Below are 57,671 nucleotides of genomic sequence, written 5' to 3'. Positions count from 1 at the left end.
GCGGGGCCGTAGTCCATGGTGTCGAAATAGCGCGCGACGCTGCTGCTGCCGGCGGAGTTGTTGTTGCTGCTGCTGATGCTGCTCATCGGGCTCATCCGATCGGGTGGCGGTTGTAGGCCGAGTAGCGGCCGGTGATGTGGTGCTCGAGCTGGCGCTCGATGTCGGCCAGCAGCGTGGAAGCGCCGATGCGGAACAGATCGGGCTCGAGCCAGTCGCGGCCCAGCTCTTCCTTCATGAGCACCTGATAGTCGAGCGCGGTCTTCGCGGTGGAGACGCCGCCTGCGGGCTTGTAGCCCACGCGCAGGCCGGTGCGGGCCTCGTACTGGCGGATCATCCGCAGCATCGCGAGCGTGACCAGCGGCGTGGCGTTGACGCCCTCCTTGCCGGTGGAGGTCTTGATGAAGTCGGCGCCGGCCATCATGCAGACCATCGAGGCCTTGGCTACGTTGCGCAGCGTCTTGAGTTCGCCCGTCGCAAGGATCGCCTTCACATGCGCCGCGCCCGCCGCGCGGCGGAAATCGAGCATCTCGTCGTAGAGCTTCTTCCACTGGCCGGTGAGCACGTGCTCGCGGGTGATGACGATGTCGATCTCCGCGGCGCCGTCGCGCACCGAGGCTTCGATTTCCTTGAGCTTGAGCTCGTGCGGAATCAGGCCCGCCGGAAAGCCCGTGGACACCGCCGCCACCGGAATGCCGGTACCCGCCAACGCCTCGACCGCGGTCGAGACGAAGCGGTGGTACACGCACACCGCCCCGGTATGCAGCTTGCGGTCGGCGAAGCCGAGGGCGGCCAGCAGGTCCGGGCGCACCGGCATCACGGCCTTGGCGCAGAGCCGCTTCACGCGCTCGGCCGTATCGTCGCCGCTGAGCGTGGTCAGGTCGATGCAGGTGATCGCCTTGAGCAGCCAGCCGGCCTGCGCGTCCTTCTTGACCGAGCGGCGGCCGGGCAGCGTGGCCACGCGGCGCTCGGCAGCGGAGAGGTTGAAGCGGATGCCTTCGATCCAACCCGCATCGAAGGGCTGGGCGGTGTTGCGGGGAGCTGCGGCATGCGCCTGCGCGGGTGCCGCCGGCAAGGCCGGGGCATCCGCATTGGCAGAAGCCGGCGGCGCCGGGCGCGAGCGCACCGCGCCGCTGGGGCGAACGAGGGAGGTGGAGGTCATGGATGGGCGGGCGCCGTCAGGCGCAAGGGCCGCGGCTGCGGCGGGCAGGCAAGGGGCATGTCTTTGTCTCCGGGCTGCGCCGCGTGGCTGCTCAGCCTTGATGTTGTTCGTGTTGGCCTAAATGTTATTACAACAACATTTATCTGCGCAATATGTTTTTCAAGAAACATTAATCCGGCGTTCGATGCCCGATACTCCGGCACGTGGATCTGAGAAAACCGAACATGCGAAGAACAGCCGGAGCCGAAGCCCGGGCCATGCGCCTGGCCAGGATGCAGGAACTCGTCGAGGCCGGCGGCCCGCTGCCGATCAAGCAGGCGGCCCTGCAGCTCGACGTGACGGAAATGACCATCCGCCGCGACCTGTCGTCGGCCGAATCTCCCCTCACCGCCCTCGGAGGCTATGTGCTCGCCACCACGCTGCCCGGTGCCGAGCGCTACTCGCTCGACGAGGCCAGCGACCAGCACGCGGCCAACAAGCGCCTGGCCTGCGAACACGCCGCCAGGCTGGTGCAGCCGCACGACAGCCTGTTCATCGACTGCGGCACCACCATGGTCCATTTCGCCGAGGCGCTGCCGCCCGAGATGCCGCTGAGCGTGGCGTGTTACTCCACGAACATCGCACAGGTGCTGAGCCGCCGCCCGAACACGCAGTTGATGCTGCTGGGCGGGCTCTACCACCCTTCGTCGGCCACCTTCTTCTCCGACGAGGGCCTGCAGTACCTCGCCAGGCTGGGCGTGAGCAAGGCCTTCATCTCGGCGGGCGGGATCGATCTGAAACGCGGCGCGAGCTGCTCCAACTTCCACGAAGTGCCCGTGAAGCAGGCGGCCATCCGCTGCGCGTCGCAGAGTTTCCTGGTGGTGGACGAAAGCAAGCTCGGCACGCTGCGCCCGGCATTCTTCAGCCCGCTCGATGCCTTCGCACGCATCGTGGTGGGCGGCTCGCCCGAGGCTTCGCTGAAGAAGCAGTTCAAAGACCTGCCGCTGGAATTCGCGCGCGCCCGCGACGCATAGACGCGGCGCCGGCGGCGGCCGGGGCACGGCACCGCCCGGACACATCGATCAGTGAGAATCGCTGCGACGCCACTACCTGCGATCCCGCGATGAATGCCGGCACCGTTTCACTCGACGAGCACTGCCTCAAGATCCTCTCCGCGCTGCAGCACGACGGCCGACAGACCGTGCAGCAGATTTCAGAGACCGTCGGGCTGTCGCCAACGCCTTGCTGGAAGCGCATCAAGGACATGGAGGCGGCCGGCGTCATTCGCGGCTACACCACGCTGGTCGACCCCGAGCAGGTCGGCCTGCACGTGTCGGCCGTGGCCGAGGTCAACCTCGACCGCCACAGCGAGGCGATGGTGCAGCGCTTTGAAGAAGCCGTGGCGGCGAGCCCGCAGATCATCCGCTGCGTGTCGGCCACCGGCCCGGCGGACTACATCCTCAACGTGACCGTGCCCGACATGAAGCACTACGAGCGCTTCCTGCACGAGGTGCTGTTCAGCCTTCCCGGCGTGACGCACGTGCGCTCGAGCATCGTGCTGCGCGAGATCAAGTCGGAAACGGCGCTGCCGCTCGACCACCTGCTGCCGGGCACACCCGGCAAGCCGCGCGCCACGGGGTCGCGCAGAAGCTAGACGCCGCTCAAGGGTATCGGCGCGGCATGCCGGGGGTCGTGTGGAGAATGACCGCATCCTCCGCCCCGATCGCGCCTCGACCATGCCCCTGCCCAAGCCCCTCCTGCTGCAACGCGCCTATCTCCTGCTCATCGCCGTGCTGGTGTTCGTCGGCTGCTGGGTCGCACCCATCGACGCGCCCGCGCGAGCCCAGGTCAACGACGGGCTGAAGCGCGCGCTGACCACCTTTGCCGCGGCACGCGCGCTGGGCGCGGTGGTGTCGGTGGCGCAGGGCACGCAGGTCGACGCCACGCCGGGCGGCGTGGGTGTGAGCTTCGCGCCGGGGCAGGCGCTGAAGCCGCTGAACGAACTCATCGAGCAATTCGCGGCGGTGATGCTCGCGGCCAGCGTGTCTTTCGGCATTCAGCTGGTGCTGCTGAGCATCGGCGCGCACCACCTGATGTCCTACCTGGTCTGTGCTGTGGCGCTGGCGTGGATCGTGTGGCGCTGGCGGCGCGGCAGTTCGCCGCGCTGGCTGCAATCGGCGTTGATCGGCCTGCTGCTGGTGCGCTTCGCGGTGCCGCTGGCGGCCGTGGCTAACGAAGGCCTCTACCGCGTGTTCATGGCCAACGACTACCAGGCCGCGCTGTCGGGCATCGAGAAGTCGCCGACCGCCGTGGTCGATGCCACGCAAGAGGCACCCGTGGCGCAGGAAGGCTGGCGCGACCGCGTCGAACGCTGGCTGCCGAAATTGCCCAACCTCAAGGCGACCTACGACCAGATCCTGAAGTCCGCCTCCGACTGGGCGGAGCGCATCGTGAAGCTCATCGCCCTGTTCGTGCTGCAGACCATCGTGCTGCCGCTGGTGTTCCTGTTCGCGGCGTGGCGGCTCGCGAGAGCCGCAATACGCGAACCGGTACGCAAGTAGGCGAAATCGCCCGACCGGCCGCCGCTGCAACGGAAAGCAGGCCTACTGCGCCACGCCGTGGCCGTAGCAGGCCTTCAGGGCCGTGTAGTCGTAGTAGTGGGCGGTGCCTGGCTTCTTCGCGCCGTCGCAGGACGCCTTGAAGTCGGTTTCCTTCTCGTTGTAGAGCATCTTCACCAGCAGCTTGCCGCTGGCGTCGGCGTACACGTCCCACTGCATGTTGGCCGCCATCGGCGACACGTACTCGCCGCGCCATGCGTTGCTGCCGTAGCTGAAGTTGGCGGCCTTGGGCACGCTCTGGTCCACGCCCTTCAGGCCCATGCGCACGGCAAAGGGCATGAGGATCTCGGCGTGCGCGAAGCGCAGCTTGGCGGCATGCGAGCGGTCGCCGCGCGCGATGGCGTCGACCTCGTTGAACATGTCGTCCACCAGGATCTGCGACATGCGCGAGGTGATGTCGCCCTTCTCGGTCATGCCAGGGCCCTTGTCGTAGAAGTCGGAGCCGTCGTTGAGCGCGGCGAAGAACTTCGCCTGCGCGGCGGGCATGTAGGCGGCGAAGTCGACGCCGGCCTCGCTGCGCATGGCCGGCGCGATCACATAGAGCTCGTACAGCAGCGAACCGGCGTCGCCCGGCGACTTGATCGTGGTCTTGCCGTCACCGCTCAGGCTGGCCGAAAACTTGCCGTCGTCGCTCGCGAAAGTGCGGGTGCCTGTATTCGAGAAGCTGTAGCTGCCGTCGGCGATCCTGTCGACGAAGCTCTTGGCGAACAGGCGCTCCAGCAGCACCCGGCCGGCCGCCGCGGCTTCCGGCGTGACCGTGAGGCCACTCTGCTTGGCTGCCAGGTCGGCGTCACCGGACTTGTAGGCCTGGTAGGCCTGGCTGTCCTGGTAGGTCGTGTAGAGCGGGTCGGCCGGCTTGGTCACCTGGTCGGTGGCCTTCACCAGCTTGTGGAAGTACAGCAGGAAGCGGTTGGTGCCGGCCGGCTGGCTTACAGCGGTGCCGGTGTCGGGGTAAGGCGCCGGTGCCGCAGGGTAGGTGACGAGCGGCGCCAGCGCGGGCTGCGCCGCCTTGAGCGACTGCACGAAGAAGTTGCCGCTGTCGACCGCGCGGTCGACGCCGGAGGTCACGGTCACGATCTGCCGAGGCGCCGAGCCGGCGCTGTCGCCGACCTGCTTCCAGTAAGCCGGCAGCCGCTGCACCAGCCGCGCCGCCAACTGCGTGTGCTCGTTGATGCCGACCTGCGTCTCGTTGCCGTAGCCCGGTGTGCTGATGCCCGCCACGCCATAGCCCAACAGGAAGTTGGCCTTCATGATCTTCAGCACGTCGGGCCCGAGCTTCTGCCCGAGCGGCGTGAGCGCACCGTCGTCCCGTGCCTTCTCCCACATGTTGTAGACGGCCAGGTCGTACTTGAGGCTGGACAGCCCGCGCGAGCCGTGGCGCGCGATCATTTCGGTGTAGACCGGCGCAAACCCCGCGGGTGGCGCCTCGTAGGTGCTGACGTCCTGCTGCGGACGGTACGGCGCCTTGGTCTGGTAGTAGCGGTCGGTCAGGGCCGCGGCGGTCAGCACGGCCTTGATGTCGTCGCCGGCGGCGGCCGATGCCAGCGCATCGCGGATGCGCTGCAGCCCCTCGTCGGACGCGGCCTTGAGCGCGGCCTTGGCCACCGGATCGCTCTCGGTGTTGAAGTCGACTAGCAGCTTGGCCGCAACCACGCCGACCGAGATGGCGACCTTGCTGCTGGCCGCCTTGAAGTCCAGGCCGCCGGCTTCCATTTCGGCGACCACGGCGCTCGACTGGTAGTCGACGACGCCCGGGGCCTCTTTCGGCGCGCGCAGCACGAGCCGCGAGGTCACCGGCTTCGAGGTGGAGGTGGCGGGGTCTAGTTCGGTGGCATCGGTGCCGATCTCGGCCACGATGCCTGCGCTTGCGCCGGTCAGCGTGAAGGCGCCCTGCTTGTCGGTGCGCGTGGCGGGCTCATCGGCATCGCAGCGGCCGTTGGCGTTGATGTCGAGGCAGACCTTCGCGTTGACGAAATAGCTTCCCACGACCACACCGCTCACGCTCGTGGCGGCAGGTGCCGGTGCGGGAGTCGTGACGGCCGGAGGCAGCGAAAAAGGAACACCGCCGCCACCGCCTCCCCCGCCGCAAGAGGCCAGCAGGAGCGCAACAAGGCCAAGGGACGAAGACGGCACGCCGGTCAAGGCACGGGGAAAGGGCAGGTTCGGCAACATGGAGGAAGGGCAGGAAACAAAAGTTTCGAATCCTTCCATCCGTGCATGACGCGCCGATGACCCGCGGCGCAAGCAGGAACAAGCCTAGGAAACGACCTGGTAGTACAGGTTCTGCGGATGCCTGGCCTGCGCGAAGAAGAACCAGCGCTCGGCCAGCAGGCCCGGCGCCTGCACGACGACCGCCAGCAGCCACGGCAGCACCGAAGCGCTCGCGATGCCCCAAGCCGCCAGCGACGCGGGCAGCACGAAAGCCAGCAGCAGGAAACCGAGCTTCATGTTCCCGAGCGCCGCGAGCGACACGCCATGGAAGAACTCCCGCGTGTTGAACGACCCGGCCGACATGCCCATCGACTTCTGCACCAGCTTCTGCGCGCGGATACCCGTGGCCGACTGCAAGGTCGACTTGTGGCGCAGGCGCGCATTGCGCCGCAGGGCGCCGCCGCGCGCGGCCCAGGCGGCCAGCGTGGCAATGAGCGCCCATGGCCCGAACACCTGCACGAAGCGCGCCTCGCCGCTCGAGGCCGCCATCGCGCACGCCAGCACCAGCCCAGACGACAGGCCGATCAGCGTGAAGTTGAGCACCGTCAACGGGTGCGCCCATTCCTCGATGAAGCGCAGGCAGGCGTAGATCATGGCGGTGCAGTACCAGAGCAGCATCGCGCCGCAAAGCACCAGCAGCGGCAGCAGCCACGACCAAGGCGCGCCGATGCCCAGCCGCAGCGACAGCCACCACAGCGCCACCAGCGCGATGAACACCGGCAGCACGATGACCTCGCGCGACATCCACGACGTGCGCCACATCAGCACCGCCCGCCATGCGCGCGTCTTGCGGCCCAGGTGCATGAACGATGCGGAAAGGCCCGCCACCAGGAGCACCTCGGCCACGCCCAGCGCAATGCCCAGGAAGCCCGGCGCCAGCTCCGGGCCGAACAGCACAGCCAGCGCCAGCGCGAACACCAGGCCCTGCGCGGCGCCGGCCAGCGTGGTGAAGAAAAGAATCGAGAACGCGGGATGCATGCGGCTACTCCTTCGCGTCCGCCGGCTGCGTGATGTGCCGGGGCAGGTACTGGTTGGCCGGGCTGGTCTCCCACTCGGGCATCAGCTGGTAGCCGCCGCGCTCGCGGATGGCCTTCGACACTTCGGAGTCCGGGTCTTTCACGTCGCCGAAGATGCGCGCGCCGGTCGGGCAGGCCTTCACGCAGGCGGGCTTGCGGTCTTCCTTGGGCAACTGCTCGTCGTAGATGCGATCCACGCACAGCGTGCACTTGGTCATGACCTGGCGCTCCTCGTCCAGTTCGCGCGCGCCGTAGGGGCAGGCCCACGCGCAGTACTTGCAGCCGATGCACTTGTCGTAGTCGACCAGCACGATGCCGTCTTCCTTGCGCTTGTAGCTCGCGCCCGTGGGGCACACCGGCACGCACGGCGGGTCTTCGCAGTGCAGGCAGCTCTTGGGGAAATGGATGGTCTCGGTGACGGGGAAGGCGCCGGCCTCGTAGGTCTGCACGCGGTTGAAGAAGGTGCCGGTGGGGTTGGCGGCATAAGGGCGTTCATCGGCCAGCGGGCCGGCGCTGCCGGAGGTGTTCCATTGCTTGCAGGAGGTAACGCAGGCGTGGCAACCGACGCAGACGTTGAGGTCGATGACGAGGGCGAGTTGTTTGGCGAGGGTTTCGCCTTGTTCGGCGCGCATGGTGTTGACATTGCTCCCTCCCCCGCTGGGGGAGGGTTGGGGTGGGGGCACGACGGCCTTCAATGCGGCGAGGCTTCCAGTTCCGACGCCGATGCCCCCACCCCCGCCCTCCACCAGAGGGGGAGGGGGCAAGACCGGAGCCGACGACATCAGTTCCTTCAACCACTGCATCATTTCTTCCCCCTCCCCGCAAAGTAAGTCAACACACTCGCCGCCTTCCCCAGCACCCCGGGCACCACCGGCATGCTCGCAACCTGCGGATAGCTCTCCTCAGGCTCTCCGGGCTCCGCCGGCCGAATGCGCACCCGCACGTCGTACCACCCCGCCTGCCCGGTGATCGGGTCCGAGTTGCTGATGGTCCCGCTCGCAGTGCCCTCGCAGGGCAACTCCTCGCTGATCAGGTGGTTCAGCAGGAAACCCTTGCGCGCCTCGTCGGCTCCCGGCGCCAGTTGCCATGCACCGTCGGCCTTGCCGATGGCGTTCCAGGTCCACACGGTGCCGGGCTCCACAGCCTCGCTGTAGCGCAGCATGCAGCGCACCTGGCCCCATCTGCTTTCCACCCAGCACCAGCCGCCGTCCGCAATGCCCGCCGCCTGCGCGGTCAGCGGATTCACGTGCAGGTAGTTGTGGCTGTGGATCTGCCGCAGCCATGCGTTCTGCGAGTCCCACGAGTGGTACATCGCCATCGGCCGCTGCGTGAGCGCGTTGAGCGGATAGGCGGCCAGGTCGGTCGCCGCTTCTTCCAGGGGCGGATACCAGAAAGGCAGCGGGTCGAAATACGTTTCGATGCGCTCGCGCAATGCATCGGGCGGTTGCCGCCCCGGGCTCTTGCCCTGCGCCGCGAGCCTGAAGCTCTGCAGCGTGTCGGAATACAGCGCCAGCTGCACCGGGTCGTTGCGCTGGCGCCAGCCCTTGTCCTTCGCGAAGTCGAGGTACTCCCGGTTCCAGTTGCGCATGTAGTGCATGGTCTCGGGCATGTGGTACTGGAACACGCAGTTGTTCTGCGCATAGGCCTCCCACTGCTTCGGGTTGGGCGCGCCGCGCAGGTGCTCGGTGCCGTCCTTGCCGCGCCAACCCATGAGAAATCCGATGCCCGGCTGCGGCTCGAAGTTGACGACGAAGTCCGGGTAGCCCGTGTACTTGCGCCCGCCCTCGGGCGTGGTGAAGGCCGGAAACTTGAGACGCGAGGCCAGTTCGATCAGCACCTCCTGGAACGGCCTGCACTCCCCCGTCGGCGGCACCACCGGCACGCGCACCGAATCCACCGGCCCGTCGAACTCCGAGATCGGCCGGTCGAGCATGCCCATCACGTCGTGCCGCTCAAGGTACGTGGTGTCGGGCAGCACCAGGTCGGCAAAGGCCACGGTCTCGCTCTGGAAGGCGTCGCACACCACCAGGAACGGGATCATGTGCTCGCCCTTCTCGTCCTTGCGGTTGAGCATCTCGCGCACGGCCATGGTGTTCATGCTCGAATTCCAGGCCATGTTGGCCATGAAGATCAGCAGCGTGTCGATGCGGTAGGGGTCGCCCTTGGCCGCGTTGGTGATCACGTTGTGCATGAGCCCGTGCGCCGACAGCGGGTGCTCCCACGAGAAGGCATGGTCGATGCGGATCGGCGAGCCGTCGGGGTTGATGGCCAGTTCGTCCGGGCCGGCAGGAAAGCCCAGCGGAGCCGCATTGAGCGGCGTGTTCGGCTGGATCATGCCGGGGTCGTTGAAGGCCCGGTAGTTGGGCACGATGTGGCGCGGATACGGCGCCTTGTGCCGGAAGCCGCCGGGCGCGTCGATGGTGCCGAGCACGCTCATCAGCACCGCCAGCGCACGCACCGTCTGGAAGCCGTTGGAGTGCGCAGCCAGCCCGCGCATTGCATGGAAGGCCACCGGCCGCGCCTGCGTGGTCGGGTGCTTCTTGCCCCAGGCGTCGGTCCAGGGAATCGGCAGCTCGAAGGCCTGCTTCAAAGCCGTCTCGCCCATCTCGCGCGCCAGCTTGCGAATGCGCCCCGCGTCGATGCCGGTGATGGCCTGTGCCCACTCGGGTGTGCAACTGGCCACGCGTTCGCGCAGCAGCTGGAACGACGGCGCGACGCGCGTGCCGTCGGCCAGCGTGTAGTGGCCTTCTAGCGCCGGGTCGCAGCCTTCTTCGATTCCTTCAGGGTACGCGTTCTTCACGCTGCCGCTGGCCTTGTCCCACACCAGCTTGTTGTGCGGGTTGCGTCCGTCGCCGGGCGGGCCGCGTTGCGGGTCGGGGTCGAAGGCGAACAGGCCCTGCCGCTCGCAGTCGTCGAGCACCACGAGCTGCGGCGCATTGGTGAAGCGCTTGAGGAAGGCATGGTCCACCAGCTCGCTCGCGATCAGCTCGTGCAGCAGCGCCATGAACAGCGCGCCGTCCGTTCCCGGCTTGATGGGAATCCACTCGTCGGCAATGGCCGAGTAGCCCGTGCGCACCGGGTTGATCGAGATGAAGCGTCCGCCCGAGCGCTTGAACTTGCTGATCGCGATCTTCATCGGGTTGCTGTGATGGTCTTCGGCGGTGCCGATCATCACGAACAGCTTGGCGCGCTCCAGGTCGGGCCCGCCGAACTCCCAGAAGCTGCCGCCGATGGTGTAGATCATTCCCGCGGCCATGTTGACCGAGCAGAAGCCGCCGTGCGCCGCATAGTTGGGCGTGCCGAACTGGCGCGCGAACAGGCCGGTGAGCGCCTGCATCTGGTCGCGCCCGGTGAACAGCGCGAACTTCTTCGGGTCGGTTGCGCGGATCTTCGCGAGGCGCTCGGTCAGCAGGTCGTAGGCGCGCTCCCAGCTGATGGGCTCGAACTCGGCCGCCCCGCGCTCGCTGCCGGCCTTGCGCAAGAGCGGCTGCGTGATGCGCGCGGGCGACACCTGCTTCATGATCCCCGACGAGCCCTTGGCGCAGATCACGCCCTGGTTCAGCGGATGGTTCGGGTTGCCGTCGATGTAGCGCACCTCCGGGCCCTTCTCGCCCTCGCGCAGATGCACGCGAATGCCGCAGCGGCAGGCGCACATGTAGCAGGTGGTGGTCTTGACCGTGGTGTCGGCCGTGGGAGTGGGCGCCGACAGCGGGTCGTGCACGGGCTCGCGGGACAGGAAACTGAACACTGTCGGTCCTTTGTTTTCAGGCGTGGCAAAGCCGATGTTAGGCATCCTCGATCAATCGGAAAAGCGCAGAATATCTCTCACCATGACCGGAAAAACAGATCAATCTCCGGCGCAGCGCCTGCGCCTCAACCTGCGCCAGCTCGAAGTGTTCGTGGCCACCGCGCGCGGCGGCAGCACCCGCGCGGCGGCAGACCGTATCGCGCGTTCCCAGTCGGCCGCGAGCAGCGCGCTGGCCGACCTGGAAACCTCGGTCGGCGTGCTGCTGTTCGACCGCATCGGCCGCCGGCTGGTGCTCAACGAGAACGGCCGCGCCCTGCTGCCCAAGGCGCAGGCGCTGCTCGACCAGGCGGGGGAGGTGCAGGCCCTCTTCAGTGCCGAGCATGCCGCGCCGCTGCGCGTGGCGGCGAGCTTCACCATCGGCGAATACCTGCTGCCCGAGCGCGTGTCGCAATGGACCGCGCTGCACCCGCAAAGCCAGGTGCGGCTGCACATTGCCAACACGCGCGACGTGATCGAGGCGGTGGCGGGCTTCGACGTCGACGTGGGCTTCATCGAAGGCCCGCAGACCCACCCCGACCTGGTGGTGCGCGCATGGCGCAGCGACGAACTGGTGATCGTGGCCGCGCCGGGCCATGCACTGGCGGGCCGCGTGGCCACACACAAGCAACTGTCGCAGGCCACCTGGGTGCTGCGCGAGCACGGCTCTGGCACGCGGCAGGTCACCGATGCCTGGCTGATCCAGAACCTGGAGCAGGTGAACGTGGGCTTCGAACTGGGGAGCACCGAAGCCATCAAGCGCGTGGTGGCCTCGGGCACCGGGCTGGCCTGCCTGTCGCGCTACACGGTGGCGCAGGCGCTGGAAGACGGGCACCTGGTCGAACTGCGTACGCGGCTGCCGGCCGGCGTGCGCAAGCTGGCGACGGTGATGCACCGCGACAAGCTGCTGGGCGGCGCAACCGCCGACTTCCTGCGCCACTGCGGCGCGACCGTGCCGCGCATGGCCACCAGCGCCACCGCGCGCTGAGCGATCAGCCCGCGCTCACCCCATGTGCAGCACCCGCGCCGTGTGGCGCGCGATCACCGCTTCTTCGTCGGTGCGCAGCACCCAGGCGCTGACGGGGCTGCCGGCCGTGGTGAGCCGCGCTGCGCCGTCGCGGTTGGCGGCTGCATCGATGTGCACCCCCAGCCAGGCGCAGTCTTCGAGCATGCGTTCGCGCAGCGGCGCGTCGTTCTCGCCGATGCCGCCGGTGAACACGATGGCGTCCACGCCGCGCAAGGCGCCCGCCAGCATGCCCATGTGCTGCACCACCTGTTCCGCGAAATGCCCGATCGCCTCGGCCGCCGCGGGCTCCGCCGAAGCTTGCAGCGCACGCATGTCGCTCGACACGCCCGACAGCCCCAGCAACCCCGATTCGCGGAACAGCAGCTTCTCGACCGCGTCGGCCGACATGCCGCGCGATCGCATCAGGTAGGGCACCACGGCCGCGTCGATGTGGCCGCAGCGCGTGCCCATGGTCAACCCGTCGAGCGGAGAGAAGGTCATGGTCGTCGCGACCGAGCGGCCGTTGACCATGCCGCACATCGACGCACCGTTGCCCAGGTGCGCGACGATCACGCGCCGCTGCGCCAGCTCGGGCGCGATGCCCGCGAACTGCGCGACGATCGATTCATACGAGAGGCCGTGGAAGCCGTAGCGCCGCACGCCAGCGTCATGCAACTCGCGCGGCAATGCGAAGCGCCGGTTGACCTCCGGCTGCACCGCATGAAAGGCCGTGTCGAAGCAAGCCACCTGCGGCACGCCTTCGAATGCGGCCATTGCAGCTCGCACGCCCGCCAGGTTGTGCGGCTGGTGCAGCGGCGCCAGAGGCTCGAGCTTGGCGAGTGCGTCGAGCAATGCCGCGTCGACGCGCACCGGCGCCACGAAGTCCGTGCCGCCATGCACGATGCGGTGCCCCACCGCCGCGATGCGCCCGCCCTCCTTTTGCTGCGCATGCCATTCGAGCAGCGCGGCCAGCGCGCCCTGGTGCGAGGCGCGTGCGCCATCGAGCGCTTCGTCGAGCAGCGTCCTGCCCTGCGCATCGCGAACGCGCAGCCGCGCCTGCAGGCCCGCGCCCAGACCGTCCGCCTGGCCCGACCAGCGCGCCGACGGCAACGCATCGCCGCCGCCCGGATGTGCCGCATCGAACAATGCGACCTTGATGGACGAGGAGCCCGCGTTGAGCGTCAGCAGCGAATCGGTCATGTGTTCTTCAGACGTAGTCCTTGTACTTGTCGAGGAATCGTACCGGCTTGGACAGCGCGTCGCGGCGGAACGGGTCGCCCAGCTCGCGGGTGCACATGATCTCGATGACGCAGGTCTTGCCTTCGTTCATCTGCATGTCGATGGCTTTCTTCAGTGCCGGGCCCACGTCTTCGAGCTTGTCCACCACGATGCCCTCGGCGCCCATGGCCTTGGCGATGCCCGCGAAGCTCTCGCTTTCAAGCTCGCCCGCCACGAAGCGGCGGTTGTAGAAGTCGACCTGGTTCTTCTTCTCGGCGCCCCACTGGCGGTTGTGGAACACCACGGCCGTGACCGGAATGTCATGGCGCACGGCCGTCATGATTTCCACCATGCTCATGCCCCAGGCGCCGTCGCCGGCGTAGGCCACGGCGGGGCGGTCGGGCGCGGCGCACTTGGCGCCGATCATGGTGGGCAGCGAGTAGCCGCAGTTGCCGAAGCTCATCGGCGCGAAGAAGCTGCGCGGCTCCTCGAAGCGCAGGTAGCTGTTGGCAATGGCGTTGATGTTGCCGATGTCGGTCGAGACCATCACGCGCGGCGGCATTGCCTTCTCAAGCTCGCGCAGCACCTGGCGCGGGTGCAGGTAGCTGCCGCCGGTGGGTGTCTTCTCGCCCTTGGCTTCCTCGATGGCGTCCAGGCTGAACTGGTCGCGCTCGTGGGTCCACTCGTCGAGTTCTTTTTCCCACGCGGCTTTCTCGGCCTTGATCTTGTCGGCGCGCTCGGCCTTGGTGGCGTCGCAGGCCAGCGTCTTGCCCTGCAGGCGCTTGAGCAGTTCCTTGGCCGTGGCCTTGGCGTCGCCGTGGATGCCGACGGTGATCTTCTTCACCAGGCCAAGGTTGGTGTGGTCGGCCTCGACCTGGATGATCTTCGCGTCCTTCGGCCAGTAGTCCATGCCGTGCTGCGGGAGCGTGCCGAAGGGGCCCATGCGCGAACCCAGAGCCAGCACCACGTCGGCCTGCGCGATGAGCTTCATCGCGGCCTTGGAGCCCTGGTAGCCCAGCGGACCCGCTGCGAGCGGATGGCTTGCGGGGAAGGAGTCGTTGCGCAGGTAGCCGTTGGCGACCGGCGCGCCCAGGCGCTCTGCCAGGGCCTTGCACTCTTCCACCGCATCGCCCATCACCACGCCGCCGCCCGAGAGGATCACCGGAAATTTCGCCGAAGCCAGCAGTTCGACCGCCGCGTTGAGGCTGTTCTCGCCACCCGCGCCGCGCTCCACGCGCATCGGCTTGGGAATCTCGCACTGGATCTCGCCGTAGAAGTAGTCACGCGGAATGTTGAGCTGCGTGGGGCCCATCTCGGAGATGGCGCGGTCGAAGCAGCGCGCGGTGTATTCGGCCATGCGCTTGGGGTTGTTCACATGGCCCTGGTACTTGGTGAACTCCTGAAACATCGGCAGCTGGTTGGCTTCCTGGAAGCCGCCGAGGCCCATGCCCATGGTGCCGGTCTCGGGCGTGATCATCACCACCGGGCTGTGCGCCCAGTAGGCGGCCGCGATGGCCGTCACGCAGTTGCTGATGCCGGGGCCGTTCTGGCCGATGACCAGGCCATGGCGGCCCGACACGCGCGCATAGCCGTCGGCCATGTGGGCGCCGCCCTGCTCGTGCACCACCGGAATCAGCCGGATGCCGGCGGGCGCGAAGATGTCCATCGCGTCCATGAAGGCCGAACCCATGATGCCGAAGATGTCGGTCACGCCGTTGGCGACCATGGTCTCGACGAAGGCCTCGGAGGGCGTCATCTTCTGCACGCCCTTGACGGCTTCGCGGGTGGGGGCTGCGGCTTGCTTCTGGCTCATGGAAGGCGTCTCCTGAAAGGATGATGGGCGGTGGCTTGCACCCAAAAAGTCGGAACGACTTGTTCCGGAATTCATTCCGGCGGAATATAGGACGGCATCGGCATGGCGTCAAACAATTTACAAAAATCGGTACGTCTTGTCTCTTTTTTTGTAAAACACCTATGATCCGGCCCATGAAGATCGTCAAAGGGCTCCCCGTGGAAGCCGCCGAACCGGCGGGCGACACACCCACCATGCGCCTGTTCGCGCTGCTCGAAGTCATGGCCGCGAAAGACCAGCGCTATTCGCTGCAGGGCCTGGTCGAGGAAACCGGCCTGCCCAAGCCCACGCTGCACCGCATGCTCCAGCAGCTCGAAGGCGCAGGGCTGCTGCAGCGCGAAGGCGACGGCCGGCACTACGGCATCGGCACGCGGCTGCGGCGGCTGGCCGAGAACCTGCTGCTCAACGACAGCCTGCACGGCGCGCGCCACACGGTGCTGCGCCAGCTGGTGGAAGAAATCGGCGAAAGCTGCAACCTCACCGCGCTGTCGGGCAGCGAGGTGGTGTACCTCGACCGCGTGGAAACCGCCGCGCCGCTGCGCTTCTACCTGCACTCGGGTTCGCGCGTGCCGGTGCACTGCTCGGCCAGCGGCAAGATCTTCCTGTCGCAGATGAGCGCGGCGCAGCGCCGCCGGCTGCTGTCGAACGCACCGCTGGAGCCGTACACGCCCAGGACGCTGACCGACCCGGAGGCGCTGGAAAAGGAAGTGCAGCGCATCCGCAAGGACGGCTATGCCATCGACCACGAAGAATTCCTGCCCGGCCTGCTGTGCATCGCCACGCTGGTGCCTTCCGGCGACGACGCGCCATCCAACCTCTGCATCGCGGTGCAGGCGCCGGTGATGCGGCTCGATGCGGCCAAGGCGAAGACGCTGCTGCCGGCAATGCAGCGTGCAGCCAAGGCACTGAGCCGCATCGATGCAGGCGCGCCCTACTCCGACCGCGCGCAAGCCTGACCCTTCTTCTTTCCAGAAAGCCCAACGTGACCGACACCGCCGACCTTCGCCCCGACAGGATGCTCAGCGTGCGCGAGGTGTTCGGCATCGACACCGACCTGCAGGTGCCCGCTTTCAGCGAGCGCGATGACCACGTGCCCGAGGTCGACGCGGTCTACCGCTTCAACCCCGACGTGACGCTCGCCATCCTCGCCGGCTTCACGCGCGACCGGCGGGTGATGGTGCAGGGGCTGCACGGCACCGGCAAGTCGACGCACATCGAGCAGGTGGCGGCGCGCTTGAACTGGCCCTGCGTGCGACTGAACCTCGACGGCCACATCAGCCGGCTCGACCTCGTCGGCAAGGACGCCGTGGTGCTGCGCGAAGGCAAGCAGGTCACCCAGTTCCAGGAAGGCATCGTGCCCTGGGCACTGCAGCGGCCGGTGGCGCTGATCTTCGACGAATACGACGCCGGCCGGCCCGACGTGATGTTCGTCATCCAGCGCATCCTGGAGCGCGACGGCAAGTTCACGCTCATGGACCAGAACAAGGTGCTGCGCCCGCACCCCTTCTTCCGCCTGTTCGCCACCGCCAACACGGTGGGCCTGGGCAATCTCAACGGCCTGTACCACGGCGCGCAGCGGCTCAACCATGCGCAGATCGACCGCTGGAACATCGTGGCCTCGCTCAACTACCTGCCGGCCGATGAAGAAATCGCCATCGTGCAGGCGCGCGTGCCTTCGCTGGCCGACGAGGCGGGCACGAAGCTGGTCGCGTCGATGGTGGCGGTGGCCGACCTCACGCGCAAAGGCTTTGCGGCGGGCGACCTGTCGACGCTGATGTCGCCGCGCACCGTCATCACCTGGGCCGAGAACATCGAGATCTTCAAGGACCCGGCGCTGGCGTTTCGCCTCTCGTTCGTCAACAAGTGCGACGACGCCGAGCGGCCGCTGGTGGCCGAATACTTTCAGCGCTGCTTCGACCGCGAGCTGAAGGAGTCGCACCAGCTCTGCGCAGGTCCGCGCGAATGAGCTCCGAGCCCGCGAGCGCGATGCAGCGCCGCGTGCGGCAGGAGGAGCAGGTCGCGGAGCTCTGCGCGGGTGTGGTGCGCGCCTTCAGCGGTGAGCGCGACCTGCACTTTCGCGGACGGCGGCTGCACCGTGGCCGCATCGCGCTGCCGTGGTTCGCGCCGCACCTGCATCCCTCGCCCGACACCGACGACTTTGCTTCGTTCCGCGGCGTGGCCGACGGGCTGGCGCTGCGGCTCACCGTGTCGGATGCGGCGCTGCATGCAAAGCTGCAGCCACAGGAGCCGGTCGAACGCATGCTGTTCGAAATGCTGGAGCAGTTCCGCGTCGAAGCGCTGGCGCCCGATGTCATGGCCGGCATGCGGCACAACCTGCGGCACCGGCATGAGCAATGGTCGCTGGCTTTCCACCACTCGGGGCTGACCGACACCGCGCGCGGCCTGCTGCTGTACGCCGTGGCGCAGATCTGCCGCGCCCGCGTGAGCGGCCAGCAGGTGGTGGAAGAGACCGAGGACATGCTCGAAGCCACGCGCTTCGCGCTCGCGCCGCTGATCGGCCATGCCCTGGCGGGCCTGCGAAGAGACCGCGCCGACCAGGCCGCCTATGCGGTGCACGCCCTTGCCATCGCGCGCACCGTGGCCGCGATGCTGCACGAAGCGGGCGAAGAAGGCGGCGACGCCGCGCGCGATCCGCATGTGGACGACAAGCGCAGCGTATTCAGTCTCGTGGCCGACATGGACCAGGAGATCGTCGAGCGTTTCGCCACCGCCGAGTCGGGCCGCAGCGCGGTGCTCGACGACGCGGGCGGCGCCTACCGCGTCTTCACCACGGCCTACGACCGCGAGCACGACGCCGCCACGCTAGCGCGCAAGGAAGTGCTCGCGCAACACAGGGAAAAGCTCGACCGCCGCATCGCCGCGCAGGGCGTGAACATCGCCCGCCTCGCGCGCGAACTGCGCGCCCTGCTGGCCGAGCCGGAGCGCGACGGCTGGGACGGCGGGCAGGAAGAAGGCCTGATCGATGGGCGCCGGCTCGCGCAGCTCGTCGCATCGCCCACCGAGCGCCGCCTGTTCCGCACCGAGCGCATGGAGCCGCTGGCCGACTGCATCGTCACTTTCCTCATCGACTGCTCGGGCTCGATGAAGGAGCATGCCGAATCGGTCGCGATGATGGTCGACGTGTTCGCGCGCGCGCTCGAGCAGGCCGGCGTGGCCAGCGAAGTGCTGGGCTTCACCACCGGCGCGTGGAACGGCGGTCGCCCGCAGCGCGAATGGGTGCGTGCCGGCCGCCTGCCGCATCCCGGCCGCCTCAACGAGCGCAGCCACCTCGTCTTCAAGGCCGCCGGCACACCGTGGCGCCGCGCACGCCCCGCGATGGCCGCGCTGCTGAAGGCCGACCTTTTCCGCGAAGGCATCGACGGCGAGGCGGTCGACTGGGCCTGCACGCGGCTGCGCCAGCGCGGCGAGGCGCGCAAGCTGCTGCTCGTGATCTCCGACGGCTCGCCGATGGACAGTGCCACGCACCTGGCCAACGACGCGCACTACCTCGACCACCACCTGCGCGACGTGGTCGCGCGCCAGGAGCAGCGCGGCGACATCGCCATTGCAGGCATCGGCGTGGGCCTCGATCTGAGCCCCTACTACAGCCGCAGCCATGTGCTCGACCTGGCCGGCAGCAGCGGCAACACCATCTTTCGCGAGGTGATCGAGCTGATGGCCGGGCGCCACCGCCGCTGAAGCGTTCCGGTCTCATGGATTCAACGCTGGCAATCGTGTCCGGGCTCCTGGTGCCACCACTGGCACCGGCCACGCTGGCCTACAGCCTGTGCGTGGTGTTCGCGGCCGGCATCGTGCGCGGCTTCGCGGGCTTCGGCTTCTCGGCCATCACGGTGGCGGGCATGTCGCTGGTGGTGTCGCCCGCGCTGGTGGTGCCCGCGATCTTCATGCTCGAGATACTGGCCAGCCTGAGCCAGTTGCGCGGCATCGCGCGCGACATCGACATGCCCTGGCTAGGCTGGCTGATGCTGGGCAACCTCATCTGCATTCCCATCGGCGTGGCGCTGCTCGCATGGCTGCCTGAGACGCCGCTGCGGCTGCTGATCGGCGCGCTGCTGATGTCGGCCGCCTTGCTGCTGCGCGGCGGCGCGCGCGCCACGCTGGTGCCGACACGCGGCGTGCGCTTGTCGGCGGGGCTGGCGTCGGGCTTCATCAACGGCGTGGCCGCCATCGGCGGTATTGCCATCGCCGTTCTGCTGAGTACCGCGAAGATGGCGCCGGCCAGATTGCGCGCCACGCTGATCGCACTGCTGCTGTTCAGCGACGTGGTGTCGCTGGTTTGCGCGGCGCTGATGCCGTCTTCAGTGCATGCATCCGGCAGCCTGCTGGGGCCGGACACGCTGAAGTGGGCGCTGTGGCTGGCACCGGCGATGCTTGCGGGCATCTGGTGGGGACAGCGCTCGTTCAAGGGGGTGTCGCCGGAGCAGTTCAGGAAGCATGTGCTGAATCTGCTGATCGGGTTGGCGGCGGTGAGCGTGGTGCGGTCGGTGGTGGGACTTATCGGGTAAGTCGCCGCTGCCTTTTCGATCTTTCCTGCCCTATCGGGTCGTACTCAGGCGAGCCCCCGCCTCTGTGACTATCTGCTTGAAGACGGCCGCATAGTCCGGCCTGCCCGTGATTCGCGCCAGAAACGTGTCGAACCCAGCCTCGTCCGGAATGCAGAACAAGATGCGCTCCGGTCGGTTGGCCCTCAGCACCTCCTCGAACGCGTCGAGATTGCAATTGCCCGCGTAGCCCCAGTCGCCGAAGAGTGCTTCCGCGAGATGGCAATAAAAGTCCTCGATTGTCTGCAGCCCCTCGACGCTCAGCATCACGCGCTCTGTCACGAGTGCCTGCTGCCAGTCCAGGGGCCCGGTCAGTTTCATGCACGCAACAATCCACGAGCGCCTGTACGACGGATTCAGCGCACGCCACCCGATGGGAGCACCGCACGACCGTGCATCCAGGATGAGAGCAAGCGCCAGGTGGGCACGGCCAACCGAGACGAGCCAATAGTGGCGCGTTCCCGATCGAGACAGCATCTTCTTGCAATGGATGCCCGCGACATCCACCTCGATATCCTCGATGACCCGGTAGATCGTGTAAGTGGCGCCCTCTCTCAAAGCAGGACAGTCTTGCGGTGCCACCAGGCCTTCGATGACAAGAAGCAAATCTTCGGTCTCGGCCCCTTCTTCCTCGATATAGCCCTCGGGTAGGCCCTCCACCGAATCGAAGTGCAGGACGATGTCGTCGCCGTCGGATTCATTTCGCAAGCAGTATTTCTTTTCAGGCACGGGCTTGGAGTTCCACGGTGTTGGGTTCATGAAGGATCTTGATTGCCGACGCGGCTAGGGCTTCTCCTTCGCAGGCACCATCGCCCCAGCGTCATAAGCCCCGCAGTAATCCTCCCAGTCTTTCACCACCTGCGCCGCGCAATGGTGCGCAGCCGCCATCAGGTCCTTGCGCCAAGACTTCGCCGAGCCGCCGAAGTCGATCAGCGCGTCGGCGGTGGCCGAGCCCTGGCGGCCTGAACTGCGCAGTTGCGCCCACGCCATGAGTTGCCCCATTTCGTCAGTGACGCCGCGGATCTGGTCGAGCGAGGCGCGCTTCACGTCGAGGCTCACGCGGTCTTCGCTGGGCTGCAGGCCGCGCAGCACATAGGAGGCAGCAGCATCCGGCCCGGCGCCGACGATAGGCTGCAGGAAGGCCATCGACACGGCCTGCATGCGGCGCTGCAGTCCCACCACACGGTGCGCCTGCGAAGGCCATGCGGGCTGCGCGAGCTTCAGGTACGGCGCCAGCGAAGACGGGAGCGCCTCTTTCAGGTCGAGCAGGTAGTTGCCATCGGGCGAGCCCTTGCCTTCGACCAGGACGATGTAGCGCTCCACGCCCAGGCTGCCGGTGCCGGCGATGCGCCTTGCCACGTCGATCACCTTGAAGAACCCGGGCTTGTCCTGCGTCGCGGCGTAGGCGCCGACCAGCCTGGTCGCGTGGTCGCGCTGCGCATCTGTGGCCGCGAGTGCATGCTTCTTGTCGATGCGGATGGCGCGTCCATGGCCCTTGCGGTCGGTGCGCTTGTCCAGGAAGTCCGGCCTCGTGCGCGCCTTGAGGGTGTCGAGCAGTTGCCCGATCAGGCCGTTGGCGTTGTCGCGGTCCACCCACCGAGCCTTGCCCGACAGCAGCGCACCAACGTACGCGTCGAGGGCGGTGTTGCACAGCGCATCGGCATCGTCGGTGGTCGCGCAGAGGCTGTCACCGGCGACGAGGATGCTCGACAGGAAACGCACCAACTCCCACGTGACGGGCGCCAGCGCGGCTTCGTCGAAGTCGTTGAGGTCGAAGTACACGAGGCGGTTGTCGCCCTTGTAGCTGCCGAAGTTCTCCAGATGCGCATCGCCGCACACCCAGCCGGCAGGCACCTTGCCGGCGAACAGCGGGTCCGAGGGCAGGCGCTGGTAGAACAGGTGGCAGGTGCCGCGCAGGAACACGAAGGGGTTGGTGCGCAGGTTGGCGTACTTCATCGCCAGGCGCTCGGGGTCGCGGCCGGCGTTGTAGTTGCGGATGGTCTCGGCGACGTTCAGCATGCGTGTGTTCCCTTTTGCGTCATGGCGGATTCTGAACCCGCTGCAGCGGCGGAGGCGGCGGGTTTCAGAGCAGCGCAGTCATCTTTCCGGCAGCAGCTTTCAGCGCGTCGATGCGCTTGAGCGCATCGTCCATCGACATCCGCGCGGTCGGCGCATGCACGGCCAGTGCGGCGCGCACTTCGCCGGCCTCATCGCGCACCGGCACGGCCACCGCCACCAGCCCGGCGATGAATTCCTCGCGGTCGCAGGAATAGCCCTGCTTTGCAATCGCCTCGCATTCGGCGCGCAGTGCGTCGGCGCTGGTGATGGAGTTCGCGGTCATGCGCTCCAGCGGCAGGTTGTCGATCAGAGCGTCGCGCTCTTTCTTCGGCATCTGCGCAAGGAACAGCTTGCCGCTGGCGGTGCAATGCAGCGGAACATGCGAGCCCACGTCGAGCGTCAGCCGCAGCGGCCATTGCGCTTCCACGCGGTCGAGGTAGAGCACCCGCGCGCCGTCGAGCGTGGTGAGGTTGCAGGTCTCGCCGACCTCGCGCACCAGTTCCGACAGCACCTCGTGGCGCAGTCCGCGCACCACGCCGTGGTTCAGCGTGTCGAAGGCCAGCTTGCGCAGCGCGGGGCCGACGCTGAACGAGCGCTCGTCCACGTCGCGCGCCAGGAAGCCGCCGGCCAGCAGTTGCGTGCAGATGCGGTGCGCGGTGCCCTTGGGCAGGCCGAGTTGCGCGGCCAGGTCGGCGAGCGTGAGCGCCCTGCCCTCGTTGGCCAGCAGCGCCAGCAGGCGCAGGCTGCGTTCGGCCGACGAACCGGAGGCGGATGCGGACTCCGGCTCCTCGATGGAAACCACTGCGGCGGGCGGGCGCGCTGGACGGGGCATGCGGGTAAACCTTAAAAGTGGAACGTTGCGTTCCGAAAATCATTGGCCTAGGATGCGGCCGAGCGAAGCGATTGTTCCACTCCCCCGAAGCAACAGGCGCCCATTGCATGTCTGAAGAAGCATTCGACTACATCGTCGTCGGCGCCGGTTCTGCCGGCTGCGTGCTGGCCGCCCGGCTGAGCGAAGACCCGGCCACCCGCGTGCTGCTGCTCGAGGCAGGGCCGGCGGACCGGTCGCTCTGGATCCACCTGCCCATCGGCTACGGCAAGACGATGTGGAGCCCCACCTACAACTGGCGCTTCGAGACCGACGCGGACCCGAACATGAACGGCCGGCGCATCTACTGGCCGCGCGGCAAGACGCTGGGCGGCTCCAGCTCGATCAACGGGCTGATCTACATCCGCGGCCAGCGCGAGGACTACGACCACTGGGCCGCGCTCGGCAACCCCGGCTGGGGCTACGACGACGTGCTGCCCTACTTCATCAAGTCCGAAGGCAACCAGCGCGGCGCCGACGCCTTCCACGGCGGCAACGGGCCGCTGAAGGTGTCGGACATCGCGGCGAAGCACGAGCTGATCGAAGCCTTCATCGACGGCGCGCAACAGACCGGCGTGCCGCGCACCGACGACTTCAACGGCGCCGCGCAGGAAGGCGCGGGCTACTACCAGCTGACCACGCACAAGGGCTGGCGCTGCAGCACCGCCAAGGCCTACCTGACGCCTGCCGTGAAGCAGCGGCCCAACCTGCGCATCGAGACCGGGGCACTGGCGGGCAAGCTGGTGTTCGACGGGCGCCGCGCCGTCGGCATCACCTACCGGCAAGACCGCGTGCTCAAGACCGCGCGCTGCCGCGCCGAGGTGCTGCTGTCGGCGGGCTCGATCCAGTCGCCGCAGTTGCTGCAGCTCTCGGGCATCGGGCCGCGCGCGCTGCTCGATCGCTTCGGCATTGCGGTGGTGCACGAGCTGCCGGGCGTGGGCGAGAACCTGCAGGACCATCTGCAGATCCGCCTGGGCTACGAGTGCGCCAAGCCCATCACCACCAACGACCAGCTCAACTCCTGGTTCGGCCAGATGGGCATGGGCCTGGAATGGCTGCTGCGCCGCACCGGCCCGCTGGCCGTGGGCATCAACCAGGGCGGCTGCTTCATGCGCGCGCTGAAGGATGCGCACGGCAAACCCATGGCGGCCACGCCCGACATCCAGTTCCACGTGGCCACGCTCTCGGCGGACATGGCGGGCGGCAAGGTGCACCCTTACTCCGGCTTCACGATGTCGGTGTGCCAGCTGCGGCCCGAGTCGCGCGGGTACATCCGCATCCGCTCGATCGACGCGGCCGAGCCGCCCTCGATGCAGCCCAACTACCTCGCCACCGAACTCGACCGCGCAACCACCGTGGCCGGCGTGAGGGCGGCGCGCGCGATTGCCGAATCTCCCGCGATGCGGCCCTACGTGAAGCGCGAGGTGAAGCCCGGCCCCGACATCACGAGCGACGACGGGCTGCTGGAGTTCTGCCGCAACAACGGCGCCACCATCTTCCACCCCACCGGCACCTGCCGCATGGGCAGCGACGCGCTCGCGGTGGTCGATGCGCGGCTGCGGGTGCACGGCGTGGCCGGGCTGCGCGTGATCGACTGCTCGGCGATGCCGACGCTGGTGTCGGGCAACACCAACGCACCCGCCGTGATGATGGCCGAGAAGGCCGTCGACCTGATCAGAGAGGACGTGAGAGCGGCAGCCGCCGCGCACTGAGTTTTTTGCAAACCCAAGGCCCGCAGAGGCCGCCACGACAACCTCATCGGAGACAAACATGAGTGCAAGCGACGAGAAAGCGATTCGCAGGGTGGTGGTTTCGGCGCTGGTGGGCGCAACCATCGAGTGGTACGACTTCTTCCTGTACGGCGTGGTGGCCGGCATCGTGTTCAACAAGCTCTATTTCCCGGGCAGCGACCCGGTGGTGTCGACCTTGCTGGCGTACACAACCTTTGCGGTGGGCTTCGTCACGCGGCCGCTGGGCGGCGTGATCTTCGGCCACTTCGGCGACAAGATCGGCCGCAAGAGCATGCTCGTCATCACGCTGATGATCATGGGCGTGGCCACCTTCCTCATCGGGCTGGTGCCTACCTATGCGCAGATCGGCATCGCGGCGCCGCTGCTGCTGTTGCTGCTTCGCGTGGCGCAGGGCATAGGCCTGGGCGGCGAATGGGGCGGCGCGGTGCTCATGGCGTATGAATACGCGCCGAAGGAAAAACGCGGCTTCTACGCGTCGCTGCCGCAGATCGGGCTGGCCATCGGCCTGTGCCTGGCCTCGGGCGTGGTGGCGCTGCTATCGTGGCTGCTGACCGACGAGCAGTTCCTGTCGTGGGGCTGGCGCATCGCCTTCCTGATTTCCGGCGCGATGGTGATGGTGGGCATGTACATCCGCCTGCACGTGAAGGAAACGCCGGAGTTCGCGGCCGTGAAGGCGCGCAACGCAGAGTTGCGCATTCCGTTCATGGACATGATCCGGCGCTACCCCGGCAACGTGCTCAAGGGCATGGGCGCGCGCTACATCGACGGAGTGTTCTTCAACATCTTCGGCGTGTTCTCCATCAACTACCTCACCAGCACCATCAAGATCAGCCGCACCGAGGCGCTGCTGGGCGTGATGGTCTCCGCCGTGGTGATGTGCTTCGCCATTCCGTTCTTCGGGCGCATGTCAGACCGGCTGGGGCGGCCCAAGGTGTACATGTGGGGGTCGCTCATCACTGCCGTATCGGCGTTTCCGGGCTTCTGGCTCATGACGCACAGCGGCGGCAACGTGCTGCTGATATGGCTGTCGATCATCGTGCCCTTCGGCATCCTGTATGCGTCGGTGTACGGGCCGGAGGCTGCCCTGTTCTGCGACCTGTTCGACGCCAAGGTGCGCTACACGGGCATCAGCTTCGTCTACCAGTTCTCGGGCATCTTCGCCTCGGGCATCACGCCCATCATCGCGACCGCGCTGCTGAAATCGGGCGGCGGCGAGCCGTGGCAGATCTGCCTGTACGTGCTGTTCGCGGGCGTGGTGTCGGCAGTGTGCGCCTGGATGATCGGGCGCACGCCCTCGCCGGCGGACGCGCCCGTGGCGGTGGCCTAGCGTTAAATGAGTACTTTTGCATCCATCAAGAAACATCGGTTACTTGTGGATGCAGTTCGGCACAACACCCCTCCTGGGGCTTGCCCAGGGTCTGTGAGACGGCTCTGTTGCATGCCGATACGCCCCTGGCAGGTACCCCCTTTCAGGCATATCGCCAGCCTGTACGCGTACTTACATTTTTGGCTTGAAGTTTGAGATTTGCGGCGTGTGGAGGAGCAAGAGGAAGAGCTTGCTGCTGCATGCGGGCGCCTGCACGAAACAAGCCACTAATGAAAAAGACGCCATGAACAAGATTTTCCGCACCCTTTGGAATCCAACGCTCGGCACCTGGGTGGCCGCGCCTGAAACTTCGCGCGGCCATTCACGGTCGTCCGCCAAGGGCGGCGACCTGCGGGCCGTGGCCCTGGCGGCGCTGCTCCTCGGGGCAGGGCCTGTGCTGGCGGCGGGCGGCGCGGGCGGCCAGCCTGTCGGCGACCCGACGCTGAGCGCCGGCTCCGGCGGCAGCAACGGCAGCGGCGGCAACGGCGGCCTGAACGACACCACGATCAACGCGACCGGGGGCACCGGCGGCTCGTCGACGCCCTCCGGCGTCACGGCCGGCTCGGCCGCCAGCACCACCAACTTCCCCGGCGGCGCCACGCCGGGCGCGGGCGGCGCGGCAGGCAGTGGCAGCACGGTCGTCAGCCCCGGCGTGATACAGGGTGCGGACGGCGGCGCGGGCCAGGCCCAGACAGGCGACGCCAGCAACGGGAACGGCTACGGCGGCGGCGGTGGCGGCGGGTTCCAGGGCACGTCGATCGGCAACAACATCAGCACCACGTCCAACAGCTTCACCGGCGGCAACGGCGGCGCGGGCGGCAACGGTTTCTGGGCGGCCGGCGGCGGCGGCGCGGGCGGCTACGGCTCCATCCTCAACGGGCCGCTCGGCGGCTACACGGCCACGGGCTCGTCGACAGGCGGCGCGGGCGGCAGCGGCGGCAGTGCGTTTTCGCAGGCTGGCGGCGGCGGCAGCGGTGGTGGCGGCTTCTACCTGAACGCCACCACGCCAGGGCTCCCGTTCGGCAACACCGGCACCATCACCGGCGGGGTGGGCGGCGCAGGCGGCTCCGAACTGGCGACGCCGCGCTCCAACGCCTCGGGCGGCGGCGGCGGGGCCGGCGGCCACGGCGTCACGCTGGCGGGCAGCACCGTGCTCATGACCAACACCGGCCAGATCACCGGCGGCGCGGGTGGCGCCGGCGGTGCGGCCGGCGGCGGAGCGGGCGGCACCGGCACACCCGGCGGCGGCGGCGACGGCGGCATCGGCCTGTCGTCCACCGGCAGCGGCGCGGCCATCACCAACAGCGGCGGCATCACCGGCGGTGCCGGTGGCGCTGGCGGCGCCAACAGCAACGGCGGCGCCAGCGGTGCCAATGGTGCTGGCGGCGTGGGCGTGACGGGCGCCAACATCGCCATCACCAACAGCGGCAGCATTTCCGGCGGACTGGGCGGCGACGGCGTGACGCGCGCGTCGGCCGTCGAATTCACCGGCGGCGCCAACAGCCTGACTTTGAACACGGGCAACTCGCTGACGGGCGCCGTGGCCATCGACAGCGGCGCCACCGCCAGCGTGATCGCCGGCGCCACCGGCCTGAGCGTGGGCAGCGCCCTGCTGCTCGGCGGCACCGGCACCATCGACACCAACGGCCACGACCTGAGCTGGACCGGCCCCATCTCGGGCGCCAGCGGCCTCGTGAAAAGCGGCGCGGGCACGCTGACGCTGAGCGGCGCCAACACCTATGCCGGCAGCACCAACGTATCGGCCGGCACGCTGGCCGCGGGTGCGGCCAACACCCTCAGCAGCGCAAGCGCCTTCACGGTCGGTTCGGGCGCCACGCTCGACCTGGCGGGCCACAGCCAGACGGTGGCGTCGCTGGCCAACAGCGGCACGGTCTCTCTGGTGGGCAGCGCGCCCGGCACCACGCTCACCGTCACCGGGCCGTGGGTGGGCAATGGCGGCACGCTGCGGCTGGGCACGGCGCTGGGCGGCAGCAGCAGCGCGAGCGACCGGCTGATCCTCAGCGGCAGCACCGCCATTGCCAGCGGCACGACCAACGTGCAGATCACCAACCTGGGCGGCCTGGGCGCGCTCACATCAGGCAACGGCATCGAGGTGATCAGCGCCGTGAACGGCGCGACGACCACCGCGCAGACCACGAAGAGCGCTTTCAACCTCGCTGGCGGCCATGTCGACGCCGGCGCCTACCAGTACCGCCTGTACGCGGCCGACGCCAGCGGCGCGGGCGAGAACTGGTACCTGCGCTCGACCATGACCGTCGATCCGGTCACGGGCGCGCCCGTGACCGGCGGCGGCAGCAGCACCGGCGGCGGCGTGCTCGTGCCCACCTACCGCTCCGAAGTGCCGCTGTACGCGGCGCTGCCCGAACAACTGCGCCAGTCCAACCTCGCGATGCTGTCCAACCTGCACCAGCGCGTGGGCGACGACACCGGCGTCAGCCTCTCCGGCACCAACACCGCCACGCCCGAGATGGGCTACCGGCAGGCCTGGGCCCGCGTCATCAGCACCGACCGCACCATCGGCCAGAGCGGCACGGTCAGCCCCACCAGCAGCGGGCGCCTCACGGGCTTCCAGGCCGGCACCGACCTGTGGGCCGACCCGAACTGGCGCGTGGGCGTGTACGTCGGCCAGCTCGAGGGCGACATGCGCGTGAACGGCTTCGTCGGCGGACTGCAGAACGCGGCGGCCGGCACCAACAGCCTGCACAGCGAATACCTGGGCGCCTACGCCACCTGGAAGAACGACAGCGGCCTGTACGTGGACGGCGTGCTGCAGGCAGGACGCCACCGCTATACCGAATCGCCCACGCTGGGCTTCTCGGGTACGGGCAAGGGCAACAGCCTGCTGGCGTCCGTGGAAGTGGGCCAGTCCTTCGCCATCGGAAGCGGCTGGGTCATCGAGCCGCAGCTGCAGCTGGTGCACCAGCGGCTCGACTTGGGCAACAGCAGCATCGTCGGCGCGCTGGTGCAGCAGAACAACCACGACGGCTGGCTCGCGCGTGCCGGCGTGCGGGTCAAGGGCGAGATCGACACGCCCGCCGGTCGCCTGCAGCCCTATGTGCGCGTCAACGTGTACCGCAGCAGCAGCGGCACCGACGTGGCTAATTTCGTAGGCCCTGCCGGCACCACCAGCATCGCCACGCGCACCGGCGGCACCAGCTCCGAGCTGGCGACCGGCGCCACGCTGCAGCTCACGCAGAGCGCGAGCCTTTATGCGGAAATCGGCAAGCTGTGGTCCTCGGGTGGCGACACCCGTGTGCGCAGCAGCATCAATGGCAGCGTGGGCGTGAAGATCCGCTGGTAGGCCCGGCAGGGGCGCCGCGCTTCAGTGCGGCGCGGCCCCCTGGTCGGATCGCACGGCGGCGACGACCGACAGCACCGCGTCGATCACCGCCTGCGGGTCGTCGAACTGGATGTCGTGACCCGCATTCGGCAGCAGCCGGTGCACGCTGCGCGAAGACCAGGTCGCCATTTCCGCATGCATCTGCTCCCAGATGGCCTGCACCTGCGTGCCCTGGGCGGGCGTGATCTTCATGCCGCGAAGCTCGGCCTCGGTGTAGGGCGCCATCGCCGTCAGCACCACCAGCGGGCGATTGCCGAGGTTCCTGAAGCCGCGCGTCTCGGCAAGCGTGTCGTCCATCGCATCGCCTTCCACCAATTGCGTGCGCATGGACTTGGGCGCGAAGGCGCGAACCGCCTGTGCATCGTGCGCTGTCTGGTGCGGCGCCTGCGACAGCAGCGCCGAGGCCGCCGCCCGCAGCAGCCCAGACCACGCCAGCGCCACGCCGATGCGCGACTGCAGCGATCGCGTTTCCACCATGAACGCCGCCACCCGCGCGACCTGGTCCGGATGCGAGGGATCGACCAGCACCAGCCCCGCCACCTCCTCGCCGAAATGCTGCGTGAAGTTCATGGCATAGAGCCCGCCCATCGACTGGCCGACCAGCACGAACGGCCCCCGCTCGCCCGCGCGGGTCAGCGCCGTGTGCAGGTCTTGCGCGACCTGCCTGGCGCTGTAGGGCGCATTCGAAGGGTCGCTCCACATCAGCCCCGCGCGGCTGTACGAGCACGCGCGCGTATGCGCCGCCACCTGCGGCTGCACCGGCGCCCAGCTCAGCGAGCCGTCGATGCTCAGCCCCGCCTCGAACACCACCGTGGGCGAGCCGCTGCCGCGGCAGTCGAGCTGAATGCGCCGCCCGCCGCCAACGTCGATCATCCTGCCGGGCGGGGGAAAGTCGCGCACAGCGCGGTAGCGGCCGAGTTGCTCGTACACCACCCCCGCCAGCACGGCGAAGACGAGGCAAGCCGCGCCAGCCAGGACGATGCGCATCGACATACGTTTCAACGAGGGCTTCACTGCGGCAGATGGTGCCACCGCCGGCCGGGCACCGCCACAGCCCTGCTACTTCAGCCGGTAGCTGAGCTTGCGGTTGCCGCTGACCGTGGAGTCGAGCCCCAGCCATTCGCCCTGCTGCGAATACCAGACGTCGATCGGCTGCGCGTCGGTGGCAATGCGCCAGCGCGTGGCCTCCACCGGCTGGCCGCGCACTTCCACCGTGCCGCTGCCGGCCTTGCTGATGCGCACCTGCTCCAGCTTGCCGCTCTGCGAATTCAGCAGCCTGGCCTGCGTGCGGATCGCGGGGTTCCAGTAGGCGAAGCTCATCACGCAGCCGTCGACCGACTGCGTGCCCTTGGGCGTGGCGACGGCCAGCGCGTTGTCGCCCGCGGGCTCGGCGTTGACCTTCTCGGGCGTGCCGTCGTCGTCGGTCTTCGAGGTAAGCCTGTGCAGGCAGTCGCCGCGCCACAGCTCGGTGGCCTCGTGACGGTAGCGGTACACCGTCACGCCCAGCAGCTTGACCGCGAAGCGCGCCTCGCTCACCAGCTTGCGCTCGCTGCCGTTGGTAGCCAGCGCAAAGCGGTGCTCGCCGATGGGCGAGTCGTCGAGCAGCACGCGGAAATCCCATTCGCCGCCCGATGGGCCGGCGGCCGAGGCGGTGGCCGCCCCATTCGACAGCGCGGCCAATGCGGCCAGTGCGCAAAGCCAGTGCTTCTTCGTCATTTTTCTCATGGCGCCTTGTGGTTGCCGCGCACCGGCCCCGGCAGGAAGGCGTTGGTGCGCGCGATGTAGTCGCGATACGCCGGGCGGCGCTCGCCGATGTCGCTTTCGAGCATGCTCACGCCCGAGACCTTCAGCAACAGCCAGGTCATGAGCAGCGGCGACACCACGCTCCACGCCCCGCCCCACCCCGCGCCGCCAAGGGCCAGCAGCCACAGGCCCCACCAGACGCAGACTTCGCCGAAGTAGTTGGGATGGCGCGTGTAGCGCCACAGGCCGCGGTCCATCACCTGGCCTTTGTTCTTCGGGTCGGCCCTGAAGCGCGCCATCTGCGCGTCGCCGATCGCCTCGAAGAAGATGCCGAACAGCGCCAGCACGATGCCCAGCGCGTCGAGAGCGCCCAGCGGCCGCGCCGCCGCCATGCCCGGCAGGAACGGCGCCGAGACGATCCATGCCAGCACCGCCTGCAGCGCGAACACCAGGTACAGGCTCTTGAAGCCGAAGTTCGGCTGGTTGCGCGCACGGATCGCCTGGTAGCGCCGGTCTTCGCCGTGACCCCAGTTGCGCCAGGTGACGTACAAGCAAAGCCGCACCGCCCACGCCGCGCCCAGCACCGCCATGCAAAGCCCGCGCACCGTCTGCACCGGCAGCAGCAAGAAATAGACGATGCCCGCGCCCACGATGCAGACCGACCAGATGCGGTCGATCAGGCTCACGTCATGCCGCACCAGGCTGGCCACCCAGGTCAGGAAGCCCAGAGACGCAGTCAGGGCCAAACCGGCGAATGCAACCGACACCATGCCGCTCATGACGCAACCGCCCTCACAGATTCAAGAGACGCCGTGGAACCGGCTCCGCCGGGCCACAGGCGGCGCCCCCGGCAGGGGGAAGGAGAAGCGACACGAAGTGCGCGAAGCCTGGGGGCGAGCCTCATGTACGGCGCTCGAAGAGGTAGTGGCTTACCCACCAGCGCTGCCCGTGGTCGAAGCCGAACAGCTCCGCCACCGACATGAAGAACAACCGCCAGCGCGTCCACCACACGTTGGCCTCGGCGCCGTAGGTGGCCTGGAACAGCGGGCGCAGCGTGTCGCGGCGCTCGTCCATGTTGCGCAGCCAGGCCTCGGCCGTGCGCTGGTAGTGGCTGCCTTCCCAGCGCCAGCGGCGCAGCAGGCGCAGGTCGTCCTGGCAGTGCAGCGCCAGGTCGTCGCTGGGCATCATGCCGCCCGAGAAGAAGTACTTGCTCATCCAGTCGCTGGGGTCGCGCACCTCGAAGGGGTACGGCGCCTCCTTGTGTGCGAACACATGCATGAAGAAGCGCCCGCCCGGCTTGAGCCAGCGCGCCACGTTGGCAAAGGCCTGCGGCCAGTTGCGCAGGTGCTCGAACATCTCGACCGACACCACGCGGTCGAAGCGCTCGTCGGTGTCGAACACGTTGATGTCGCGCGTGAGCACCCGCACGTTGGCCAGGCCGCGCCGGGCCGCCTCCGCCTCGATGTATTCGCGCTGGGAATTGGAGTTGGACAGGGCCGTGATCCAGCTGCCCGGGTAGTGCTCGGCCATCCAGAGCGTGAGCGAGCCCCAGCCGCAGCCCAGCTCCAGTATGTCCTGCCCGTCGGCCAGGCCGGCGCGCTCGCAGGTGGCGGCCAGCGCGGCGGATTCGGCCTCTTCCAGGGTGCGGGTGCCCTCGGGCCAGTAGCAGCTGCTGTACTTGCGGTGATTTCCCAGCACTTCGCCGAAGAAGGCGGCCGGAACCTCGTAGTGCTGCTCGTTGGCTTTCTCGGGCAGCGGCGCCAGCTTGGCCGCACCCATGCGGGCGACGAAATCCTGCGTCAGCTCGGCCACCGCCAGCGCGTTGCCGGAATGCAGCTCCGCGAGCCGGTCTTTCAGCAGCCGGCGAATGCCCCGGCGAACCACCGGGTCCGGCACCAGGCCCTTTTCGACCCAGCGGATGGCGAATGCGATGTCCTGCGGCATGACTTTTCCTCGGCTGAAGGCACGCCGGAATGCGTGCCATTGACACCCGTACGCAGCAAAGCGGCTTCTGGATGCACCCGTTTTTCCGGATCGCATGGTAAGGCGGCCGCCGGAAAAACTGTGGCAGACTCATCCGCGATGGCCGGCTTCTGCCTGAGGACATGAGCGCCGGCGCGGTGCTCGCCAGGCGCCCTCGAGCGGCCTTTGCACCGTGAACAACCTCCCTGCCTTTCTTCCGTCGCAGCACAACCTGTGGGCCGTCGCCGCGTCCCTGCTCCTTGCGACCCTTGCTTCCTACGTAGCCCTTGACCTGTCGCGCCGCGTGCGGCATGCCAGCGGACGGCCGCACCTGCTGTGGTGGGCGCTGGGCTCGCTGGCCATGGGCACGGGCATCTGGTCGATGCACTTCGTGGGCATGCTGGGTTTCTCGCTGCCGATTTCGCTCGGCTTCTCCGGCGGACTGACCCTGGCCTCGTGGGTGGCCGGCGTCATGGCATCGGGCGTCGCGCTGTGGGTGGCCAGCGAGGCCGACTACGGACTGCGCCGCATCGCCGTGGCATCGCTGGCAATGGCCGTCGGCATCTGCGGCATGCACTACATCGGCATGGCCGCGCTCGACATGGCGCCGCCCATCGTCTGGCATGCGCCAACCGTGCTGCTGTCGCTGCTGATCGGCCTGGGCGCCTCGGCCGCGGCGCTGTTCATCTTCAAGTACCTGGGCAATGCCCACAGCACCCATCGGGTGGCCTTCCAGTTTCTGGCCTCGGTCGTCATGGGCATCGCGATCTGCGGCATGCACTACACCGGCATGGCGGCGGCCAGCTTCCCGGCCGATTCGGTCTGCCTCAGCGCCGGCCAGCTGGGCGGCACCGGGCTCACCGCCATCGTCGGGCTGGCCTCGGGGCTGCTGCTGCTGGGCACACTCTTCACCTCCATACTGGAATCGCGGCTGCAGCTGGTCGCCAGGCGCCTGTCGCGCTCGCTCGAAGAGGCCAACGCCGAACTCACCCAGGCCAACCAGGAGCTGCAGAAGCGCGCCTTCACCGACGCGCTGACCGGCCTGCCCAACCGCGTGCTGTTCGAAGACCGGCTGCGCCACGCCCTGGCGCGCATGAACCGCGCCAACCAGCTGCAGGTCGAAGAATGCATTGCCGTTCTCTTCGTCGACCTCGACGGCTTCAAGCCCATCAACGACTCCTTCGGCCACTCGGCCGGCGACCGCATCCTGTGCGTCGCCGCCGAGCGGCTGGCCCGGACCACCCGAGAAAGCGACACCGTGGCCCGCATCGGCGGCGACGAGTTCCTTCTGCTGCTCGAAGGCGTGCGCGACCGGGCCGAATGCGCGGAAGCCGCCAACCGCGTGCTGCGCGCGCTGGGCGAGCCCTTCAACGTGCAGGGCAAGCAACTGCAGATCGCTTGCTCCATCGGCATCGTGCTGCACCCTGAACAGGGCGAGCCCGACAAGCTCGTGGCCAACGCCGACGCGGCCATGTACGAGGCCAAGCGCGCGGGCGGCGGCAACTACGTGATGTTCGAGTCGCACATGGGCGCCGATGCCGCCAAGCAACTGCAGTTGCAGAGCGACCTGCGCCGGGCGGTGGAACTCAGGCAATTCGAGCTTTACTACCAGCCCAAGATCAACGGCGTGGGCCACGGCATCAGCGGCGTGGAAGCCCTGGTGCGCTGGAACCATCCGCAGCACGGCCTGATCGGCCCCACCGAATTCATCGGGCTGGCCGAGCGCTTCGGCCTCATCGTGCACCTGGGCGACTGGATACTCGATGAGGCCTGCCGGCAGATTGCGCAATGGCAGGCCCAGGGCACGCGGATGTGCGTGGCCGTGAACCTGTCCGTCATGCAACTGCGCGAGGTCGACTTCGTCGCGCGCGTCGAACGGGCGCTGCTGCGGCACAACGTGCCGGCGACGCTGCTGCTGTGCGAGATCACGGAATCCGTCGCCATGGAAGACATCAAGGCCACGCAGCGCACCTTCGAAGGGCTGGCGCGGGTCGGCGTGTTCCTGTCGATCGACGACTTCGGCACCGGCTATTCAAGCCTGAGCCACCTGCGCAAACTGCCCGCGCGCCAGGTCAAGATCGACCGCAGCTTCGTGCAGGACCTGCAGACCAAGGAAGACGCCAGGGCCGTCATCGACGCCGTCATCCGCCTGGCCCACGCGCTGGGCCTGAGCGTGGTGGCCGAGGGCGTGGAGAACGAGGCCCAGCGCGACATACTGATCGCGATGGGATGCGATGAGCTGCAGGGCTTTCTGTTTTCGCGTCCGCTGCCTGCGGGGGATCTGCTGGATTGGTATTCCAGTCGGTATGTGGAGGCGGCTTAGGGCCTAGGTCAGGTCTCGGCGCTCGTCTTGTTGCGCCACCGCCGGTACAGCCAATTGCCGACAAACCCACCGGCAACGACGCAAAGTGCCTGCACGAAGACGGCGATCATGAAGGCGTCGGAGAGGTCGTACTCGCTGCGTGCCAGCTTCAATTCATACCAATGCCCGACCCCGGTCAGCGTGGCATTCGATATGAACCCGAGCAGCAGCGCGCCGCCGGCGATGAAAAGAATTCGAAGAGATAGATTCATGGCCTGATTCGGAGCATCACCGAAGCCCGAAAACCAGCAGCAGATTGTTCGCAGGCATCGCATGCCGCTGCCGCAACGCAAGACCAGCCTGCTGCGCCTGCGCGGCCACGTCGTCCAGGCGACGGATGCCCCATTCGGGATTCCGTGCGTGCAGGTCTTCGTCGAACGCGATGTTGCCCGGCGCCGCCGGCACGCCAGCTTCGAAATAGGGTCCGTAGGTGACGAGCACTCCGCCAGGACGCAGATGCCGTGCGGCTCCCTGCATCAGCGCGGCGCATGTGGCCCAGGGCGAGATGTGCAGCATGTTCGCGCAGAAGATCGCGTCGAACTGCTTGTCTCCCTGCCCTCCGGCAAACGCGGAACCCTCCGATGGCCATCGAGGCGCCATCACGTCGAGCAGCAGCGGCGCACGCAGATTGGGCAACGCGGCCTCCGCGATGCGGCTTGCCATCGCGGGCAGCATGCGCGGGTCGGCGTCGGTGGGCTGCCAGCTCCACCCGCTCATCGCCGCCGCGAACCAGACCGCATGCTGGCCCGTGCCGGATGCGATCTCCAGCGCGGCACCCTCTTCGCCGAGGATGGCGGTCAACGCATCGAGGATCGGCTGTTTGTTGCGGTCTGCGGAAGGGCTGTGAGGAAGGCTGGACATTGGAGGAAGAACAAGCAGGCAGGTGAGAACAGGAACCTCGGTTTGTACCCGCAGTCGGCCCCGCCCGGCCAGCCCGCCCTCAACTACCCTGCCGCCACGATCACATGCGCCTGGATCTTGCCGGCCACCGGGTCTTCGCCATGACGGCTTGCAATCGCCTGCGCCGCATGGTCCGTGGCGCGCTCCAGCGAACCGGCATCGCGCGCCTCGATCTCGTTGCGCAGCGGCGTTCCCTGGCAGTAGGCAGTGGCCACGTCGCGCGCCGAGGGCGAGCGGCTCTGCTTCTCGCGCGTGTCGATCTGGATGCTGGCGAAGCCCGCGCGGCTCAGGTCTTCGCGGATCAGCGCAACGTCGTGATAGCCGTGCGGCGTGCGCGCCAGGAATCGCGGAGGGTCTTGCGGGAACATCTCGGCCATGGCATTGGTGACCTCGTCGGCAAACGCGTTCTCCCCGATGCGGTCCCACACGCTGAAGACGAAGCGCCCGCCCGGCCGCAGCACGCGGCGCGCCTCGGCATAACCGGCGGTGCGGTCGGGGAAGAACATCGCGCCGAACTGGCAGCAGACGACATCGAACGAGGCGTCTTCGAATGGCAGCTCGAGCGCGTCGGCCTGTTGCCATTCGATGTTGATGCGGCCATCCGCAGCTTGCCGGCTGGCGGCGTAGTCGAGCATGGGCTGGTTGAGGTCGGTCACCACGTAGCGCGTGCCGGGGGCTAGCCTGGGCGCAAGCGCACGCGTGACCACGCCGCTGCCGGCGGCTGTTTCGAGGATCGCACCGGGGGAGAAGCTGGCCACCAATTCGGCCGTGTCGGCGGCGTAGGCCTCAAATATCAAGGGGACCATGAGCGTGTCGTAGAGCTTTGGGATCGAGCCTGCGAACACCTTGTCGGTATCGGCCATGGGGTGTCTCCTTGGAAGGGTGTTCGGGGCAGTGCCCTCTAGTGCCGTGTCGCGTTACCTAGTCCGGGGCTGGCCGTGTGGCTTCAACGGAGAGTACTGAACGGGCACCAGCCACGTTGCGCCATGGTGGCCCTGTCTGTGGGCCTCGTCAACCTCGTGACGTTGAATGATCTATTGCGAGCACGCGGCAGAAAAGCGGGTAATTGCCGTCAAGCAACGGGCCCTGAATACTTTTTAGCCGATGGCAGATTTAGACCGATTTTGTTGAAAAACTCGGCCGAATCCCAGTAGCTGGCTCGCCGTTTGCATGCCCTTTGTCACCGACGGAGGTAAGCATCATGATGGGGCAAGCAACCGTTCAAGATCAGCTCTTCTACGCATTCAACCTCGACGATCACGTCCCACGTGATCACCTGCTTCGGGGCGTGGACCGCTTCCTCGATCTCGGCGAATTGCGTCAGCATCTTTCGCCGTTCTACAGCCACACCGGCCGGCCATCGATCGATCCCGAGCTCATGATCCGGATGCTCGTCATCGGCTACTGCCTAGGCATCCGGTCTGAGCGTCGGCTGTGTGACGAAGTCCATCTCAACCTGGCCTACCGATGGTTCTGCCGCCTGGGCTTGGAAGACAGAGTCCCCGATCATTCGACGTTCTCCAAGAACCGCCATGGCCGCTTCCGCCAGAGCGATGCATTCCGATTCGTCTTCGAGACGGTACTGCACCGCTGTATGACCGAAGGCTTGGTTCAAGGCGAAGGCTTCGCCATCGACGCCAGCATCATCAAGGCCGACGCCAATCGCGCGCGTAATGCTCCTACTTCTGAGGTTGAGCAATGGCGCCGAGGCACCCAGTGCAGCCGCGCGGTGCGCGAGTACCTTGAAGCGCTCGACGTGGCCAATCCAGTTGCAGACGGTGTGCCCGAAGGGACGTACGACACGCAGACTGCATCCCGGAACATCTCTCCGACCGACCCTGCTGCGCAATGGACCGCAGCACCCGGTGGCCCGGCGTTCTACGCGTACTCGACCAACTACCTGATCGATCTGTCGGCGGGCATCATCGTGGACGTGGAGGCAACGCCTGCGCATCGCACACCGGAGGTCGAGTCCACCCGAACCATGATCGATCGGGTCGAAGAGCGCTTCGACATCAAGCCGCGAAGGCTTGTGGGCGACACCGCGTACGGCTCCGCACCTCTGCTTGGCTGGATGGTCGAAGACAAGCAGATCGAACCTCACGTTCCGGTGTGGGACAAGACGGTTCGCAAGGATGGCAGCCTGTCGATCGGCGAGTTCCAGTGGGTGCCGGAGCGCAATGAGTACGCGTGTCCCGAAGGCCATGCGCTGCGCAATGAGCGACGCCGGTTCACGATCCCGCGCAGCCACGTCACGAAGGCCGACACCGTGATCTACCGAGCCAGCCAGACCGACTGCGTCGACTGCGGGGTCAAAGATCGGTGTTGCCCGAACACGCCGTTCCGCAAGATCGCCCGAAGCATCCATGAAGGTGCCCGCGAGACGGCACGGTCCATCGCAAAGACACCGGAGTACAGCCAGTCGCGCAGGGAAAGGAAGAAGGTCGAGATGCTGTTCGCACACCTCAAACGCATCATGAAACTGGATCGGCTCCGGCTTCGCGGACTCAGTGGTGCGCAGGACGAGTTCCTGCTGGCGGCAACTGCCCAGAATCTTCGGCGAATGGCCAAGTGGTTGATGCCAATTGAAGCAGATGCGGGAATGAGGATCGCGTGAGATGGGCCGCGAGGCCTCTCAGGTTCTATCGCCCCCGCAACCGAGCTGCGAATCCTCGTGATCGCCGATGCGCACAGGATTCGAGAAGAGTTTTTCAACACAATCGGCCGACTGTAGTCCGCTGTGCCTGTTAGCACTTTGGGCTCAGAGAGGCCGCGCCTTCTGCGCCATAGCCGACCCATCGACCGCCGCTTGAATTGACCCGCATGGGCTTGAACCGTGTGCTGACGCACCATTGAATGATTCGCTCGACTGTGGCAGCGTTTGGCTCATCGGCCGATAGCATCACGAGCTTCGGTCGCAGTTCGATCATGAAACCCACGGGTACCGCTCGCTGCCCATCAGGGAATTCGTTGCCGATCACAAGCAGTGGCCCCAGATATCGTCTATCTCCCGACGAGTACTGCCCAACGTCCACTCGGATCGCGACATCGAAGCCGGTTCCAGGGGAGGAAATGCGCAGCACATCTATTTCATCGGGGTCGCCGGATCGCGGCAGCTTTCGGAAGTCAGCCGTTCCAGCCACGAAAGACCAGTCGAAGGTTCTGCCAGAAACGAGTAACTGGGGCATAAGCCGTTCCGTGCTATGTCGATCACAGGGTCGATGGGGTGAATGAACAGGCGCCGAGTCCGGGTCAGAGCACCGCGCTAGCATTAAACCGGAGGGCCGTGACGAACGAACGGTTCTGGCCGGATGCGGAAGTCTACGGTGGGCGAGTCGGTTTCTGCACCCGCTGCATAACCGCAATCAGCAGAACAACGTCGAACGGAGCCTCTAGTTGCTATCGAGCGGCAGTGACCAGAGTGGCTGAACTCCTCTCTGTCTTGGGTCAGTAGGCACCCATGTAGTCGCGCTTACCGATCTCAACACCGTTGTGGCGCAAGATGGCATAGGTGGTGGTCACGTGGAAGAAAAACTGCGGCAGTCCATAGTGCAGAAGATATGCGCCTGCGGTCAGCTTCTTTTCCTTGGGGGTGCCGGGGCGCAATACGATCTCGCGGCTCTCGCTTGAATCAAATTGCTCAGGCTTGAAGGAGCCGATATGGGCCAAAGCTTTGGCGATCAACGCTTGCAGGTCGGCGAAGCTGACCTCAGTGTCGGGCCACGACGGCACCTCGGCACCAGCCAGGCGGGAGGTGATGCCCTTGGAGAAGTCTGCGGCGATCTGTACCTGACGTACTAGCGGAAACATGTCAGGGAACAGCCGCGCCTGCAGCAGCGCATTTGGATCGATATTTTTTTGCGTCGCGTGGTCTTCGGCCTTCTTGAGCACGTCGGACATGGCGCGCAGCATCTGCTGCATGACGGGAACGGAGGCGTTGTACAGCGGGCTGGTCATAGTGAGTTCACTTCTAGAATTGGGCGCGATGGCCGGAGTTGGCGTGGCAGAGGCTCTGCCGACCATGTAAGGCTAACAGCACAGGGCGAACTGAATCGCCCCGGCTTTTGTGGCCAACTTTTTTCCCGCCGGTAGTCGGAGCAGCCGCGTTGAAGGGCAGTTCATTAGCAAGAAGCGGACGTCAATTGCAGACGCACGACAGACCGCGATCGCTGCAAAGCGGAAAACGCGCGAATGGAGCCGACAGGCCACAGTAAGCGCCAAGCCATCGCTAGAGACTCGGCGCCCCAGGGCCCCTATCCAACCGGGCTCATCTCCTGAAACAACTCCACCGCCTCCCGCGCCAAATCAGAAGCAATCCAAAGCAGATTCTCCCGATGCGCCTCCCCCGCGTCCTGGAACCATCCGTCCCCCGCACCGTAGAAGCACCACAGCAGCGAGTTCAGTTGCTCCAACTTGTTCTCAAGAAGATCAGACGGCCCCGGTGTAGTGGTCGCGTCCGCGGATACCGGCCTTGCGGGCCCGGCCATAATTCGTCCAGCCATTTGGTGTGCTCTCTTTCCAAAGTATTTGCACGTCACTTGGTTAGACGGTCAAGGTGTTCGCGCACCTTGGCCGTCGCCTTTTGTGCTTCACGTTTGCATCGATGCGCGTTGCACCGGTAGCAGGGTGTGAAATCACAAGGGCATTCACTGTAGAGAAAACCAGCCCGACGCGAGAAAAACTTCTACCCAGAAGTTCTCGAATGGCTCAGGTATTCGCGTTGTGACCGCTATCGGCCAGCCGATCAGCTCTGCCCGAACTTCCGCGCATGCTCCACCGCGTACTTGATCAGTTCCGCCTGCCCCTCGATGCCCAGCCGCCGCTTGATGCTCTGCCGGTGGGCCTCCACCGTGCGCACGCTCAGGCCCAGGTCGCGCGCAATCTGCTTGCTCGACTCCCCTCGCCCCAGCGCCGAAAGGATCTCGCTCTCGCGCGGCGTGAGCAGGGGGCGCGGCTCCTGCGTGCGGAAGAGCTTCTTCGACACGGCCGGGCTCAGGAAGGTGCCGCCCGCCGACACGGCCTCGATGGCCGCGACGATCTCCGCCGCCGGCGCATCTTTCAGCACATAGCCGCGCGCACCGGCCTGCAGGGCCTTCTGCACGTACTCGGGGTTGTCGTACATGCTGAGCATCACGATGTGCGGCGCGCCCTGGCGCTGCAGCAGCAGGGCCGCAAGCTCGATGCCGTTCATGTCCTTCATGCCGACGTCCATCAGCATGAGGTCGGGCCGCACGCTGTCAACTTGCGCGAGCGCCTCGGCGGCGCTGCCGGCCTCGCCGACGATTTCCAGGTTAGGCATGCTGCCCAGCCGCGCGCGCAGGCCGTCGCGCACCAGCGGGTGGTCGTCCACCAGGAAGAGGCGAATGGTGCCGGCGGTCATGCGGATGCTGGCCTTGCGTTGTGCGCCGGCACTTCGGCCTCGATGGAGGTGCGGCCTTCGTTCGAGCACATGGTCAGCTGGCCGCCTATGGCTTCCATTCGCTCGCGCATGTTGCGCAGGCCGATGCCGCGGCGGGGGTCTAGCTGAACGGCCTCGATGTCGAAGCCGGTGCCGTCGTCGCCCACCTCGAGCCGCACGCCGCCTTTCTCGTCGAAGGCCAATGCAATGTGCACATGCTGTGCGTTGGCATGCTTGCGCACGTTGGTCAGCGCTTCTTGCGTGAGGCGGAAGAGCGCGGTCTTCACCTCGGGCTGCAGCTCGAAGGCTTCGCCCTCGATCATCATCGACGCATCGACGGCGCCCTCGTCCCTGAACTCGTCGACCAGCCGCTCCAGGGCAGCGGGCAGGCCCAGCGTGTCGAGCAATGCGGGGCGCAGCCGGTGCGAGATGCGGCGCACCTCGATCAGCGAATCGTTGAGCCGCTGCAGCGCCTTGACGAGCGCGGGCGGCGTGGGCTGCTGCTTCTGGCCGAGCGACTCCACTGCCGATTCGATCAGCAGCTTGGCCGAAACCAGCGTCTGGCTGGTTCCGTCGTGCAGCTCGCGCGCGAGGTGGCCGCGCTCTTCTTCCTGCGACTGCACCACGCGCCGCGCGAGCAGCCGCAGCTTGGCTTCGGCCGTGCGGTGCTCGCTGAGGTTCAGCAGCAGCCCGGCCGCGCTGACCACGCCCAGGCAGAGCGCGGCGATGCCCGCTATCCACAGCAGCGTGGCGGTGACATTCGCGTTCATCTGCCGGTCGAGCGTGTCCATGGTCGACTGGATGTCGTCCAGGTACAGGCCGGTACCGACCATCCAGTTCCAGCGCGGCATGGCGGTAACGTAGCCGAGCTTGGGCGCCAGCTGCGCGCTCGACGGCTTGCGCCATTCGTATTCGACGTAGGCGCCGCCTTTTTCCTTGGCGCCCTTGATCAGTTCCTGAATGGTGAAGCGGCCTTGCGAATCTTGCATGCCCCACAGGTTCTGGCCCACCAGCTCGGGCTGGCGCGAATGCATGAGGGAGTTGCCGTCCATGTCGTAGACGAAGAAGTAGCCGTCGTCGCCATAGTTGAGCGCGGCCAGCCGGCGCAGTGCCTCGTTGCGAGTGGCCTCGTCGTCCTGGCCGGATTCGTACAGCGGCAGCAGGTTGCTCACGGCCAGGTCCACGTAGCTGCGCAGCTCGCTGCGGCGCTGGGCCATGTAGCTGTTCTCGATGAGGGCTCGCTCGCGCCGGGCAAGGTCGTGCTCCTGGTGGCGCACGGCAAGGGCCACCAGCACCAGTGCGATGAGCAGCGGTGCAACGGCCAGCGCAACGATCTTGATGCGGAGATTCATCGGGCGGCAAGCCTACCACCGGCCCCCGCCGGCTTCGTCCTCAGGTGCCGGTGGGCACGGGCACCGCACCGCGCCTGAACTCCGTCGCGTAATACAGCAGCGCCACCAGCACATAGCCGCCACCCAGCAGGCACAGCCCGCTCCAGCCATGGAAGGCATACACGGCCGCCGCAATGCCCGAGGCCACTGCCGCGCAGATGAAGATGAAGGTCATGAACAGCCCGTTGAGCCGGCCGCGCAGCTCCGGCGCCAGCATGAAGAGACTGCGGAAGTTCAGCACCTGGCACAGCTGCACCGCGCCGTCGAGCAGGATGCCCGCAGCGACCAGCCCGGCCAGCGAGCGGTAGTGCATGGCCACCGCCCCCAGCAAGAAGGAGAACAGCGCCACCGCAATGGCGATGCCCGTGGCCGGACGGGTCAACCCTCGGTCGGCCAGCCGGCCGGCGATGGGCGCCATCAGCGCGCCGGCGGCACCGGCCAGCGCGAATGCCGCGATGCCGCCCTGCCCCATGCCGAATTCATGCGCCAGCGCCAGCGGCACTGCCGTCCAGAAGGCCTGGAAGCCGGAGAACATCATTCCCTGGTACAGCCCGCGCCGGCGCAGCACCGGCGTGTTCCAGACGATGCCCGGCAGCGAGGCCATGGTGCGCGCATAGCCCACCGACGCATGCGGGCGGCGCTGCGGCAGCACGCGCCACAGCACCACGATGAGCGCGGCCATCAGCACCGCCGACAGCCAGAACACCGCGCGCCAGCCCAATGCAGAAGCCACCAGGCTGGCAAATGGCCGCGCCAGCATGATGCCGCCGAGCAGGCCGGCCATGATGTTGCCGACCACCTTGCCGCGCGTGGCCTCGGGCGCCAGGTGCGAGGCAAAGGGCAGCAGCACCTGCGCCGCGACCGCGCAAGCGCCCACCACGAAAGAAGCGGCCAGGAAGGTGACGGCCGAGTCCGAGAGCGCGATACCCACCAGCCCGATCACCGCGCCGAAGAGCGCGCCGACGATCAGCCGCCGGTTCTCGACCACGTCGGCCAGCGGCACCAGCAGCAGCAGGCCGGCGCCGTAGCCGAGCTGGGTCAGCGTCATGATGAGCCCGGCCAGGCCGGCGTGCAGCTGCAGCGTGTCGGAGATGGGGCCGATCAGCGGCTGCGCATAGTAGATGTTGGCCACGCACAGGCCGCAGGCCACGGCGAAGACCAGCGTCAGCAAGGGCGTGAGGCCGGCCGGTGAATGAGGAGCTTTGGAGGTTGAAGACACGAGGAATCCCGGTTTCTGCAGGGCAACCTCTAGGGTTATCCCGAGGGCCGGGGACCATAGCACGGGAGGCCGATTTCTGCAGATGGCCGCCGAGGCAACCCTGGATTCAATCCACGCTGGTCGGCCGGCCCGAGGCCACCCATGCGTCGAGCCCGCCGGTCAGCGGCAGCGCTCGGCGCGCGCCGCGGGCCAGCAGCACGCGCGCGGCCTGCGCGGCCGAGACCTCGTTGGGGCAGTTGCAGTACAGCACCACGTCGCGGCCCAGGGCGTGCGACAGGTCGAGGTTGCGCTGCTGCAGCGCCTTGAGCGTGTATGGCATGGCCCCCGGAATGCGGCGCGGATCGACCTGCATGCCGGCCTTGCCGCGCACGTCGATCACCAGCGGCGGCTCTTCGCTGGCGAGCAGTTCGTGCAGTTCGTCGACCGAAATGCGCGGCATGCCGGTGAGCCGCATGAAGGCGCGGCGGCGCCAGTAGCGCACCGCAAGAATGACCAGCAGCAGCACGCCCAGCGCCACCGTGGCGATGCCGCCGGCCTGCGCCATGATGGCCAGCACCTCCTGGATCTGGTTGCGGAAGACCCAGCCCAGCCCGAGGAACAGCCCGGTCCAGACCAGCGCCGCGCCAATGTCGAAGCCGATGAAGCGCCGCACCGACATGCCCAGCGCCCCCGCCATCGGCGGCGCCACCACCGACACGCCCGGCACGAACTTGGCCGCCACCAGCGACAGCCCGCCCCAGTCGGTGATGAGCGATTCGCCGCGCCGCACGCAGGTGTCGGGCGACAGCGAGATGCGGCACAGGAGGCGCATGAAGCGGTAGCCGAAGCGCCGGCCCGCATAGAACCAAGCCGCGTCGCCCAGCAGGTTGGCAACAACCGCGGCCAGCACCACACCGGGCACGGACACGTCGCCCGCCGCCAGCAGCGCGCCGGTGAGCACCAGCACGGCGGCAGCCGGCACGGGCAACCCCAGGCGCGCGGCAAAGCTGACGGCAAACACCACCAGGATCGCGTTCTGCACCAGCAGCGACATCAGCTGCGCCATGGCTGCCCTTGTCCGGATGCCGGCAGAAGAAATTGCGGGGGTTGCGTGCGGTTCATGCGAACCGCGATTCTCCGGCATGGCCCAAGAACGTACCGCGCCCCGGACATTCGCGGGATGCCGCGGGGGGAGCGCTACCGCGCGACGCTGAAGCCGAAGGTATTCAGGCCGCCCTGGCGCGACGCGCTGACCTGTCCGCCGTGCATGCTCGCCACCGCCTTCACGATGGCCAGCCCCAGTCCGTGGCCGTGGTGCTCGCCCCGGTCGTTGCGCGAGGCATCGGCGCGGTAGAAGCGATCGAACAGGTGCGGCAGGTGCTGTGCGTCGATGGGCGCGCCGGGGTTGGACACGGTGATCCAGGTCACGGCTTCTTCCTCGCGCAGGGTGACGGCGATGTGCGCGCCCGGCTCCGAATGCTCGATGGCGTTCTGCAGCAGGTTCGACATGGCGCGGCGAAACAGCGCGCTTTCCAGCCGGGCCTCGGTGTGCACGTCGCCCTCGACGGACACCTGCGTACGGGTCTCGTCGAGCACGAACTCGAAGAACTCGATGGTCTTGTGCACTTCCTGAGCCACCGGCGTGAGCACCAGGCCGGTGGCCACCTCGCCGCGGTCGGCGCGCGCAAGGAACAGCATGTCGTTGACGATGGAGCGCACCCGCTCCAGGTCTTCGAGGTTGGCCTGCAGTACTTCCTGGAACTCGCCGGCGCTGCGCTGGCGCGACAGCGCCACCTGCGTGCTGCCGATGAGGTTGGCCAGCGGCGTGCGCAGCTCGTGCGCCACGTCGGCGTTGAAGGCCTCCAGCTGGCCGTAGGCTTCTTCGAGCCGGGCGAGCGCGCCGTTGAAGGCTTCGGCCAGCGCCGACAGCTCCACCGGCAAGGCCTCCGAGCGCAGCCGCTGCGACAGCGTCTTGGGCCGCAGTGCCTGCGCCTCGCGCGACAGCTGCTTCACCGGCTGCAGCCCGACGCGGGCAATCCAGTAGCCGGCCAGCGCCACCACCAGTACCGCACCCAGCCCGAGCGCCACCAGTGCGGTAAGGAACGCATGCCGCGTGTGGGCGTAGGGGGCCGAATCGCTGCCGACGATGAGCCGCACGGCCGGGCGGTCCAGCAGCGGCTCGATGTGGACCGACAGCGTGTGCAGCGGCTCGCTGCGGCCCGGCAGCAGGATGCTGCCGCGGCCGTCGGCGTCATGGCTCATGCGCTGGATCTCGGCCAGGCCCTTTCCGTACTGGAAGCGCGGGTCGTCGCACAGCACCCAGAAGCGCACGCTGCCATCCTCGGGCGTGAGCGTGTCCATCTTGGCCTGCACGCGGGCCCAGCGGTCGACGGTGCCGACCCGTTCGATGGAGTACTGCATGTTCTTGAGCCCGATCTTGAGCTCGTCGAACTGGTGCCGGTCGAGCTCGCGCGCCAGCACGCCGTGCAGCGCGGCGCCGGTGAGCGCGAAGGTGGCCAGCGCCACCGCCGCGAACATCAGCACCAGCCGCGCCGTGATGGAACGCTTCACGGGGCGGCACCCTCCCCTTCGACGGCGCCGTCTCCGTCGCGCACCTCCATCACGTAGCCCATGCCGCGGATGGTGTGCAGCAGCTTGGGGCTGAAGGGCACGTCGATCTTGTCGCGCAGCCGCTTGATGGCCACCTCGACCACGTTGGTGTTGCTGTCGAAGTTCATGTCCCACACCAGCTCGGCGATGGCCGTCTTCGACAGGATCTCGCCCTGGCGCCGGGCCAGCACGGCCAGCAGCGCGAATTCCTTGGCGGTGAGGTCGATACGCGTGTTGCCACGCAGGGCCTTGCGCGCCAGCAGGTCGATCTGCAGGTCGGCAATGCGCAGCTGCATCGGCTCCTGCTTGCGGCCGCGCCGGTTCAGCGCCTGCAGCCGTGCCAGCAGCTCAAGGAACGAGAAGGGCTTGATGAGATAGTCGTCCGCGCCTTCGTGCAGGCCCTTGATGCGGTCTTCGACGCGGTCGCGCGCGGTGAGCATGATGACCGGCGTCTGCTTCACGGCGCGCAGCGCGCGCAGCACCGAGAAGCCGTCCTGCCCCGGCAGCATCACGTCGAGCACGATCACGTCGTAGTCGTGCGTGAGCGCCAGGTGCTGGCCGTCGATGCCGTTGTGTGCCATGTCGACGGCACAGCCCTGCTCCGTCAGACCCTTGGAGAGGTAGTCCGCGGTTCTCAGCTCGTCTTCGACAATCAGGATCTTCATGGCGTCTTTTTCTTTGTCTCCGTCCCTGTCCATGGTGTCGGCCGGCGCTCGTCAGTGCGCCTCGGCCGGCACCGGGGCCTTGCCTTCCTTCTCGGCGTTTCGGGCCTTGCGGGCCTTGCGCGCTTCCTTGCGGCTCAGGTACCAGTAGTGGGCGCGGTCGAGGTACAGGTAGACCACCGGGGTCGTGAACAGGGTGAGTGCCTGCGAGAGTATCAGCCCGCCGACCATCGCGTAGCCCAGCGGGCGGCGCAGCTCGGAGCCGGAGCCGTGGCCCAGCATCAGCGGCAGGCCTGACAGCAGCGCGCACATGGTCGTCATCATGATGGGGCGGAAGCGCAGCAGGCAGGCCTGGTAGATGGCGTCTTGCGGCGACATGCCCTGCTCGCGCTCGGCCTTGAGCGCGAAGTCGATCATCATGATGCCGTTCTTCTTCACGATGCCGATCAGCAGGATGATGCCGATGAGCGCGATCACGCTCAGGTCGTAGCCGCCCGCCATCAATATCAGCAGCGCCCCCACGCCGGCAGAAGGCAGCGTCGAGAGAATCGTCAGCGGGTGGATGTAGCTCTCATACAGCAGGCCCAGCACGATGTACACCGCCACCAGCGCCGCGGCAATCAGGTAGGGCTGCGAGGCCAGCGAATCCTGGAAGGCCTGCGCCGTACCCTGGAACGAACCGGTCAGCGACTGCGGCAGGCCCATGTCGGCCTGCGCCTTGTTGATGGCGTTCACCGCGTCGCCCAGCGCCACGCCGGGCGCGAGGTTGAACGAGATCGTCACCGCCGGGAACTGGCCCTGGTGGCTGATCGACAGGTAAGCCGTCTTGCTGGTGTCCACCTTCACGAAGGTCGACAGCGGCACCTGCTGCCCGGTGATGGGCGAGCTCAGGTAGAGCTTGCTGAAGAGCGCCGGGTCCTGCTGCAAGCTGGGCGTTACCTCCAGCACCACGTGATAGCTGTTGAGCTGCGTGAAGTACTGTGCCACCTGGCGCTGGCCGATCGCGTCGTAGAGCGTGGCGTCGATGGTGGACGGCGTGATGCCGAAGCTCGATGCGCGGTCGCGGTCGATGGTCAGCACGGCCGACGCGGCGGCGTTCTGCTGGTCGGTGGCCAGGTCGGTGAGCTCGGGCAGTTGCTTGAAGCGCGCGAGCAGCTTGGGCGCCCAGGTGTTGAGCTCGTCCAGGTCGGCGTCGGTCACCGTGTACTGGTACTGCGTGCGCGAAGCACGGCCGCCCACGCGGATGTCCTGCCCGGCCTGCAGGAACAGGTTCACGCCCTGCACCTTGGCCAGTTGCGGGCGCAGCCGCGTGATGATCTCGTCGGCGGTGGCGGTGCGGCCCTCGTCCTTGGGCTTCAGGCTGATGTAGAAGTTGCCGGTGTTGTAGGTGGAAGAACTGCCGTTCATGCCGAAGCCGGTCACGTCGGGGTCCTTGCGCACCACGTCGGCCAGCTGGATCATGCGGGCGTTCATCGACGCGAAGGAAGCGTCCTGCGCCGACTCGGCAAAGCCCGAGATGAAGCCGGTGTCCTGCTGCGGGAAGAAGCCCTTGGGAATCACCGCGAACAGCACGCCCGTGGCGGCCACCGTGGCAATGAACACCATCAGCGTGATGAACTGGTGGTCCAGCACCACGTGCAGCCCGCGCTTGTAGCCGTTGAGCATGGCGTCGAAGCCGCGCTCGAACAGCAGGTACAGCCGCCCGTGCTTGCTGCCGTGTTCGTTCTTGAGGAAGCGCGAGCACAGCATGGGCGTCAGCGTGAGCGAGATGATCACGCTCACCACGATGGTCAGCGTGACCGTCACCGCGAACTCGCGGAAGAGGCGCCCCACGATGCCGCCCATGAGCAGCAGCGGAATGAACACCGCCACCAGCGACACCGAGATCGAGATGATGGTGAAGCCGATCTCGCCCGCGCCCTTGTAGGCGGCCTCCATCGCCGTCATGCCCTCTTCGACGTAGCGGTAGATGTTCTCCAGCATCACGATGGCGTCGTCCACCACGAAGCCGACCGCGATGGTCAGCGCCATGAGCGAGAGGTTGTCCAGGCTGTAGCCCAGCAGGTACATCACCGCCACCGTGCCCAGCAGCGCGAGCGGCACCGTCACGCTGGGAATGAGCGTGGCCGGCACGTTGCGCAGGAACACGAAGATCACGGCCACCACCAGCGCGATGGTCAGCAGCAGCGTGAACTCCACGTCCTTCACCGAGGCACGGATGGTCTGCGTGCGGTCGATGATGGCGTTGACGTCGATGGTCGGCGGAATCGACGCCTTCAGCCGCGGCAGCGCCGCGTTGATGCGGTCCACGGTTTCGATCACGTTGGCGCCCGGCTGCTTGGTGATGGCGAGCACGATGGAGCGGCCGTTCTGCACGTTGCTGCCGGCAGGCGCGGCGGCACCGGCGTAGGCCCAGCCGGCAATCTTGGAATTCTCGGGGCCGTCGACCGCCACGCCCAGATCGCGCACGCGGATAGGCGCGCCGTTGCGGTAGGCCAGCACCACGTCGTTCCAGGGCTGCGCTTTCAGAAGCTGGTCATTCGTGTAGACGGTGAAGCTCTGGTTCGGCCCGTCGATCGTGCCCTTGGGTGCGTTCACGGTGGCCGACGAGAGCACGGTGCGCACGTCTTCCAGGCTCAGGCCCAGCGCGGCGAGCTTGGCCGGGTCGACCTGGATGCGCACGGCCGGCTTCTGCACGCCACCGATGTTGACCAGGCCCACGCCCGAGATCTGCGAGATCTGCTGCGCGAGGATGTTGTCGGCGTAGTCGTTCACCTCGGTCAGCGGCAGCGTCTTCGACTGCACCGACAGAATGAGGATGGGTGCGTCGGCCGGGTTCACCTTGCGGAAGGTGGGCGGGCTCGGCAGGTTGGCCGGCAGCTGGCCGGTGGACGCGTTGATGGCGGCCTGCACGTCGAGCGCGGCGGCGTCGATGCTGCGGTCGAGGTCGAACTGCAGCGTGATCTGGGTGTTGCCCAGGCCGCTGGTCGATGTCATCTGCGACAGGCCCGCGATCAGCGAGAAGTTGCGCTCCAGCGGCTGCGCCACGTTGGAGGCCATGGTCTCCGGACTGGCGCCGGGCAGGCTGGCAGAGACCTGGATCGTCGGAAAGTCGACCTGCGGCAGCGGCGCCACCGGCAGCAGCGGAAACACCGCTGCACCGACCAGCAGTATGGCCAGCGCCAGCAGAGTGGTGCCGATGGGGCGCTTGATGAATGTGGCGGAAATGCTCAATTGCTGCTCCCGCCTGCGGGCTTCCTGGCGTCGGCGCCGCCACCGGCCGCGCCCTTCTGCGCGGGCGGCGGCTCGATGACGGTGGCGCCGGGCTTGAGCTTGTACTGGCCGTCCACCACCACGCGCTGGTTCGCGCTCAGGCCCTTGTCGATCACGGCAGTGCCGTCGGCAATCTGCACCACATGCACCGGCACGTTGCTGACCTTGTTCTCGTCATCGACCGCCCAGACGTATGTGCTGTCCTGGCCGCGCTGCACGGCGGCGGCGGGCACGGTGAGCGAATCGGGCCGGCGGTCGAGCTGCAGCCGCACGTTGACGTACTGGCCGGGCCACAGCGAATGCTGCGGGTTGGCAAAGCTGCCCTTGAGCTGCACGGTGCCGCTTGTGGTGTCGATCTGGTTGTTCAGCAAGATGAGCTTGCCGGTGCCCAGCATCTGCGCGCCGCTGCGGTCGTAGGCCACCACCGTCAGCGGCTGGCTGCTTTTCTGCTGCAGGCGGTTGATGTCCTGCACCGCGTCTTCGGGCAGCGTGAACTGCACTGCGATGGGGTCGATCTGGTTGATGACCACCAGCCCGTTGGTGTCGGCCGCATGCACGATGTTGCCGGGGTCCACCAGCCGCGCCCCGACGCGGCCGTCCATGGGGGACGAGATGCGCGTGAAGCTCAGCTGCACCTCGGCGTACTTCACCTGCGCGGCGTCGTTCTGCACGGTGGCTTCGAGCTGGTTGACGAGCGCCTTCTGCGTGTCGAGCTGCTGCTGCGTGGCGGCGTCCTGCGCGATCAGCGTGGTGTAGCGCTTGAGGTCGGCGCGGGCGTTGGCGAGCGTGGCCTGGTCCTTCGCCCTGGTGGCCTGCGCCTGCGCAAGCTGCGCCTGCAGCGTGCGCGGGTCGAGCTGCGCGATCAGCTGGCCGGCCTTGACGTCTTGCCCTTCCACGAAGCCGACCTTGTCGAGCTGCCCGTCGATGCGGGCCTTGACGGTGACGGTGGCCATGGAGGCCACGGTGCCGATGCCGCTGCGGTAGACCTGCACTTCCTGCTGCTTGACGCGCGCCGTGGTCACCTGCACCGGCGGCGGTGCCTGGGCGGCCTCGGGCTTGGCGGCATGGGCGGACTGGTGGGTGAGCGCCCAGGCCCCGCCGCCCAGCACCAGTACGAGCGTGGCGGTGGCGAGCCAGGTCGATCGGCGCTGGAACAGAGGGTGCCCGGTGGCGGTGGTGGGTGTGGTCGTCATGGCATCAATTCCTGGAAATCTTGTCGGCGCTTGCGAAGGCATCGGCGGCACTCCAGCCGCCACCCGTGGCCGCGATCAGCGAGACACTGGCGGCCAGCTGCCGGCCCAGCACTTGCGCGGCGGTGCGCTGGTTGGTGAGCGACAGCGTCTGCGCCGTCACCACGCTCAGGTAGGTGGCCGTGCCGGCGCGGTACTGGGCCAGGGCCAGCCGCTCGGCGAGCTGGGCGGCGCGCACGGCGTCGGCCTGCAGCGTCGATTCGCTGTCGAGCACGCGCAGGGTGGCCAGGTTGTCTTCCACCTGCTGGAAGCCGCCGAGCACGGTCTGCTTGTATTGGGCGACGGAGACGTCGTAGGCGGCCACGGCCTGGTCGGTGTGGGCCTTGCGCAGGCCACCGTCGAACACGGTCTGCGCGAGTGCCGCGCCCAGCGACCACACGCGGCTGGGCGTATTGAACAGCGTGGCAAGGCTGGCCGCGCTGAAGCCGCCGCTGGCGCTGAGCGTGATCTGCGGGTAGTACGCCGCCTTGGCCACGCCGATGTTGGCGTTGGCGGCCTGCACGCGGCGCTCGGCGCCGGCGATGTCGGGCCGGCGTTCGAGCAATTCCGACGGCAGCCCCGTGGGCGAGACCGGCAGTTGCACATGCAGCGCCGAGGCCGAGGAAAGCGACTCGGCCGTCTGCGGCTGGCCCGAAGACTCCAGCGGCGGCAGCGAGAACGAAGCCGGCGCCTGCCCCGTCAGCACGGCGATGGCGTGCTCGAGCTGCGCGCGCTGCGCATCGAGGTCCACCGCCTGCGCCTGCGCGGTCTTGAGCTGGCTTTCGGCCAGTGCCACGTCGGAGCGCAGCACGGTGCCGGCGGCGTACTGGTGCTGCGTGAGTTCGAGCGCCTTGGCATAGGCGGTGGTGGTGCTGGCATACAGGTCGCGCTCGAGGTCGATGACGCGGATCTGCAGGTAGTCCTGCGCGAGCGTGGTCTGGATGCTCAGGCGCGCACCGGCCAGGTCGTCGGCGCTGGCCTGCTCGCTGGCGGTACCGGCCTCCACCGAGCGGCGCACCGAGCCCCACAGGTCGGGTTCCCAGCTCGCGCCCAGGCCCAGCGTGTCGGTGGTGCCCAGCTTGACGACGCCGGTGCTGTTGCTCTGCGCCCGCACGGCCCCGGCATTCAGGCCGACGGTCGGGAAGAAGTTGGCGCGCGCCGCGGCGGTGACGGCCTGCGCCTCGCGGTACTGGGCCTCGGCAACGCGGATGTTCTGGTTGGCCGCGTTGGCCTGCACCATCAGCGCGCCGAGTGTGCTGTCGCCATAGGCGTCCCACCAGGGATGGTTGGCGTCGATGGTCTGCGGCGCGGCGGTCTTCCAGGGGCCGCCGGTTTCCTTGAAGGCGGTCGGCACGTCCATCTGCGGGCGGGCGTAGTCAGGACCGACGGCGCACCCCGCAAGGAGCAGGACGGCCAGCGCGAGGGCCGCGCGCGATAGGGGGGGTGCGTCAGGGAGGACCATGATGGGGCCACTCTAGGCAACCCCTTCAAACCCCTCGCTGTCGACTAACTGACAGTTCTGACAGTTTGCGTTTTGCTCCCTCCCCCGCTGGGGGAGGGTTGGGGTGGGGGCACGGCGGCGTCCCATCGAGCGCTCTGCCTGCCCCCATCCCGGCCTTCCCCCAGCGGGGGAAGGAGAAACACCATTCAGCGCGGCGCGTCGCCCTTGCGATATTCCGCGGTCAACTCGTCGAGCTTCTGCTTCAGCGCCGGATCGAGCTTGTATTCGGCAGCCGCCAGCGTCGCATCGAGCTGGTCGGGCCGGCTCGCGCCGAGCAGCGGCGCGGTGATCAGCGGGTTCGCCATCACCCACGCAACGGCCAGCGTGGCCAGCGGCACGCCGGCTTCGTCCGCCAGCTTGTGCAGTTGCGCCACGGTGTTGAAGCTGCGCTCGTTCCAGTAGCGGTCCTGGTACATGTTGCCCGCGGTGCCGAGCGTGAAGCGGGTGTTGTCCTCGGGCTTGGCGCCGGCCTTGTACTTGCCGGTGAGCAGGCCGCCGGCCAGCGGGTTGTAGGGAATCACGCCCAGCCCTTCCTCGCCCGCCAGCGGCAGCAGCTCGCGTTCGATCTCGCGGAAAAGCAGGCTGTAGCGCGGCTGCACCGACACATAGCGCGTGAGCTTGTGCAGCTCTGCCTTGCCCAGCGCGCGAGCCAGCCGGTAGGCCAGGAAGTTCGACACGCCCACATAGCGCGCGCGGCCCGACTTCACGATGACGTCGAGCGCCTCCAGGCTTTCTTCGAGCGGCGTCTCGCGGTCGTCGCTGTGCAGCTGGTACAGGTCGACGTGGTCGGTCTGCAGCCGCTTGAGCGAAGCGTCGATGGCGTCCAGCAGGTGCTTGCGCGACGCACCCTGGTCCCAGCTGTTGGGGCCGACCTTGCCGACCGCCTTGGTGGCGACAACGAAACGGCGGCGGCCCGTGGGGCCCTGCTTCTGCAGCCAGCGGCCGATGATTTCTTCCGTGCGGCCGGTGGTCTCGACCGTACCGCCGAGCGGATACACGTCAGCCGTGTCCAGGAAGTTGATGCCGCCTTCGGCCGCCTTGTCGAGGATCTGGTGCGACACGGTCTCGTCGGTCTGCAGGCCGAAGGTCATGGTGCCGAGCGCGAGGCGGGACACGGTGAGGCCGGTGCGGCCGAGACGGGTGGTGGGAATGCTCATGGTGTTCGGTTCTCGCTCAGGGGGTGATGAGAAATGAGGATGGAAGGGGCGGCGGCCATCATAGGCACGGCCGCGCAATCCTGCAGGCGGGTGGCGCTTTCAGGTGCTTTCCGCATGCACGCCGGGCGCGCCGCGCTCTACCGAGAAACGGGCCATGGTGCCGACCGGCGAGTCGGCCGTCTTCTCGTCTTCCACCGCGCGGAACTCGACCGCGCAGCCGCGCCCGTCGAGCGTCATGAGCGCGTAGCCGCGCCTGTCGGCCCGGCCGTAGCGCAGGTGCGGGTTCTTCGCGAGCATGTTGGCCACGCTGGCGGCGCTCGGCCCTTCGGAGGTGATGGCGCCGCCGACGAACTCGGTCGCGACCAACGGCCCCTGCTGCACATCGACCTGCCGCAGGTCGGCGGCCCAGAAGGCGTGCACGTCGCCGCTGGCCACCAGCGCATTGCCGCCGCGCGCCTTGTGCGCTGCCAGTCCGTCGAGCAGGCGCGCGCGGGCGGCGGCGTAGCCGTCCCAGCCGTCCATCCAGTAGCCGTGCTCCGGGCCGCGCTTGCGGTCGGCCTCGGCCAGCAGCGTGGGCTGGGCGATGACGGTCCAGCGCGCGGGCGGTGCCGCGAGCTCGCGTGCCAGCCATGCCTCTTGCTGCGCGCCGAAGAGACTGCGCGCGGGCGAAAGGCGATCGGCGCAATCGGCCAGCGGCGAGGCACTGCGGCCGGCCAGGCAGGCGTGGTGCGAGCGGTACTGGCGCCCGTCGGTCAGCAGCACGTCGAGCATGCGGCCGAAGCGGTGGCGGCCATAGATGGTGGCATCGGCGCCGCGCGGGCGCATGCTGGCGGGAACCGGCATGTGCTCGTACCAGGCCTGGTAAGCGGCAGCGCGAATCGCTAGGAACTGCGCGGGATCGGCGGTGCGCGGCGACACGTCGTTCGTGTAGTCGTTGGCCACCTCGTGGTCGTCCCAGGTCACGAGCCAGGGGAAGGCGGCGTGCGCGGCCTGCAGTTGCGGATCGGCCTTGTAGAGCGCGTAGCGGTCGCGGAACTGCGCCAGCTGCGTGGGAATGCCGCCCTCGTGGCGCCGCACCTGGTGCGAAGCGCGGGAGCTTTCGTAGATGTAGTCGCCAAGGTGCACGACGAAGTCGAGCGGCTGCTCGGCCATGTCGCGGTAGGCGGCGTAGTAGCCCTGTTCGTAGTGCTGACAGGAGGCGAAGGCGAAGCGCAGCGGCTGCGAGGCTTCGTCGGTCTCGGTGGGCGTGGTGCGCGTGCGCCCGGCTGGGCTGCGAGCGCCGCCGGCCGTGAAGCGATACCAGTACCAGCGGCCCGGAGAAAGGCCCCGCACCTCGACATGCACCGAGTGCGCGAACTCGGCCGTGGCGGTGGCCGCGCCTTTCGCCACCACGCGCCTGAAGCCTTCGTCGTCGGCGACTTCCCAGCGCACCTCCACCGGGGCATCGCCCATGCCACCGCCTTGCAGGGGCTCGGGGGCCAGCCGCGTCCAGAGCACGAAGCCGTCGGCTGTCGGCGCGCCCGAGGCCACGCCCAGCGTGAACAGCGCCCGCGACGCTGGCTGCGCGTTCAACCTCAGGAAGGGATGGCCCATCGAAGCGGCCGCAAGGCCGCTGAACAGCAGGTGCCGGCGGGAAAGCTTCTGAATTGCCGCGTTCTTCATTTGCACGCGGCGGCGTTCACGTTGAAATCGATCATCCCGGCAATGTCGTCCGGTTCGCTCTGACCTGTCAAACGGCGCGGTCAAACGGCCCGGTGAAGCCGGCCGCGGCCGGCACTACCGCACTGCCACCGTGACCCGTGCAGTCATGTACGGATGCACCGAGCAGACGTAGTCGTACACGCCCGGCTTGTCGAAGGCGCGGGAGAAAGCCTTGCCGGGCAGCAGCAGGTCGACGCCCACCGAACCGTCCTTGAACACCAGGCCGTGCGGCGCGCCGTCGTCGTTCTGCCATGTCGCGCGCTCGCCTGCCTTGACGGTGATCTGTGCAGGCTCGAAGGCGAAGTTGCGGATGGCCACGTGCGTCGAGGCACCGGCGTGCGCGCCTTCCGAAAAGGCCACGTGCTGCACGGCGATCTTGCGCGGCGGGATCGAACAGCATGACCTCGCCCGGCCCCTGCACCACCACCACGCCGCTGGCCATGCCGGCGAAGTGCTGCGCGATGTGCGGCGACACGCCCGTGGGAATGGGCGGGCGCCGATGGCTCAGCAGGCGATGGCCGCCGGCCGCTGACGCGCGTCGGCGCGGGCGCTGGCAATCGCCCAGCCGAACACGCCCATGCCTGCCAGCGCGAGCAGCGCGCCGACCCAGCCGGTGGAAGTCCAGCCCAGCCCGGCCGCAATGGCCACGCCACCGAGCCATGCACCGAGCGCGTTGGCCATGTTGAAGGCCGAGTGGTTGAGCGCTGCTGCCAGCGTCTGCGCGTCGCCGGCCACGTCCATCAGGCGGATCTGCAGCGCCGGGCCGATGGCCACGGTGGTGCCGATGAGGAACACGTTGATCGACGCGGTCACCATGTTGTGGGCCGCGAAGGTGAACATCGCGAGCACCAGCGCCGCGTAGACCAGCAGGCCGCCGATGGTGCGCATGAGCGACTTGTCGGCCAGCCGCGAGCCCACGAGGTTGCCCATGACCATGCCGAGGCCGAACAGCGCCAGCACGAAGGGCACACCGCCCAGCGGCATGCCGGCCACTTCGATCAGCGTGGGCTTGATGTAGCTGAACACCGCGAACATGCCGCCGAAGCCGATGGCGCCGATGCCCAGCGTGAACCACACCTGCTTGCGCTTGAGCGCGCCGAGTTCGCGCCACGGGCTGGCGCCGGCGGCCGGGGCCATGTCCGGGATGTCGCGGCGAAGCAGCGCGATCGCCACCAGCGCGATCACGCCGACGAAGACGAAGGCCGCGCGCCAGCCGAAGATCTGGCCCAGCCAGGCCGCGATGGGCACGCCGACCAGCGTGGCGCCGGTGAGCCCCAGCATGACGAGCCCCACGGCCCGCGCACGCCGCCCCGGTGGCGCGAGCGTGGCGGCCACCAGCGCGGCCACGCCGAAGTAGGTGCCGTGCGGCAGGCCGGCGGCAAAGCGCAACAGGTTCAGCAGCAGGTAGTTGGGAGCGATGGCGCTGGCGAAGTTGCCGGCCGCGAACACGGCCATGAGCGCGATCAGCAGCGCGCGGCGGCGCCAGCCGGCGGCGAGCACCGCGAGCACCGGTGCGCCGATGACCACGCCGAGCGCATAGGCGCTGATGACGTGGCCGGCCTGCGGAATGCTCACGCCGATGTCCTTGGCGACTTCGGGCAGCAGGCCCATGATGACGAATTCGCCGGTGCCGATGGCGAAGCCGCCGACGCCCAGCGCGAGCACCGCGCGCAGGAAGTTGGCGGGCTTGCCGGAAGGCAGGGAAAAGGAGGAAATGTCGGTGTCCGCGCTGTCCGGCGCGGCTGGGGAGGCGTTCAAGGCCAGGCTCCTGGAGG

Annotated in this window: 47 protein-coding genes (1 of these 47 only partly in view); 13 read left to right on the top strand and 34 right to left on the bottom strand. The window is 67.8% G+C overall.

Features of this window, described 5'->3' with window-relative positions; translation table 11 throughout:
* Both ACWV14_RS08755 and deoC read right to left on the bottom strand, forming a co-directional pair.
* Positions 1 to 86: the 5' portion of an aldehyde dehydrogenase family protein gene (locus ACWV14_RS08755; RefSeq protein ID WP_454907307.1), read on the bottom strand. Its footprint begins 2,365 nt before the window's first position; only the first 86 of its 2,451 coding nucleotides appear in the window; its start codon is at positions 84 to 86; the stop codon falls past the left edge of the window.
* Between the two features lie 5 nt (positions 87 to 91).
* Entirely contained in the window at positions 92 to 1,159 is a 1,068-nt protein-coding gene (gene deoC / locus ACWV14_RS08750; RefSeq protein ID WP_454907308.1) for a deoxyribose-phosphate aldolase, read from the bottom strand.
* A 224-nt stretch (positions 1,160 to 1,383) separates the two neighbouring features.
* On the opposite strand from deoC, the gene ACWV14_RS08745 reads away from it, so the two are divergent.
* From ACWV14_RS08745 to ACWV14_RS08735, 3 genes are all read left to right on the top strand, one after another.
* The gene (locus ACWV14_RS08745) at positions 1,384 to 2,172 is read left to right on the top strand and encodes a DeoR/GlpR family DNA-binding transcription regulator (RefSeq protein WP_454907309.1); all 789 of its coding nucleotides are present in this window, start codon (positions 1,384 to 1,386) and stop codon (positions 2,170 to 2,172) included.
* 89 nt (positions 2,173 to 2,261) lie between these two features.
* A complete protein-coding gene (locus ACWV14_RS08740; RefSeq protein WP_422085568.1) occupies positions 2,262 to 2,792 on the top strand; it encodes an Lrp/AsnC family transcriptional regulator in 531 nt (176 codons plus the stop codon).
* An 82-nt stretch (positions 2,793 to 2,874) separates the two neighbouring features.
* Positions 2,875 to 3,699 (top strand): hypothetical protein, encoded by an 825-nt coding sequence (locus tag ACWV14_RS08735; protein ID WP_454907310.1) that lies wholly within the window; start codon positions 2,875 to 2,877, stop codon positions 3,697 to 3,699.
* A gap of 42 nt (positions 3,700 to 3,741) precedes the next feature.
* Here the strand turns inward: ACWV14_RS08735 and ACWV14_RS08730 are convergent, their stop codons facing one another.
* The 4 genes from ACWV14_RS08730 to ACWV14_RS08715 form a co-directional block, all read right to left on the bottom strand.
* Entirely contained in the window at positions 3,742 to 5,757 is a 2,016-nt protein-coding gene (locus ACWV14_RS08730; protein WP_454912703.1) for a histidine-type phosphatase, read from the bottom strand.
* Positions 5,758 to 6,012: 255 nt separating this feature from the next.
* On the bottom strand, positions 6,013 to 6,945 hold the full coding sequence (locus tag ACWV14_RS08725; protein ID WP_454907312.1) for a dimethyl sulfoxide reductase anchor subunit family protein: 933 nt from the start codon (positions 6,943 to 6,945) through the stop codon (positions 6,013 to 6,015).
* A gap of 4 nt (positions 6,946 to 6,949) precedes the next feature.
* Positions 6,950 to 7,789 (bottom strand): 4Fe-4S dicluster domain-containing protein, encoded by an 840-nt coding sequence (locus ACWV14_RS08720; protein WP_454907313.1) that lies wholly within the window; start codon positions 7,787 to 7,789, stop codon positions 6,950 to 6,952.
* Positions 7,786 to 10,731 (bottom strand): molybdopterin-dependent oxidoreductase, encoded by a 2,946-nt coding sequence (locus ACWV14_RS08715; protein ID WP_454907314.1) that lies wholly within the window; start codon positions 10,729 to 10,731, stop codon positions 7,786 to 7,788. The genes ACWV14_RS08720 and ACWV14_RS08715 overlap by 4 nt, the downstream gene beginning before the upstream one ends.
* 82 nt (positions 10,732 to 10,813) lie before the next feature.
* On the opposite strand from ACWV14_RS08715, the gene ACWV14_RS08710 reads away from it, so the two are divergent.
* Positions 10,814 to 11,755 (top strand): LysR family transcriptional regulator, encoded by a 942-nt coding sequence (locus ACWV14_RS08710; protein ID WP_454907315.1) that lies wholly within the window; start codon positions 10,814 to 10,816, stop codon positions 11,753 to 11,755.
* A gap of 15 nt (positions 11,756 to 11,770) precedes the next feature.
* On the opposite strand, the gene ACWV14_RS08705 is transcribed toward ACWV14_RS08710, so the two are convergent.
* Together ACWV14_RS08705 and xsc are read right to left on the bottom strand one after the other, a co-directional pair.
* Entirely contained in the window at positions 11,771 to 12,973 is a 1,203-nt protein-coding gene (locus ACWV14_RS08705; RefSeq protein WP_454907316.1) for an acetate/propionate family kinase, read from the bottom strand.
* A 7-nt stretch (positions 12,974 to 12,980) separates the two neighbouring features.
* Positions 12,981 to 14,804 (bottom strand): sulfoacetaldehyde acetyltransferase, encoded by a 1,824-nt coding sequence (xsc, locus tag ACWV14_RS08700; protein ID WP_454907317.1) that lies wholly within the window; start codon positions 14,802 to 14,804, stop codon positions 12,981 to 12,983.
* Positions 14,805 to 14,965: 161 nt separating this feature from the next.
* Between xsc and ACWV14_RS08695 the strand changes: the two genes are divergently transcribed.
* From ACWV14_RS08695 to ACWV14_RS08680, 4 genes are read left to right on the top strand one after another with little or no spacing between them, the layout of a single operon-like run.
* Positions 14,966 to 15,799: an IclR family transcriptional regulator gene (locus ACWV14_RS08695; protein WP_454907318.1), complete on the top strand. Its 834-nt coding sequence runs from the start codon at positions 14,966 to 14,968 to the stop codon at positions 15,797 to 15,799.
* Positions 15,800 to 15,825: 26 nt separating this feature from the next.
* Complete coding sequence (locus ACWV14_RS08690; protein WP_454907319.1) at positions 15,826 to 16,809, top strand: AAA family ATPase; 984 nt, start codon at positions 15,826 to 15,828, stop codon at positions 16,807 to 16,809.
* On the top strand, positions 16,806 to 18,542 hold the full coding sequence (locus ACWV14_RS08685) for a cobaltochelatase CobT-related protein (protein WP_454907320.1): 1,737 nt from the start codon (positions 16,806 to 16,808) through the stop codon (positions 18,540 to 18,542). The genes ACWV14_RS08690 and ACWV14_RS08685 overlap by 4 nt, the downstream gene beginning before the upstream one ends.
* A gap of 35 nt (positions 18,543 to 18,577) precedes the next feature.
* The gene (locus ACWV14_RS08680) at positions 18,578 to 19,369 is read left to right on the top strand and encodes a TSUP family transporter (protein WP_455342652.1); all 792 of its coding nucleotides are present in this window, start codon (positions 18,578 to 18,580) and stop codon (positions 19,367 to 19,369) included.
* 30 nt (positions 19,370 to 19,399) lie between these two features.
* Here ACWV14_RS08680 and ACWV14_RS08675 read toward each other — a convergent pair whose 3' ends face one another.
* The 3 genes from ACWV14_RS08675 to ACWV14_RS08665 all read right to left on the bottom strand — a co-directional run bounded on the left by ACWV14_RS08675 (position 19,400) and on the right by ACWV14_RS08665 (position 22,295).
* Entirely contained in the window at positions 19,400 to 20,164 is a 765-nt protein-coding gene (locus ACWV14_RS08675) for a hypothetical protein (RefSeq protein WP_454907322.1), read from the bottom strand.
* Positions 20,165 to 20,188: 24 nt separating this feature from the next.
* The gene (locus ACWV14_RS08670) at positions 20,189 to 21,424 is read right to left on the bottom strand and encodes a DUF2252 domain-containing protein (RefSeq protein WP_454907323.1); all 1,236 of its coding nucleotides are present in this window, start codon (positions 21,422 to 21,424) and stop codon (positions 20,189 to 20,191) included.
* Positions 21,425 to 21,488: 64 nt separating this feature from the next.
* Positions 21,489 to 22,295 (bottom strand): IclR family transcriptional regulator, encoded by an 807-nt coding sequence (locus ACWV14_RS08665; RefSeq protein WP_454907324.1) that lies wholly within the window; start codon positions 22,293 to 22,295, stop codon positions 21,489 to 21,491.
* 107 nt (positions 22,296 to 22,402) lie between these two features.
* Between ACWV14_RS08665 and ACWV14_RS08660 the strand changes: the two genes are divergently transcribed.
* The 3 genes from ACWV14_RS08660 (at position 22,403) to ACWV14_RS08650 (ending at position 28,770) form a co-directional block, all read left to right on the top strand.
* Positions 22,403 to 24,043, top strand: coding sequence for a GMC family oxidoreductase (locus ACWV14_RS08660; RefSeq protein WP_454907325.1), 1,641 nt, complete (start codon positions 22,403 to 22,405; stop codon positions 24,041 to 24,043).
* A 58-nt stretch (positions 24,044 to 24,101) separates the two neighbouring features.
* Positions 24,102 to 25,409 (top strand): MFS transporter, encoded by a 1,308-nt coding sequence (locus ACWV14_RS08655; protein WP_454907326.1) that lies wholly within the window; start codon positions 24,102 to 24,104, stop codon positions 25,407 to 25,409.
* A gap of 283 nt (positions 25,410 to 25,692) precedes the next feature.
* Positions 25,693 to 28,770, top strand: a complete 3,078-nt coding sequence (locus ACWV14_RS08650) for an autotransporter outer membrane beta-barrel domain-containing protein (RefSeq protein WP_454907327.1) — start codon at positions 25,693 to 25,695, stop codon at positions 28,768 to 28,770.
* Between the two features lie 21 nt (positions 28,771 to 28,791).
* On the opposite strand, the gene ACWV14_RS08645 is transcribed toward ACWV14_RS08650, so the two are convergent.
* From ACWV14_RS08645 to ACWV14_RS08630, 4 genes are all read right to left on the bottom strand, one after another.
* Positions 28,792 to 29,796, bottom strand: coding sequence for an alpha/beta fold hydrolase (locus tag ACWV14_RS08645; RefSeq protein ID WP_454907328.1), 1,005 nt, complete (start codon positions 29,794 to 29,796; stop codon positions 28,792 to 28,794).
* Between the two features lie 72 nt (positions 29,797 to 29,868).
* On the bottom strand, positions 29,869 to 30,525 hold the full coding sequence (locus ACWV14_RS08640) for a DUF6134 family protein (RefSeq protein WP_454912702.1): 657 nt from the start codon (positions 30,523 to 30,525) through the stop codon (positions 29,869 to 29,871).
* Positions 30,526 to 30,530: 5 nt separating this feature from the next.
* Positions 30,531 to 31,331: a DUF1295 domain-containing protein gene (locus tag ACWV14_RS08635; RefSeq protein ID WP_454907330.1), complete on the bottom strand. Its 801-nt coding sequence runs from the start codon at positions 31,329 to 31,331 to the stop codon at positions 30,531 to 30,533.
* Between the two features lie 121 nt (positions 31,332 to 31,452).
* On the bottom strand, positions 31,453 to 32,496 hold the full coding sequence (locus tag ACWV14_RS08630; RefSeq protein WP_454907331.1) for an SAM-dependent methyltransferase: 1,044 nt from the start codon (positions 32,494 to 32,496) through the stop codon (positions 31,453 to 31,455).
* 211 nt (positions 32,497 to 32,707) lie between these two features.
* Here ACWV14_RS08630 and ACWV14_RS08625 point away from each other — a divergent pair, with 211 nt between their 5' ends.
* Positions 32,708 to 34,837 carry a putative bifunctional diguanylate cyclase/phosphodiesterase gene (locus ACWV14_RS08625; protein ID WP_454907332.1) on the top strand — a complete coding sequence of 710 codons (2,130 nt, stop codon included), beginning with the start codon at positions 32,708 to 32,710 and terminating at the stop codon, positions 34,835 to 34,837.
* Between the two features lie 8 nt (positions 34,838 to 34,845).
* Here ACWV14_RS08625 and ACWV14_RS08620 read toward each other — a convergent pair whose 3' ends face one another.
* The 3 genes from ACWV14_RS08620 to ACWV14_RS08610 all read right to left on the bottom strand — a co-directional run bounded on the left by ACWV14_RS08620 (position 34,846) and on the right by ACWV14_RS08610 (position 36,639).
* The gene (locus ACWV14_RS08620; RefSeq protein WP_454907333.1) at positions 34,846 to 35,088 is read right to left on the bottom strand and encodes a hypothetical protein; all 243 of its coding nucleotides are present in this window, start codon (positions 35,086 to 35,088) and stop codon (positions 34,846 to 34,848) included.
* A 16-nt stretch (positions 35,089 to 35,104) separates the two neighbouring features.
* Positions 35,105 to 35,737 carry a DUF938 domain-containing protein gene (locus ACWV14_RS08615; RefSeq protein WP_454907334.1) on the bottom strand — a complete coding sequence of 211 codons (633 nt, stop codon included), beginning with the start codon at positions 35,735 to 35,737 and terminating at the stop codon, positions 35,105 to 35,107.
* Between the two features lie 83 nt (positions 35,738 to 35,820).
* Positions 35,821 to 36,639, bottom strand: coding sequence for a class I SAM-dependent methyltransferase (locus tag ACWV14_RS08610; protein ID WP_454907335.1), 819 nt, complete (start codon positions 36,637 to 36,639; stop codon positions 35,821 to 35,823).
* A 338-nt stretch (positions 36,640 to 36,977) separates the two neighbouring features.
* Here ACWV14_RS08610 and ACWV14_RS08605 point away from each other — a divergent pair, with 338 nt between their 5' ends.
* A complete protein-coding gene (locus ACWV14_RS08605; RefSeq protein WP_454904799.1) occupies positions 36,978 to 38,393 on the top strand; it encodes an IS1182 family transposase in 1,416 nt (471 codons plus the stop codon).
* Positions 38,394 to 38,523: 130 nt separating this feature from the next.
* On the opposite strand, the gene ACWV14_RS08600 is transcribed toward ACWV14_RS08605, so the two are convergent.
* The 16 genes from ACWV14_RS08600 to ACWV14_RS08525 all read right to left on the bottom strand — a co-directional run bounded on the left by ACWV14_RS08600 (position 38,524) and on the right by ACWV14_RS08525 (position 57,654).
* Entirely contained in the window at positions 38,524 to 38,964 is a 441-nt protein-coding gene (locus tag ACWV14_RS08600) for a hypothetical protein (RefSeq protein WP_454907336.1), read from the bottom strand.
* A gap of 259 nt (positions 38,965 to 39,223) precedes the next feature.
* Positions 39,224 to 39,733, bottom strand: a complete 510-nt coding sequence (locus ACWV14_RS08595; RefSeq protein ID WP_454907337.1) for a DUF1993 domain-containing protein — start codon at positions 39,731 to 39,733, stop codon at positions 39,224 to 39,226.
* Between the two features lie 296 nt (positions 39,734 to 40,029).
* Positions 40,030 to 40,188, bottom strand: coding sequence for a hypothetical protein (locus ACWV14_RS08590; protein WP_454907338.1), 159 nt, complete (start codon positions 40,186 to 40,188; stop codon positions 40,030 to 40,032).
* 332 nt (positions 40,189 to 40,520) lie between these two features.
* Positions 40,521 to 41,156 carry a response regulator transcription factor gene (locus ACWV14_RS08585; protein WP_454907339.1) on the bottom strand — a complete coding sequence of 212 codons (636 nt, stop codon included), beginning with the start codon at positions 41,154 to 41,156 and terminating at the stop codon, positions 40,521 to 40,523.
* Positions 41,153 to 42,526 carry a cache domain-containing protein gene (locus ACWV14_RS08580; protein WP_454907340.1) on the bottom strand — a complete coding sequence of 458 codons (1,374 nt, stop codon included), beginning with the start codon at positions 42,524 to 42,526 and terminating at the stop codon, positions 41,153 to 41,155. Before ACWV14_RS08580 ends, ACWV14_RS08585 begins: the two co-directional genes overlap by 4 nt.
* Positions 42,527 to 42,566: 40 nt before the next feature.
* Positions 42,567 to 43,784, bottom strand: coding sequence for an MFS transporter (locus tag ACWV14_RS08575; RefSeq protein ID WP_454907341.1), 1,218 nt, complete (start codon positions 43,782 to 43,784; stop codon positions 42,567 to 42,569).
* A gap of 106 nt (positions 43,785 to 43,890) precedes the next feature.
* The gene (locus ACWV14_RS08570) at positions 43,891 to 44,829 is read right to left on the bottom strand and encodes a DedA family protein/thiosulfate sulfurtransferase GlpE (protein WP_454907342.1); all 939 of its coding nucleotides are present in this window, start codon (positions 44,827 to 44,829) and stop codon (positions 43,891 to 43,893) included.
* A 131-nt stretch (positions 44,830 to 44,960) separates the two neighbouring features.
* On the bottom strand, positions 44,961 to 46,334 hold the full coding sequence (locus ACWV14_RS08565; RefSeq protein WP_454907343.1) for a heavy metal sensor histidine kinase: 1,374 nt from the start codon (positions 46,332 to 46,334) through the stop codon (positions 44,961 to 44,963).
* Entirely contained in the window at positions 46,331 to 47,038 is a 708-nt protein-coding gene (locus ACWV14_RS08560) for a heavy metal response regulator transcription factor (RefSeq protein ID WP_454907344.1), read from the bottom strand. The genes ACWV14_RS08565 and ACWV14_RS08560 overlap by 4 nt, the downstream gene beginning before the upstream one ends.
* A gap of 51 nt (positions 47,039 to 47,089) precedes the next feature.
* A complete protein-coding gene (locus ACWV14_RS08555; protein ID WP_454907345.1) occupies positions 47,090 to 50,269 on the bottom strand; it encodes an efflux RND transporter permease subunit in 3,180 nt (1,059 codons plus the stop codon).
* Complete coding sequence (locus tag ACWV14_RS08550) at positions 50,266 to 51,501, bottom strand: efflux RND transporter periplasmic adaptor subunit (protein ID WP_454907346.1); 1,236 nt, start codon at positions 51,499 to 51,501, stop codon at positions 50,266 to 50,268. The genes ACWV14_RS08555 and ACWV14_RS08550 overlap by 4 nt, the downstream gene beginning before the upstream one ends.
* Before the next feature lie 4 nt (positions 51,502 to 51,505).
* Positions 51,506 to 52,999 carry an efflux transporter outer membrane subunit gene (locus ACWV14_RS08545; RefSeq protein WP_454907347.1) on the bottom strand — a complete coding sequence of 498 codons (1,494 nt, stop codon included), beginning with the start codon at positions 52,997 to 52,999 and terminating at the stop codon, positions 51,506 to 51,508.
* 185 nt (positions 53,000 to 53,184) lie between these two features.
* Positions 53,185 to 54,195: an aldo/keto reductase gene (locus tag ACWV14_RS08540; RefSeq protein ID WP_454907348.1), complete on the bottom strand. Its 1,011-nt coding sequence runs from the start codon at positions 54,193 to 54,195 to the stop codon at positions 53,185 to 53,187.
* A 99-nt stretch (positions 54,196 to 54,294) separates the two neighbouring features.
* Positions 54,295 to 55,857: an alkaline phosphatase D family protein gene (locus ACWV14_RS08535; RefSeq protein WP_454907349.1), complete on the bottom strand. Its 1,563-nt coding sequence runs from the start codon at positions 55,855 to 55,857 to the stop codon at positions 54,295 to 54,297.
* A 114-nt stretch (positions 55,858 to 55,971) separates the two neighbouring features.
* The gene (locus ACWV14_RS08530) at positions 55,972 to 56,256 is read right to left on the bottom strand and encodes a plastocyanin/azurin family copper-binding protein (protein ID WP_454912701.1); all 285 of its coding nucleotides are present in this window, start codon (positions 56,254 to 56,256) and stop codon (positions 55,972 to 55,974) included.
* Between the two features lie 144 nt (positions 56,257 to 56,400).
* Positions 56,401 to 57,654: an MFS transporter gene (locus tag ACWV14_RS08525; protein ID WP_454907351.1), complete on the bottom strand. Its 1,254-nt coding sequence runs from the start codon at positions 57,652 to 57,654 to the stop codon at positions 56,401 to 56,403.
* Between the last annotated feature and the right edge of the window lie 17 nt (positions 57,655 to 57,671).

It is taken from the genome of Variovorax durovernensis (assembly GCF_977011995.1).
The sequence above is the reverse complement of the archived record's forward strand: the minus strand, read 5'-3'. Positions and strand labels throughout refer to the sequence as shown.

Coding starts and splice junctions, on each gene's coding strand:
- ACWV14_RS08585 (WP_454907339.1), bottom strand. CDS start 41,156: ATGACCGCCGGCACCATTCGCCTCTTCCTGGTGGACGACCACCCGCTG.
- ACWV14_RS08535 (WP_454907349.1), bottom strand. CDS start 55,857: ATGAAGAACGCGGCAATTCAGAAGCTTTCCCGCCGGCACCTGCTGTTC.
- ACWV14_RS08740 (WP_422085568.1), top strand. CDS start 2,262: ATGAATGCCGGCACCGTTTCACTCGACGAGCACTGCCTCAAGATCCTC.
- ACWV14_RS08630 (WP_454907331.1), bottom strand. CDS start 32,496: ATGCCGCAGGACATCGCATTCGCCATCCGCTGGGTCGAAAAGGGCCTG.
- ACWV14_RS08645 (WP_454907328.1), bottom strand. CDS start 29,796: ATGCGCATCGTCCTGGCTGGCGCGGCTTGCCTCGTCTTCGCCGTGCTG.
- ACWV14_RS08570 (WP_454907342.1), bottom strand. CDS start 44,829: ATGGCGCAGCTGATGTCGCTGCTGGTGCAGAACGCGATCCTGGTGGTG.
- ACWV14_RS08650 (WP_454907327.1), top strand. CDS start 25,693: ATGAACAAGATTTTCCGCACCCTTTGGAATCCAACGCTCGGCACCTGG.
- ACWV14_RS08600 (WP_454907336.1), bottom strand. CDS start 38,964: ATGCCCCAGTTACTCGTTTCTGGCAGAACCTTCGACTGGTCTTTCGTG.
- ACWV14_RS08685 (WP_454907320.1), top strand. CDS start 16,806: ATGAGCTCCGAGCCCGCGAGCGCGATGCAGCGCCGCGTGCGGCAGGAG.
- deoC (WP_454907308.1), bottom strand. CDS start 1,159: ATGACCTCCACCTCCCTCGTTCGCCCCAGCGGCGCGGTGCGCTCGCGC.
- ACWV14_RS08580 (WP_454907340.1), bottom strand. CDS start 42,526: ATGAATCTCCGCATCAAGATCGTTGCGCTGGCCGTTGCACCGCTGCTC.
- ACWV14_RS08610 (WP_454907335.1), bottom strand. CDS start 36,639: ATGGCCGATACCGACAAGGTGTTCGCAGGCTCGATCCCAAAGCTCTAC.
- ACWV14_RS08540 (WP_454907348.1), bottom strand. CDS start 54,195: ATGAGCATTCCCACCACCCGTCTCGGCCGCACCGGCCTCACCGTGTCC.
- ACWV14_RS08720 (WP_454907313.1), bottom strand. CDS start 7,789: ATGATGCAGTGGTTGAAGGAACTGATGTCGTCGGCTCCGGTCTTGCCC.
- ACWV14_RS08675 (WP_454907322.1), bottom strand. CDS start 20,164: ATGAACCCAACACCGTGGAACTCCAAGCCCGTGCCTGAAAAGAAATAC.
- ACWV14_RS08620 (WP_454907333.1), bottom strand. CDS start 35,088: ATGAATCTATCTCTTCGAATTCTTTTCATCGCCGGCGGCGCGCTGCTG.
- ACWV14_RS08635 (WP_454907330.1), bottom strand. CDS start 31,331: ATGAGCGGCATGGTGTCGGTTGCATTCGCCGGTTTGGCCCTGACTGCG.
- xsc (WP_454907317.1), bottom strand. CDS start 14,804: ATGAGCCAGAAGCAAGCCGCAGCCCCCACCCGCGAAGCCGTCAAGGGC.
- ACWV14_RS08615 (WP_454907334.1), bottom strand. CDS start 35,737: ATGTCCAGCCTTCCTCACAGCCCTTCCGCAGACCGCAACAAACAGCCG.
- ACWV14_RS08655 (WP_454907326.1), top strand. CDS start 24,102: ATGAGTGCAAGCGACGAGAAAGCGATTCGCAGGGTGGTGGTTTCGGCG.
- ACWV14_RS08605 (WP_454904799.1), top strand. CDS start 36,978: ATGATGGGGCAAGCAACCGTTCAAGATCAGCTCTTCTACGCATTCAAC.
- ACWV14_RS08745 (WP_454907309.1), top strand. CDS start 1,384: ATGCGAAGAACAGCCGGAGCCGAAGCCCGGGCCATGCGCCTGGCCAGG.
- ACWV14_RS08710 (WP_454907315.1), top strand. CDS start 10,814: ATGACCGGAAAAACAGATCAATCTCCGGCGCAGCGCCTGCGCCTCAAC.
- ACWV14_RS08725 (WP_454907312.1), bottom strand. CDS start 6,945: ATGCATCCCGCGTTCTCGATTCTTTTCTTCACCACGCTGGCCGGCGCC.
- ACWV14_RS08670 (WP_454907323.1), bottom strand. CDS start 21,424: ATGCTGAACGTCGCCGAGACCATCCGCAACTACAACGCCGGCCGCGAC.
- ACWV14_RS08640 (WP_454912702.1), bottom strand. CDS start 30,525: ATGACGAAGAAGCACTGGCTTTGCGCACTGGCCGCATTGGCCGCGCTG.
- ACWV14_RS08735 (WP_454907310.1), top strand. CDS start 2,875: ATGCCCCTGCCCAAGCCCCTCCTGCTGCAACGCGCCTATCTCCTGCTC.
- ACWV14_RS08545 (WP_454907347.1), bottom strand. CDS start 52,999: ATGGTCCTCCCTGACGCACCCCCCCTATCGCGCGCGGCCCTCGCGCTG.
- ACWV14_RS08595 (WP_454907337.1), bottom strand. CDS start 39,733: ATGACCAGCCCGCTGTACAACGCCTCCGTTCCCGTCATGCAGCAGATG.
- ACWV14_RS08705 (WP_454907316.1), bottom strand. CDS start 12,973: ATGACCGATTCGCTGCTGACGCTCAACGCGGGCTCCTCGTCCATCAAG.
- ACWV14_RS08550 (WP_454907346.1), bottom strand. CDS start 51,501: ATGACGACCACACCCACCACCGCCACCGGGCACCCTCTGTTCCAGCGC.
- ACWV14_RS08665 (WP_454907324.1), bottom strand. CDS start 22,295: ATGCCCCGTCCAGCGCGCCCGCCCGCCGCAGTGGTTTCCATCGAGGAG.
- ACWV14_RS08660 (WP_454907325.1), top strand. CDS start 22,403: ATGTCTGAAGAAGCATTCGACTACATCGTCGTCGGCGCCGGTTCTGCC.
- ACWV14_RS08560 (WP_454907344.1), bottom strand. CDS start 47,038: ATGAAGATCCTGATTGTCGAAGACGAGCTGAGAACCGCGGACTACCTC.
- ACWV14_RS08695 (WP_454907318.1), top strand. CDS start 14,966: ATGATCCGGCCCATGAAGATCGTCAAAGGGCTCCCCGTGGAAGCCGCC.